This window comes from Vreelandella venusta (assembly GCF_015689495.1).
In the GTDB taxonomy this organism is placed as follows: Bacteria; Pseudomonadota; Gammaproteobacteria; order Pseudomonadales; family Halomonadaceae; genus Vreelandella; species Vreelandella venusta.
This window is the reverse complement of the sequence record NZ_CP065135.1, coordinates 3,790,366-3,847,651: the sequence shown is the minus strand read 5'-3', so window position 1 is coordinate 3,847,651 and position 57,286 is coordinate 3,790,366. Positions and strand designations below refer to the sequence as shown.

The following is a 57,286-nucleotide window of genomic DNA, read 5'->3' as shown; positions in this document are numbered from 1 at the left end:
AAAAGACGGGATCGAAGCGTATTAAACATGGCAGCCTTTCATGAAGCACAGAAACGTTAAGCACGAGAACATTGAGTTGTGGAAATAGGGGCCAGCATGATGCCAGCCCCTGTTGTTTCCATCATTGCAACGGTGACAACGGTGTTAACAGCCGTTAGTCGAGCAGTTCGCTCATGCCTGCATCTTCCAACGCCATATCGATCCAGCGCTGCTCGATATCACGCTCAGCAAGCCACTCAAGGTAGGCAGGCTGGCCGATTTCGCGGAAAGCGGCTAGCTCTTCTTCAGAGGGGCGAATGACTTCCATGCCTTGCTCTTCCAGATAGGCGATACGTGACTCTACTTGCTCCTGATTGTGCTCACGGGCATTGTGATTAGCTTCGGAGACGGCCTCCATAAAAGCGCTACGAAGCTCATCATCCCAGCCTGCGATCATGTCGCTGTTGCCTACCAGGAATTGGTCGGAGTACTGGATATTGGCAAGGGTCAGGTAGTCCTGCACTTCGTAGAGACTGCCTAAGATGATATACATCGGCGGGTTCATTTGGCCGTTAGCCACCCCGGTGCGCAGTGCCATATAGGTCTCTGTCCAGGGGATGGGAGTGCCGGAGGCGCCGAAGGCCTCATAAAGAGCGACCTGGCTAGGATCCATGGCGCGGAAGCGGAGTCCTTCGAAGTCGTCAGGGTGGCTGATCGGCCTTTCGTTATTGGTGAATGCCAGAAAGCCGCCTTCTTCCACAACCGCTAGCATATCGATACCGGCACGCTCCTGCAGCGCGTTGCTGACTTCCTGCCAATACTCACCCTCATCGAAGAATGAGTGGGCTGCAGAAAAATCGTCGAACAGAAACGGAATAGCGCTAACGAAGATTTCATCCACAAGAGGTGAGACACCCGCAAATGACGCCACATTGAGCATGGGCGTATTCATGGTTTGTTCCATGCGCTCCTCTTCTTCGCCGAGCATGCTATTTGGATAGAGCGTAAGCTGGATCTCACCGTCAGTTTTTTCGTCTACCAGCGCTTTAAGGTTCTCTGCAAAAACGTGGACAGCGTTCTTTTCCGGGTCTGGGGCTCCGTTGTAACTTAGATTAATCGTAGTCGCTGCAAGCGCGTTCCCTGCCATCAACGCAGAGCCTACTAGGCACGCGGTTATAAGCTGTTTAGGTGCAAAGTAGTGGGGCAGTTTTGCTGGGTACATAGTCAGTCTCCTGGTTTATTGTCGTGAGCTACGGGCGCTGTGGGCGCGTTATTGGATTTATAAGGAGTGCCTACTAGAAGACTATGTATTGAGGTGTTGACTATGCAATACCTAAACTGTGGCTTTTATTGCAACAGTCGTGGTGCATCGGCGGAGAAAAAGCGCATGCCTCTGTGCAAATGATTGATGCAAGTAATTGAGGCTATTGGGAGTTCCTGTCCTTTCAGGCTAACAATTTGTGCCCGCGTACCGTTCATTATTGGGTACTGCATGGGGAGTGTGAAAATCTCACCGCGCTTAATCTCATCCGCTACGGTGAGTTCAGGCATAAACGTAACGCCGATGCCTGAGCGGACGAAATTCTTTAACACCGCAACAGAGTTTGTATGCAGGCGTGCTTCAAGGTGAATGCGCTCCTGATGAGCCACCATATTGACCATTTGCCGCATACCGAAAGGATTGTCCATTAACGCCAGAGGCCACTCCTTTAAGTCGTGCAGCGTAACCGGGCGATTAAGATCACTTAGTGGGTGGTTGGGGGGAACAATGACATCGAGCGGCTGGCGCGTTTCCACATGGCAGAAAAGTTGCGGGTCTACCGGCGGTGCATAAAGCAGCGCTATATCCACCTCGCGATCTTGGAGTAACGACATCGCTTCATTGACACCCGCCATGCGGATTTCAACTTTGATGCCGTCAAACGCTGACATAAAAGTGCCTAACGGGGCGGCGATTAAGTCAGCAATAAACCCTTCTCCCACGGCAATGCGAACTTGCCCTTTCGCGAGACTTTGAAGTGCCATTAGCTGGGAAAGCACCGCTTCTTCTGAAGCCCGCTGAGCATGAAAATGGTGCACTAGTAGCTGGCCCGCGGCGGTGGCGCGCATCCCTCTTCCGTGCCGCTCGCATAGCTGGGTACCCAGCTCTTCTTCTAGTGCTTTTAGTTGGCGGCTAACGGCAGAAGCATCGACATTCAGGTGGGCAGCGGCGCGCCTGAGCGAGCCGCGCCGAATCACTTCATTGAGGTAAGTTAATGCACGCTGGTTAAGCATAAAACACGCCTATGTTGGGGTGTTTAATATCTTACCCGAAGCCTGCCCGGACTTGTCATGGTTGGCACTAGCTAAGCGGTTGAGGGGCTGGCTCGCGGAGGATGTTTTTCTCCTCTACCGCGTCCGCCAGCATTTCGGCGGTAATGGCTGACAGTGTCCAGCCTAGGTGGCCGTGACCGGTGTTATAGAAAACAGTCGGTAAGCGGCCAGGCCCAACTTTGGGCAGCATATTAGGCAGCATTGGGCGCAGGCCAGCCCAGGGCACTACGCGTTGGGTGCTCACGCCAGGGAAGCACTCTTCTACCCAGCGAACCAGTGGTTGAATGCGGTCGTTGCGTATATCGCGATTCGCGCCGTTAAATTCAGCGGTGCCAGCCACGCGGAAGCGGTTGAGCCCCAAACGGCTGGTCACCAACTTGGTTTCATCGTCTAGCAGGCTGACGGTTGGCGCGGCTTGCTGAGAGGCCTCGTCATCTAGCTGTACGGTGATGGAGTAGCCTTTTACGGGATAGATATTAACGCGATCGCCTAATTTGGCGGCAATGGCGCGGCTGCCAGTTCCCGCACAAACGACCACGCTGTCAAACCGTTGGCTCATGCTGCTGTTATCTACCTTGGCGCTTACCCACGCTCCATGTTCGTCAGCGCCAATATCGTCAATATGGTGGCCATAGTTAAGCTGCACGCCACGCTTGGCGGCTGCTTGAGCGAGGCCGTTGGTATATTTATGGATATCGCCAGTGGCGTCGCTTTCGGTATAGAAACCGCCATAGTAACTGCCCGCTAGGGTTGGCTCGATGGCGCGCATTTCATCCGGCGTAACCGATCTACGTTCAAGGCCGCCTTTCGCTAGCAGCTGCGACACACGGGTGGCGTGATCAAAGCCAGCTTTGTCACGATAGATATGCAAAATGCCTTGCTGCTTAAGATCGAAATCAATTTGCTCGTCTTTCGCCCACTGGAATAAGTGCTCTCGGGCAGCAATGGCTAACCGAGTGGTTTCCGTGGTGTTGTCGGCATAACGGGGAATGGCGGCGATGAACTCTGCAAACCAGCTGAGTTTGTGCCAACTAGGTCGGGGATTGACCAGTAACGGTGCGTCGCTTTTTAGCATCCAGCGCAGGCCTTTAAGCACCGTCGGCCAGTGGTTCCACACTTCAGCATTTGAGGCTGATAGCTGCCCGCCGTTGGCAAATGACGTTTCCATTGCCGCATAGCGGTGTTTCTCAAAAACAGTCACCTCAAAACCACGCTTTGCTAGCGCATAAGCACTTGTAATACCGGTGATCCCACCGCCAATAATAGCAATGCGTTGCATAAGTCTCTCCAGATTGTATGAGCGTCAAGCGATACCCCTAGCAACATTGGCTAGGCGTACCCCTTCCGTCATGGAACCTGAGAGATTCACGCATCTTTGGAGGCGCTTGCTCCTTCGGTGTGCTGAGTGACGCAGTCATCAGCCGCTCTTCGGAAAATGTTAGTAGTTACTGTGTTAGTAAATACCATAACGATAGCGGTCCGGTGGCCTGAGAGTTTCCGGGGTCGTTGCTCCTTCGGCGCTGGTGGCTAGCACCAGTCTCTCCCGCTATTGCTTTAATAAATGACGTTGTAACGCGTCAGTCGAAAAAGTGAAATAGGGTAAACGTCTTAAGGGGAGGACGCAAAGACGCAAAAGAGCGGAGCACGCTGCTTAATGGGCATGCTTTGCAATAGCGTGGTTTTAACTGACAATATCGAAAACCTTATTAGCGATGGAAATAACGCATGCAGGCAAACGGATTTTTTGATGGTGTAGGCGAAGCGATTGGCGATGCTATTCGCGTGGTGGTGGAGTTTTTAGTAGGCTTTTTTGGCAATTTTTTTGGCGCGTTTGATGATTTTATTGATGGTCTAACCCGCTCACTGGGTATCAATGCGTCGTTCTTTAGCATCCTGGTGTTGATAATTGGCTTGTGGCTGTTGTGGCGCGGCTTTCGCGCGCTGCTACGAGGCTCCGTACTCGGGGGCATTGTGCGTATTGTACTGGCGCTGTTTATCCTGTCGTGGTTAATGACGTAGAGAGGGCGAGCGCCCTTGAGTCAGCTTCATTGGCTAAGTGATCAATTGTCATTTGCTTATTTGGTGCATTTTGCCATTATCTGCACTCTTTTTGTGCAGAGAGGGAGCAATGAAAGCTTATCTTGGCAAGATGCGAGGAGAACCAACGGCACGCCGTCCCGTTGGCTGGCAAGATGCCTGCTGGTCGTGGCTGGGCGCTTTTACTGGCATGGCCGTTATATGCTGGCTAAGCACCGCTTGGCTCTCGCAGCAGTTATTAATCGTAGGCTCCTTTGGGGCAACGTCGGTGTTGATTTATGCCGCGCCTGAAAGCCCGTTCGCCCAGCCAAGCCATGTACTGTTTGGCAGTGTTTTGTCGGCGCTGGTGGGGGTGGGTTGCTACCAATTGTTGGGTGCTACGCCTATCTCGATGGCACTAGCGGTGTCGCTTTCCATACTGGTGATGCAGCTAACACACACCGTACACCCACCAGGGGCTGCCGCTGCGCTGATTGCGGTAGCCGGTGGGGCAAGTGTCCACAAACTTGGCTGGTGGTATCCGCTGATCCCCATTGGCGCTGGGTGCGTGGTCATGCTGGTAGTAGCCATTTTAGTGAATAATTTAGCGCGCCATCGCCGTTACCCACGTTATTGGTAGCGTTGTAGCTGCTCCTCAATGGCGAAAACGTGCGCATCGTCTGTGCCTAATTCGCGTAACGCCTGGGCTAAGTTCAGTAAGTAAGCTTTATTCGAGCCGCTCGGGCCATGGGAATAGGCAATTTGGTGTGCAATATCATCCAACGATGCCTCACCCAGAAAGGCTGGGTTATCTTCAGTAGCTAAGTAAATTAGCCCTTCCGTTGTTGCCTTTGCTGTTTGCACGTTACCCCGCTGTGTTAGAAAAGTGAGCGGCACTTTTTCACGCAGGTAGCCGTTCTTTTCACGTACATCCAGCGATGCCAGCACATCGGGTGTAATGCGGTATGCCATGCCGTGACATACTTCCCCTTGGGCACGAATCAGCGTAGCGACGCGACCCGGTGCGTCAGGCGTGCCACGGTGGTCGTGGGAGCCTTGCCAAAAACGCCGCGCCCAGCCGGTAATGTAGGCAGGCTGACGTTCCAGGTAGGCAAAGTCGGCCTTCCAGATCAGCGAGCCATAACCAAAAAGCCAGATATCGGTATGGCCATCGAAGAAGTTTCTTTGCTGGTTCAGGGCGGTAGTATCAAACATCGCTATCAAGCATCATGAGTACGGTTCATCGGTTAAAGCGCCCATCTTATCATGCCTTTAGTGATTACTTACTTGACCATCTCCGGAGACCGACATGCGCGCTATTTTTCTCGTCGATAACGGCTCATTACGGCCTCAGGCAACCCATAATCTGCGCCGCGTAGCGTTTGCACTCAGCCAGCAGCTAGGCGAAACCGTGCAGGCGGCTTCCTTGCTGCACTCCAATAAAATCCCTCCCGACGAGGTCGACGGCATCCCTGCGATGACTCTGGGCCCAGCTGTTGAGCGCAGTGCCGAGAATGGGGCGACAGAGATCATTGTGCTGCCGTTTTTCTTTGGCCCAAGCAAAGCACTGACGGGCTACTTGCCAGAGCGCATGGCAGCACTGCAGGCGCGGTTTCCTCAGGTGAGCGTTCGGGTGGCCCAGCCGCTGGTGGATGAGCGGGGCAATAATGACCTGCGCTTAGCCAAGCTGTTGGCCGACAACGTGCGCGACAAGTACCAGGCGGGAGCGACGCCGCATGTGGCGCTGGTCGATCACGGTAGTCCGATCCCTGACGTAACCGCCGTGCGCAACCGCTTGGCGGGACAGCTTAGTGTACTGCTTGGTGATGACGTGGCCTGTGTGGCGGCAGCCTCGATGGAGCGTCGTGAGGGTGACGAATATCGCTTTAACGAGCCGCTTTTAGCGCATCTGCTGGATACGCCGGAGTTCCAAACAGGCCCGGTCATCCTAGCGATGCTGTTTCTCTCGCCTGGGCGTCATGCGGGGGAAGGTGGCGATATCGCTGAGATTTGTGCCGCCGCTGAGCAGCGCCATCCAGGTTTGAGTGTGACAACCACCGCACTGGTTGGCGAACATCCTGACATTGTCGCGATACTGCACACCCGGCTGCGCCAAGCGCTTGATGGTGAACGTTTTCTACTCGAACTTCCGGCGACGCTAGACAACGCGCACTAGGTGGGAGGTGTAACGCTGCTCAAAGGCGCGTAGAATCGCGAGCCTTTGAATGCGCAATTACACTGTTAACCAGGGCTCACATCTTGATCGCAACCGCCAATATCACCATGCAGTTTGGGGCCAAGCCCCTGTTTGAAAATGTTTCCGTCAAATTTAATAACGGCAATCGCTACGGTTTGATTGGCGCCAATGGTTGCGGTAAGTCCACCTTTATGAAAATTTTGGGTGGCGAGCTTGAGCCTTCTGCCGGGCAGGTCATGCTGGATAGCAGCACGCGGCTGGGTAAGCTACGCCAGGATCAGTTCGCCTACGAAAACGAGCGGGTCATCGATACCGTTATCATGGGGAACGTTGAGCTGTGGAAAGTGGCCGCCGAACGCGAACGGATCTACTCCCTGGCTGAAATGAGTGAAGCGGATGGCATGGCGGTGGCCGACTTGGAAGTACGCTTTGCTGAGCTTGACGGCTATACCGCCGAGTCTCGCGCCGGAGAGCTACTGTTGGGGCTAGGTATTCCCATTGAACAGCACACCGGTCCGATGAGTGAAGTTGCTCCCGGCTGGAAACTGCGTGTGTTGCTGGCCCAGGCGCTGTTTTCCGACCCGGATGTGCTGCTGCTCGATGAGCCGACTAACCACCTGGATATCAATACTATCCGCTGGCTGGAAGATATTCTCAAAGCACGCAGCAGCACCATGATTATCATTTCCCACGACCGCCACTTCCTGAACAGTGTGTGCACGCACATGGCGGATCTGGATTACGGGGAAATTACCCTGTTCCCCGGTAACTACGACGACTACATGACCGCGGCCACCGCTGCCCGCGAGCGTCAGCATGCGGACAATGCCAAGAAAAAAGCCCAAATTGCTGAGCTTCAGCAGTTTGTTAGCCGTTTCTCGGCCAATGCCTCCAAAGCCAAACAGGCCACTTCGCGGGCGCGCCAGATCGATAAAATCAAGCTGGAAGATATCAAGCCCTCCAGTCGGGTGAGTCCGTTTATCCGCTTTGAGCAGAATAAAAAGATTCACCGCAATGCCGTGAATGTTGATGCCATTACCAAAGGCTACGACGATGAGAAGCCGCTCTTCGAGCGTTTCTCGATGACTGTAGAAGCGGGTGAGCGCATTGCGATTATCGGCCCCAACGGCATTGGTAAAACCACCCTGCTGAAAACCCTGGCGGGTGATTTACACCCCGATGCCGGTGAAGTGAAGTGGACCGATGCAGCGGAAGTTGGCATGTTTGGCCAAGATCATACCGACGATTTTCCTGTCGATGCCACGCTCTTCGAGTGGATGAGTCAATGGACCAAAGGTGGCGAACAAGTGGTACGTGGTGCATTGGGCCGGATGCTGTTTTCCAGCGACGATATTGGTAAATCGGTGAAGGTTATTTCCGGTGGCGAGCAGGGGCGCATGCTGTTTGGCAAGCTAACGCTCACCAACCCGAACGTGCTGCTAATGGATGAGCCAACCAACCACCTGGATATGGAATCGATTGAGGCGCTGAACTTAGCGCTGGAGAACTACCCAGGCACGCTGATCTTTGTCAGCCACGACCGCGAGTTTGTTTCCTCGCTGGCCACGCGCATTATTGATATGCAGCCAGGAGGGATTGTCGACTTTAGCGGTAGCTACGACGACTACCTACGTAGCCAGGGCGTTGTTTGATCGCTAACCGATCAACCAATAATCTGTGTGTAAGTCGACTCTGAGGCGGGCTGCTGCTCGGCATCGAGTAAGTTGCCGCTAAAGGTTTCGTTTAACTCTTTGGCAAGCTCTACATAAACGTACATCTGCTGATTGCGACGTTTATGTAGCGGCGGCTTAACCAGCAAGCTAATCCCACGAATGGGTTCGTGGTTTTCCCCTTGCAGTAGGTCGGGCATTTCTCCAGGTGGAAAGGCGTTGGCGATCGTGATTGGGTTCGAAGGTTGTTTGCCTTTGATAAAGAAAACCTTTTTGATCGCATCATAGCTGGCTTCTTTTCCCCGAAGCCATTCGGCCAGACGCTCGTCTGTCGTCGCATCGGGGTGAGAAAAAATCACAAACAGAGAGTGCTGCTTCACTTTCGCGGTGCGCTTGGTGGGCACCGGCTCTTCTGGCTCGGGCGAGGGAGGCTGTGGTTCTGCTTTGGGTGCTGGCGGCGGCGTGGCGGCCTTTGCTTTGGCGCGGCGTTGTTTGGGAAGAACCACGTAAACGAAAATAGCCGCAGCCACGACCCCCAGCACTAATGAAGCAACAGCGAGCAAGAACGGAAGTGAAGTGGTATCCATCTCATTGAGTCCTATCTATCGGCGCTTAGGCCCTTTTATTTAGTTAGTCGTAAAATAGCGGCATTCAGTGTTTACGCAAGCGCCTCCAAAGCCAATGAGGAATACCCGTAGAGTGAATAGCAAGCTGAGCATGACTCAACAGTATATGACAACTAAAGAATCAATAGCCTAGCAGCGTTTTGGCGTGTCCAGACATAAAAAAGCACCACCTAAGTGATGCTTTTCATTCGTAAGGGGGCGGCTTAACAAGCAATCTAGCCAATACGGTCGTAGCCGTTAGCCATAAACGGGTAATCGGTGTAACCCTTTTCATCACCGCCGTAGAACGTTTCATGGTTCGGTTCGGTAAGCGGTGCATTCACTCGGAAGCGTTCCGGCAGGTCGGGGTTGGCAATATAAGGGCGGCCAAAGGCCACGGCATCGGTAGTATTTTGATTAATGCGGGCTTCCGCACGTTGTGCATCGTAATTGCCGCAGTAAATCAGGCTACCGTTAAAGCGCTTGCGCATTTGCTCGCGAAAACCGTCAGGGAAAGTAATATCGCCACCGATCCAGTTTGGCTCGTTTAAATGCAGGTAGGCTAAGCCGCGTTTGGACAGCTGCTCCGCCAGATAGAAAGCCATGGCTTCAGGCTCATCATCGGTCAGGCCGAACAGTTCGATAAAGGGCGTCAAACGAATGCCCACGCGCTGTGCACCGAACACCTCAATCACCGCATCGACCACCTCTAGTGGGAAGCGGGCGCGGTTTTCCAACGAGCCGCCATACTGATCGGTGCGCTGGTTGGTGCCGGTCGCCAGGAACTGGTTAAGCAGGTAAGCGTTAGCCGCGTGGACTTCCACCATGTCGAAGCCTGCGCGTTTGGCGCGAACAGCCGCTTGGCGGTAGTCATCAACAATGCCAGGAATCTCATCGGTTTCCAGCGCCCGGGGCGTGCTAGTAGGGTGCTGACCAGCAGTGCCGTCTGCAAACTCAACAAAGCACTGAGCGCCTTCGCCTTTTAGCGCGCTCGGGGCAACAGGCTGTTGTCCATCTGGTTGCACCATTTCATGGGACACACGCCCAACGTGCCACAGCTGTAGCGCGATACGGCCACCTTTGGCATGCACCGCATCCACCACGCCTTTCCAGCCCGCTTCTTGTTCATCCGTCCAGATGCCAGGTGTATACACATAGCCCTTGGCAGTCGGGGAGATATTGGTGGCTTCACTAATAATCAGCCCTGCGCCTGCCCGCTGGCCGTAATAGGCTTCCTGCAGGGTGCCCGGCACGCTGTCTGGGGTGCGCGAGCGTGTCAGCGGCGCCATGATGACTCGGTTTGGAATCGACAAACTGCCTAACTGAAGAGGGGTGAAAAGCGTTTCATACGCCATGAGCAAACTCCTTTTGGAAACGGTCAATTACATCGTGGCGAACAGAATAGACCAGTTTACTAGTAAATGCTAACTCAGTCATTGCCAGCCGCTACAACGCAGTCATGGGGTAAGGTTTTTGATGGAAAAACAAACCCCCAGCAACGCAATAAACCGGGGTATAGGTAAAGGGTTGCTTAGGCTCTCTGCCAAGGCCAGCGGCGCTTGGCTGGCGTGTTGACTTGCTCAATAGCGTTGGTCAGCGCCAGCATGATGGCGCTTAACTGACGGTGGCAAACGGCGCTGCTCAGCACGCCGGGGCACTGTTTGAGGAGTAAGTCACACTGCTGTGAGGCAATGAATATTTGCTCGGTGACGGGAGGGGCGAAGAGCGGCTTCGCTTGTTGGCTGCAGCGGGTTAGTTCTCGTGATAGTAGGGTGAGCATGCTGGTGTCTAGCCAGCAGGGCAGCGGGTCGTCTAACCGACCGGCAATCGAGTGTTGCACTGCTTCGAAAGAGGTGCGTAAAAAAATCAACGTTTGGCGAAGCTGGCGCTGTTCACTAGTCATGGTGCTTTTCCATAGGACTTTTCCATCGTACTTACTCGCATCACAGTACTTGCTCACATCACACTACTTATCGTTAGCTCAACTGAGCGTCACCTAAGAGAGATGATAGACCTAAAATAGAGATCTAAAAGATAGTGTTTCTCATTTGCATATTTGGTGACGATAGCGCTGGTTAATCGTACTGTCAATCTTGGGCTATAAGTGTGGTTCTCTGTTCGCTACTTATCCATTGCCTGATAGAGCTGCCAATCGTTGTTAGTGAGTGGCTCGGCACCGTGTTGAGTGACCACTACGGTATCACTGATGCCTACGCCCCACTGGCCAGGAACGCGTAAGCAGAGCGGTAAGTGGAAGACCATATTCTCTTCGAAGGGACGATGCAGGCCTTGGGCAATATAGCCGGTACCTTCCACCCAACTAGGAGGGAACTGCGCCCCCACCGCGTAGCCAAACACCCCCGAGAAGAACAGTTGATCACGGCTAGGTGCCAGCAGTGCATCCGCCGCCTGCGCGGCATCATCAAAGGTGTGGCCTGGTTTCATATGGCTGCACAGGGTCTCGAACAGCGAGCGGCACAGGTCGCGGGTGGCGGTTAATTCAGCGCTAGGTTTTCCTGTCACCGCTGTGCGCATCATCGGGGCGGTATAGCGCTGATAAGCGGCACCAAATTCTAAAAATATCGGTTCATTGGGCTGTATGACGCGGCGCTTATGGTTAACGTGAATCACCCCGATGCGGTGCCCGCTGGTCACGATAGGCTGCAAACTCATAAACTCGCTGCCGTTCTCTAGCAGCGCTTGAGCACCGATAGCGGCAATATCGTTATCAGTCATGCCAGGGCGAATAGCGGCCATCGCAGCTTCTAAACCTGCTGCAGTGATGCGTGCACTTTCGCTGAGCATTTCAAGTTCGGCGCTACTTTTAACAATGCGAATCGTATCGAGCAGGTCGCCTGCTTCACAGAAGCGCTCTTTACCCACTGAGCGGGCCAGCGCGTCCATCACGCCTACCCGCAAACCGCTGCTCCAGCCATCAATGCCTATTTGCTCGCAAGCAGTGAGTAAGTCCGCGAGCGGCGTGATGATCTCATCCAGGTTTTCCCATCGGTATCCAATGATTTCGTCGACACGGGCGGTGACCACTGCCGCCCCTGTTTCAATGGAGGCCACCTGCAGCACCAGCTGTGTAGGTGTGCACACTAAGCAGGCATGCACCGATACCTCGAAGGTGTGATAGCCGGTTAAGTAGTTAATGTCGGCAGGGTCGGTGAGCAGTAAGGCATCCAGCCCGCGCTGTGCCATTGCATGGCGCACTTTGTCTAGGCGCGTTTGGTATTCGGTTAGCGTAAAGGGCAGCTCACTTTGGGCGAGCGTCTCGGCAAGGGCGGTGCGGTAGTGTTGATAATCCATAGCGGTCTCCGGTGGGGGCTATGGTGAGTATAGGCAGCGGCTAGGGTTACGCCTCTGTGGTTATCAACGCTAGCAATAGCAGCGAGTTGTGTTCTCCAGCGTACTCGGTAATAAGACGCCAACAGGAAGCACGTGATCGCGTCCTCAATGGGAGGCGGTGGATAAAAATGGGAGTGGCTATTGTCAGTGTAATAGTTGTGTCTTTTATGTCTTGGTGTTGCTTTTTTAATAACATTTGTTTTGTGGGGGAAGATGCTTTTCGCCTCTATAAGCCCATTTTATGCTGTTGCTTGCGCATTCTCACATCGGCCTATATGATCATTTGGTTAAAATAATCAACAAAAGGAGGGTGGCAAATGCAACCTCAAGCGTCTTCTGGGCATGTCGCGTCTTACTACGCGGCATCGGCAAGCTCCACACCTCAACGGCCTACGCTGGAAGGGGATGTTGAATGTGATGTCTGTGTCGTAGGGGCTGGGTTTACAGGCATCTCCGCAGCACTACATTTGGCCGAACGTGGTCATCGGGTTGTGGTGCTGGAAAGCGTGGCGATTGGTTTTGGGGCGTCCGGGCGTAACGGTGGCCAGATCGTTAATAGCTATAGCCGTGATATGGATGTTATCGAGAAACAAAACGGCGCTGAAACCGCTCGGGCGCTGGGTGCGATGGCATTTGAGGGTAACCAGATTATCCGTCAGCGCATTGAAAAGTATCAGATCGACTGCGACCTAAAAGAAGGCAATTTGTTTGCTGCTTGTAACAAGAAGCAGTGGCAAGGCTTAAAGGAGCAAAAAGCCTTATGGGAGCGCTATGGCCATCAGAAACTTGAGCTGCTGGAAGGTGAAGAGGTCAAACGAGAAATAGGCAGCGATCGTTATGTGGGTGCGTTGGTGGACCACTCTGGTGGCCATCTTCATCCTCTCAATTTAGTGCTGGGGCAGGCGGCGGCGCTGGAGTCGCTGGGTGGCAAGATTTTTGAGCACTCCCCCGTAACACGCGTAGAGCACGGTGAGCCGGTGACGCTGCATACCCCCAAGGGGCGAGTGACCGCTCAACGGGTCGTTATGGCTGGCAATGCCTATTTGCAAGGCTTGCTACCCAAGCTAGAAAGCAAAGCGATGCCGTGCGGCACCCAGATTATTACCACTGAGCCGCTGTCCGCAGCGGTAGCTGCGCGATTACTACCTAACGATAAAGCCGTAGAGGATTGTAATTATCTCTTGGATTACTACCGACTGACCGCCGATAACCGTTTGTTGTATGGCGGCGGGGTGAACTATGGCGGTCAGGAGTCCGCGAGTATTGAGGCAGCTATTCGGCCAAAGATGCTGGCTACTTTTCCTGAACTTGGTGATGTGCGCGTCGATTACGCCTGGAGTGGTAACTTTTTGCTGACACTTAACCGCCTGCCGCAGTTTGGCCGCATTAATAGCAACGTTTACTACGCTCAGGGGTATTCTGGCCACGGGGTGACGTGCTCTCATTTGGCTGGCAAGTTAGTGGCAGAAACGATCAGTGGTGAAGAGACGCGTTTTGAAGCGTTTGCACAGATTTCTCATCTGCCAATGCCCGGTGGACGGCTGTTACGTGTTCCGCTTTCCGCCATGGGAGCGTGGTTCTACGCCATGCGTGACCGGCTGGCGGTTTAGCGCCGATTAGTTTGGTGTTTGCTTGGAAGCGGGCTGGCGAATACGTTCGTTAGCCCGTTTTTTATTTGCCACGGATGCTCACAGAGAACACGACATAAAAGCTAATAGAAGGACGGGGGGAGGGGCAGCATAAGACAGGCAGAAGCAATAAGAGAGACGCCGAGCAGCGCCTCTCTCTATTCTATTGGTGAGTTCTATTGGTGGTTTATCAGCTTATACGTGGCGCAGGTACCAGTCATACTCCATGGCGCTAACTTCGCGCATGGTTTCGGCGCGCTCTGCCTGGCGGTTGGCAATGAACACTTCAATAAAGTCTTCGCCAAGCTGTTCGCCAAGCACGCGGTTGTTGCTTAACAGGTGCAGCGCTTGAGTCCAACTGTTCGTCAACTGAGGGGCGATTTGGTCATAGGCGTTGCCGACGATTGGCTCCGCAGGTGCAATCTGCTGAGTTAGGCCATGGTGGATAGAAGCTAGCACGGTGGCTAGTAACAGGTAGGGGTTAACATCGGCTCCCGCTACACGGTGTTCTATGCGCCGGGCTTCTTTTGGGCCAGCGGGGACGCGTATTGCTACAGAGCGGTTATCGTATCCCCAGGTTGGTGCCATGGGCACATAGAGGCCTTCCTGGAAACGGCGGAACGAATTGAGGTTGGGAGCCAGCAGTGCCATGGAGTCTGGCATTAGCTCCAGCAGCCCTCCTACGGCGTGTTGCAGTGCAGTGCTCTCCAGCGGATCGTCGCCGTTTTCGGCAAAGATATTGTGTCCGTCGCTATCTACCAGGCTAACATGAACATGGGTGCCGCTACCCGCTTCTAAGCCGTAAGGCTTGGCCATAAAGGTAGCTTCAAAGCCGTGCTTTAATGCAACGCCCTTGATCAATCGCTTGAGTAGTACTGAGTGGTCGCAGGCGCTTAATGCATCATCGCTGTGAATCAGGTTGGCTTCAAACTGGCCGGGGGCACACTCTTTCAATACCGTATCCAGCGGCAAGCCTTGCGCCTGGGCGGCACTCTGCAAGTCATTGATAAACTCGGCGTACTCGTCTAACTCCAACACAGAATAGAGCTGACTTTGAGTGGCCCGCTCGCCGCTGCAGGGAGACTGCGGTGGCTGAATCAAGTTTTCTTCGTCGCGTAAGCGATCAACCAAATAAAACTCTAACTCTAGGGCGACAACAGGGGTTAAACCCCGCTCGGAGAGCTGTTCAAGAATGCGCCGTAGAATCTGGCGAGGATCGGCAAAAAATGGTGAGCCGTCCATCTCCTCCATGGTCATCAATAGCTGGCCATACTGGTTGTTGTTCATCCAGGTAACCGGGTTGAGCGTGCCTGGAATGGCGCGACATACGCGGTCGCCGTCGCCGCTGGAAAGCCCCAGCCCCGTCTCTTCGACGGTGTTGCCATTGATGTCCAACGCAAATACCGAAGCAGGCAAATAGATGCCTTTTTCAAACACTTTGCCAAGGTTATCGCTAGGGATGCGTTTACCACGAATGACGCCGTTAAGATCACTGATTAGCAGGTCAATGCTGGTGATCTCTGGGTGACTGTCAAGAAAATCCGAGGCTACGTTTTGAGCGTCTGTGTTATTGGCAGAGGACATACGTTGTACCTTATTTTTATGCCGTTTTAGTTGTGTTTCTGCTAACAGTATCCTTGCTTCGGCAATCGTTCGTGTCAAATATTTAATAACAAAAATTGTGGCATTGTTTTTTTGAGATAACGGTTATTTTTTTTAATTCCTTGTTTATCATATGGTTAATGTATTTTTTCATAAAAATTTCATTTTGCTATTGGAAAATAAAACAAGCCACGCTATGTTGAAGTGACTGTTGAATAAAACATAACAACTGACAAAGTGGTTTGACTATGCAAGCAACGCATTCCCCACGCCCACTGGTGGGTGTTATCGCCTGCTGCCGAGAAGTGGAAGGCCATCCCGCGCAGATAGTGACCGATAAATTCCTGCAGGCGCTTTACCACTACGGCATCACGCCGGTGATTCTTCCTGTATTAGCCGCCGATACGTTGACGTCCGAGCAGCGTGCTGAGCAGGCCATTGAGCTGCTGGGCAGCCTGGATGGCTTGCTGCTAACCGGCAGTTATACCAACGTCGCTCCTGACCGCTATGGTGCTGAACGCGCGCCGGAGAATACCCGCGCAGACGTACGGCGCGATGAAGCGGCACTGTGCTGGGTGCACGAGGCGTTACGTCAGGCGTTGCCCTTATTTGGTATTTGTCGCGGCTTTCAGGAAATGAATGTGGCCTTTGGAGGCACCCTGCATCAGGCCGTTCAAACGTTACCAGGCATGCTTGATCATCGTGAGCCGCCCGCTGACGACATGGCTGGCCATTATGTCCCCTCTCATACGATCAGAATCCGTCCGGGTGGCGCCCTGGCAGCGCTCTATAGCAGCGAGCAGGCTGAGGTGAATTCACTGCATCAGCAGGGGATTGATCAGCTAGCACCAGGCCTAGTGGCAGAGGCCTGGGCGCCTGATGGATTAGTTGAAGCGATTTCGGTGCGTGATGCGGCTGCGTTCGCCCTGGCTGTGCAGTGGCACCCGGAGTGGCGCCCTAAAGAACACCCTTTCTATGACGCACTGTTTCAGGGGTTTGCGGCGGCCTGCCGTCAGCATCGTACCCAACGCGCCGCCCAGCTAGCTACTAGCTGAATGCTTGTTGTAACGACTTGATCAGGAACTGACCTATGCAGACCCAGGACTACCAGGCGTTGGATCGCCAACATCACCTTCATCCATTCACTGACTTTAAATCACTCGGCGAAGAGGGTAGCCGCATCATCACCCACGCCGATGGGGTATACATTTACGACAGCCAGGGCAATCGTATTCTTGATGGTATGGCGGGACTTTGGTGTGTCAATCTCGGCTACGGTCGGCAAGAGTTGGTGGATGCCGCCAGCGAACAGATGCAGCAGCTGCCGTATTACAACAACTTCTTTAAAACCACCCATCCACCGGCGGTAAAGCTGGCCGCTAAGCTGAGTGAGCTGGCACCCGAGCACATCAATCATGTGTTCTTCACGGGTTCCGGGTCTGAAGCCAACGATACCGTACTGCGCATGGTGCGGCGCTACTGGGCGATTAAAGGCAAGCCGGAGAAGCAATGGGTCATCTCGCGTGAAAATGGTTATCACGGCTCTACTGTCGCGGGGATGAGCCTGGGCGGTATGGCGCCGATGCATGATCAAGGCGGCCCGTGTGTGCCGGGAATTAGCCATATTTGCCAGCCTTACTGGTTTGGTGAAGGGCGCGACATGAGTCAGGAAGCCTTTGGCAAGCAGTGTGCCCAAGCGTTAGAAGAGCAAATTCTGGCGTTAGGTGAAGATAAAGTGGCGGCTTTTATTGCTGAGCCGGTGCAGGGCGCAGGTGGTGCGATCATTCCACCAGACAGCTATTGGCCCGCGGTGAAAGAGGTGTTGGCCAAGTACGACATTTTGTTGATTGCCGATGAAGTTATTTGCGGTTTCGGACGTCTAGGCGAGTGGTTTGGCAGTACTCACTATGGCTTAAAACCTGACCTGATGCCGATTGCCAAGGGCTTGTCGTCGGGCTATCTACCCATTGGTGCGGTGCTGGTGGGAGATCGCGTAGCCGATACGCTGATCGAAGATGGCGGTGAGTTCTTCCACGGTTTTACTTACTCGGGTCACCCGGTCTGTGCAGCGGTTGCGCTTAAAAACCTCGAATTGCTAGAAAGTGAACGAGTAGTCGAGAAAGTCCGCGATGAATTGGGGCCCTATCTGGCTAAACGTTGGCAGGAACTGGCTGAGCATCCGTTGGTGGGAGAAGCCCGCTCGTTGGGCTTGATTGGGGCACTAGAGCTGGTCGCCGACAAGCGCACCGGTGAACGCTTCGATAAGTCGCTTTCTGCGGGCAATTTGTGTCGTGATTTGTGCTTTGAACATGGCCTAGTGATGCGCTCAGTGGGCGATACGATGGTGATGTCGCCGCCGCTAATTATCACCCGTGATGAAATCGATGAATTGGTCAGCAAGGCGCGTTTAGCGTTGGATAAAACTGCTGAAAAACTGGCGATAACACACCCAATGGAGAGTGCATAATGGCGGCAGATACACCGAAAACCCTCGCCGACTGGCAATCAAAAGCCGCATCACTGAGCTTTGAAACGCGCGCCTTCATTAATGGTGAGTTTGTCGCTGCCGTCGATGGCAGCACGCTGAGCAGTATCAACCCTGCCACCGGGCATGTGCTTGCTGAGGTAGCCAGCTGCGCTGATCAAGATGCTGAGCTTGCGACGCAAGCAGCCCGTGCAACCTTTGAAAGTGGTGTTTGGTCACGCTGTCACCCGAGTAAGCGCAAGCGGGTGCTACTGCGTCTAGCTGAGCTAGTAGAGACACACCGCGATGAATTGGCGCTGCTAGATACGTTGGATATGGGCAAGCCGATTTCCAGTTCGCTAGGGGATTTGGCAGGCACCGTCGCCTGTCTGCGCTATCAAGCGGAGTGTATCGACAAACTTTACGGTGAAGTGGCACCTACTGGAGATCGTGCGCTAGGGTTGGTGCTGCGCGAGCCAATGGGCGTTATCGCTGCCATTGTGCCGTGGAATTTCCCACTAATGATGACGTCGTGGAAGATTGCTCCGGCACTGGCGGCGGGCAACAGCGTTATTCTCAAGCCTTCGGAAAAATCGCCTTTGTCAGCGCTGCGCTTGGCTCACCTTGCCAAGGAAGCGGGTATTCCCGATGGTGTTTTTCAAGTGTTGCCAGGGTACGGCCATACGGTGGGCAAGGCTCTGGCACTTTCCATGCAGGTTGATGGTCTGGCGTTCACCGGCTCCACTGGCGTGGGTAAACAGCTGATGCAGTACGCCGGACAATCCAACTTGAAACGCGTGTTTCTGGAGTGCGGTGGCAAAAGCCCCAACATCGTTTTTGCTGACTGCCAGCACCTAGATGCCGTCGCCCAAAGCGCTGCGGAAGCTATTTTCCACAACCAAGGCGAAGTCTGTATTGCCGGTTCGCGACTGCTGGTGGAAAACAGTATTCGCAAAGACTTTGTGGCTCGGGTAGTGAAAGCTGCTGAGCACATGCAGCCTGGCGATCCGCTTGATCCGGCTAGCTTTATGGGTGCTATGGTGGATGAAGCGCAGTACCAACGAGTACTTGAGTATATTCGCCAAGGCGAAAGCGAAGGTGCCACCCTGAAGTTGGGCGGCGAACCTAGCGATTCCAATGGATATTTCCTGCCGCCTACGGTCTTCGATGATGTGACTCCCGACATGTGCATTGGCCGCGAAGAAATATTTGGCCCTGTACTGAGTGTGTTTGGGTTCGACAGCGAAGAGCAAGCCATTGCGCTGGCCAATGACAGCGACTACGGCCTTGCTGCGGGCGTTTGGAGCCAAGATATTGACCGCATCATGCGAGTCTCTCGGCGGCTTCAATCCGGTCAGGTCTATGTGAATAACTGGGCCGGTATCGATCAGACCGTTCCCTTCGGCGGTGTTAAGCAGTCGGGCAATGGACGCGATAAATCGCTTCACGCGCAGGAAAAATACTGTGAGGTGAAGACGGTATGGATGTCGCTTAGCCCTTAACACTCCTTTGTTCGTGACTTGCGAACAGCGATTAAAGGCATCACCACGTATTGATTTGAGTCATCCACAGCGCCAGACGCCGCCGTATAAGCGGTGGCATCTGGTCATGGCTTCGCTGTGCCTGAGCACCGTATCAGAAAGGTAATAACAATTTCTGCAATGGTCTTTGAGATGGTCTTTGCGATGGTCTTTGAGATGGCCTTTGAGATGGCCTTTGAGATGGCCTTTGCGATGGTCTCAGCGATGTCTGCACAACGGTTTCTAACGCGGTTACATCACTATCAACACCAACAACAAGCAAATGCTGAGTGAGGACATTATGTCGACCGACACCACTGTTAAGGAAGATCAGGAAATACCACGGCCAAGTTTAAAAGCGACCATGATTCCCATAGTGTTTATGGCAGCATCTTTGGGCGTATTTATCGGCTACTTTGAAACGGATCCGCACTTGCCGCTGTTTTTAAGTGCGATTGTGGCAACAGCGGTGGCCCTTGCGACGGGTAGCCGCTGGAAAAAGCTTGAAGCGGGCATCATGCGCTCTATTGGCCTGACGACTCAGGCGATTGTCATTCTGATCATTATCGGCACCATTATTGGCTACTGGATTGCCGGTGGGATTGTGCCCACGATGATCTATTACGGCCTGAGCATTCTGGCACCGGATTACTTTTTGGTCGCGGCGTGCTTAATCTGCTGCTTAGTGTCGTTGGCTGGTGGTAATGCCTGGACGGCGGCTGGCACCATTGGTATCGCTTTGATGGGCGTTGGTGAAGGGCTAGGCCTTAACCCGGCAATGGTCGCGGGAGCCGTGATCTCCGGCGTGTATTTTGGTGACAAGATTTCTCCGCTTTCCGAAACCACCAATATGGCGCCGGGTGTGGTTGGTGTCGATCTGTTTGAACACATTCGCTATATGCTCTACACCACGGTTCCTGCGCTAGCGGTTGCTCTGGTGCTTTACACCATTATCGGCCTGAACATGACGCCTTCCGGTGATGGCGCAGCACAGGTAACCGAGTTACAGCAGAGCCTCAATGAGCTGTTTATTATTAGCCCCTGGCTGCTACTGGTGCCAGCGGCCGTCATCGTGATGATGATCAAAAAAGTACCTGCCATTCCGGCACTTTCTATCGGTTCGCTGATGGGAATTGTCTGTGCAATTGTGGTTCAGGGGGTTCCACTGGGCGATAGCTTTACTATTTTTGTGGAAGGCTACGCGGTAGACACTGGCAACGTTACGGTGGACGACCTGCTAACCAACGGTGGCGTTAGCGCCATGATGTGGACGGTTTCGCTGATCATTATCGCGATGAGCTTTGGCGGGATTCTTGAGTCAGCCGGGTTCTTTCGCACCATCGTGGAAAGTCTGCTCAAACTGGCCAAGACCACGGGCAGCCTGATTGCTACCACAGTGGCAACATCGATGGCCGCTAACGTCGTAGGTTGCGATCAGTATTTAAGTATTATTCTGCCTGCCCGTATGTATGCCAGCGAGTACAAACGCCGCTCGCTCAAACTGAAAAACCTGTCTCGTACCGTGGAGGATGCAGGCACCATGACATCACCCCTGGTGCCCTGGAATACCTGCGGTGCCTTTATGTTTGCCACGCTAGGGGTCAGTGCCTTTAGCTACGCGCCCTACGCCTTTCTGGCGCTACTGAGCCCGATGTTCGCGATTATTTATGGCTTTACCGGCTTCCGTATCGCCTATGAAGATGGGGCGAAAACGGCAAGCGCCGACTCGGAGTTGGCGGGAGTTCGTAGCGCCTGAGTGGAACATAATGACTGACGCTGACTAAAACGATTATTTTTCAAAACGCCACGTTAATTGAGAGTTTGCCCCACAGCCGTGGGGTTTTTTTTGCGCTATTATGTGCCCGTCAATAGACCGTCAACGTAATTTAATTTACTTATTGATAGGGAGTGAAAACAGCATGTCGGATGACGTGGGTGCGAGCTTGCGCTCCTTGCGCAAGCAGCGAGGGATTTCGCAGCGTGAACTGGCAAAGTTGTGTGGGGTTACCCACTCAAGTCTTTCGCTAATAGAGCAAGGAAAAGTTAGCCCATCAGTCAGTTCCCTGAAGAAAATCCTAAACGCATTCTCTATGAGCGTCGGTGATTTTTTTACGATGGATCTTGATAGCCAGGAGCAGATTTTCTATTCGGCGGATGACTTGGTTGATATCGCATCCGGCGATATTTCCTTCAAACTTGTCGGGGCAAATCGGCCTAATCGTGCGCTGGCGTTTATGGTTGAACGATATCTGCCGGGCGCTGACACTGGGCAAGCCATGATTACCCACTACGGTGAAGAGGCTGGCTTTGTTGTAGAAGGCGAGATCGAAATCATTGTTGGCAGCACTGCCAGGCGCCTAGGGCCGGGAGAGTCTTATTATTTTAAGACAAGCGTTCCACATCGTTTCCGAAATATTAGTGATGCCCCCTGCAAGATAATTAGCTGCGCTACGCCCGGTAAGGCGTTCTGATATGACTGGTTTGTAGTGTGCGGCAATTGTCGCAGTAATGATGTCGTACACATAATTTGGGCGCTGCCCAATATTAGCGGGTGAGTAGAAAGAGCCCTTGCAGTAAGTAAAAAATCCCAATACCGGTCACGATCCAGCGCGTCCAGGTGCGGAAGTTGGCATCAGTGAGGCGCTGCAAAATACGATTGCCGGTGTGGGTGCCAAAGATCGCAAAGGGCGTTGCTAGCAGCACAATGCCCCATTCGCTGGTGCTAAGTGCCATAGCTGCGCCCAGATAAAAGAGAATCTTGATGCTGTGAGCCACCACCTGAATCATCGCCTTGGTGGCTACCACTTGTCGTCGATCCATTTGGGAGCGCACAAAGAAGATATCAATCAGTGGCCCAGAAACCCCCGCCGCAATGGTCAGGCTCCCTGCTGCAATGCCGCAGCCTAGCGCGTGGCTGGCGCGATTAGCATCTAAGTGAAACCAACGTTTGGGAATCCATACGAGTATTGGCATTAAGCCAATGAACAGGGAAACCGTCGCGGCATTGGGGCTATAGCTGAACAGCAGCAGCAAACCAGCGGCGATCAATACGCCCAATGTCATCAGCATAACAATCCGCCAGACAATAAAGCGTCTTGATAACCATGCTCGCGATCCGTTAGACGTGAGCTGAATCACCCCGTGTACGGCCATGGCGGTTCCTGCAGGAAACATGATCAGCAGAAACCACAGCAGTACTAAGCCGCCCGCCATGCCAAATACGCCAGACAGCGTCGATGTCAAAAACACGACACTAATTAAGGCCAAGCCACCCATTAGAGTCATAGAAGGAGCGCTTAACTACGACAGAACGGCCAGACTTGATAAAATTTGCGGCACTGAAACTCTGCTTCGCAAGCGTTGAGCTGCGCTTGATAACGGTTAGCGCGGGCTGCTACTTGGCTGCCTGCACGTAGCACGTGGGGTTTGCTGCGGTAAGTACCCCGTTGGTAGCCGCCCGCGCCTTCATGGTAAGCGTAGTAAAGGTGTTCAGGGTTACTCAGCGAGATACCTGCCTGCTGCTGAGAGCGGCGGTTATACCAGCCAATGAAATCCGTGGCGTGCTTCATATGGGTTCGGCGGGCAAATAGGCTACCCGCTTGATCCTCATACTCCTCCCAAACGGGGTCTTGGGCTTGGGCATAGCCTTTGGCGGAGGAGGGGCGTGGACCGGGGATAAAGCCCAGGTAATACTTGCGGTCTGGGCGCACATGACTGCGAAATGAAGACTCCTGCTGAATAAATGACATCTGCGTGGCAATCGGTGTGCCCCATTTCTCTTCGGATTCCTGGGCATAGTCATACCAGCTTGGCTGCTCACGAAAGATTTCACAGATATTGCTCTGATCTTCCGGCGGGCTAGGTGCAAAAGCTGCGCAGCCTGAAACTGCCAGCACGGCGCACAGCACCATCAATAGGCGAAGCGTTGAGAGAAGCACCGAATTATCAACAGGGTGGCGCATGGCAAAATCCTTGTGAATAAGTTTTTTTAACTAGGCATACAGTGTGATGCTCAACACGGTCTAAGCCTACCTCGCCTAGCGAAGTAGTAACTCTAAACAGCGCCGCAGCCGTTGGGCTTCACGCACTAATGTCTCGCCCGATAGCATGCCCACGCCCATTACCAATCCTGTCCGTGAGTCCTTGTCAGCGCACACGGGGCTTAGCGGGCGAACAATCAAGTGTTCTTTGAGCAGTGCTTGGGCAAGTGCTACATCATTAACCCCGGGTTCAAACTCAACGCACAAGCTAATCGCGCTAGTCGGGGGGGACACATTGCGCACTTTGGGTAGTGAGCTGAGCTGGTCGTGCAGCACCTGCTGACGGCCTAGATAGTCGCGCTGGATGCGGCGACACCAAGTGTCTAAGTCACCATCAAAAATAAACTGCGCCAATACCGCTTGATCAAGCATACGGCCTTCGCGAAACAGCTCGCTGCGTAGGCGGTTCATTGGACCTGCCAAATGGCGTGGCACCACTAAATAGCCAAGTCGCAGGCCGGGAAACATCATCTTAGAGAATGAGCCTACCAGTAAATGGCGTTCCGAGTTTGGATCAAACAGCAGGTTAGTGTGATCGTCTCGGGTGAATTCGTAGTCATCCTCAACCACATAGGTGGGCGATAAAGCGTCACACAGCTGCTGCTTATGAGCAGCGCGAGTGGGCACGCTGAGCGGATAGTGATGAGAGCCGGTCAAATATGCGAGCGCAATATTACCGGTCGTCTGCGGTAACACATGCCCACTATCGGAAAACCAAGGCAGCATCTCAATCGAAAGCCCTGTGGCAGTGAATACGTTGCGCGCCCCCCAATAACAGGGCGATTCCATCGCCACGGTATCGCCTACATCGGCCAATGCCATGGCGCATAGCTCAATACCGTTATGGGTACCATCGGTGATGATGATCTGATCAATATCGCAATGAATATTGCGCCAGCGCGCCAGAAACTCACGGATTGCGCGCTTAAGCGGCCCATAGCCACCTGTAGAGTAAGAAAGCAGTAAGGCATTTTGCGGCACAGTGACGCTGGCATACAGCTGACGCCACTTGCGCATTGGAAACTGAGCGATATCCGGTATGCCAGGCACAAAGGCACCGCTTTGAACGGTGCTGGCGCCAGGTCCTTGTAGTACTCGCTGGGCACGCCGAGAGAGCTGGATATCTGTTTTGACAACGCTGGGAGCCATTGGCTTCGACGTCCAGGTGCCTTGTCCATGGGCCGTTTTTAATAACTGCTCGTCAAGTAACGTCGCTATCGCCAGAGCCAGGGTTTGGCGCGCAACGTTGATCGACTCTGCCAGCGCCCGGTGGGAAGGGAGTCGAAATCCCGTGGGCCACTGGTGGGTGATGGCTTGGCGTAACGCCTGCTCAATTCGCACCTGTTTACTCAGCCGCTCAGGTTGGAGTGCATAAAGTTGTACAAATTGGTGCAGGACTTGCTTGCGATCCATGGCGGGCCTCTATCTTTTGCGCTAAGTCCGCAGCTGCGGGGTGTCTGGACGAAAGTAGTATATAAAAATTGCACTTCATTGGTGCGTTTGAAAAGTGGTCTAGTCGAACATAAAAGTGGTGCATTCGTATTCTTAACGCCGCCTGCTAGCGTGTCGCCATTCCGTTAGCCGGGATCAGGATACTGCTCCTCAGAGCGTTAATGACAACATCCAATAACTTGCAGGACTCTGTGCTATGACCACACCCTCTTCTGAACAGGATAAGCTCGTCCGGGTGCTAGCCCGTGGCGACGTACTAGCCCTTGCCTTTGGTGCAATGATTGGTTGGGGCTGGATTGTACTCACCGGTACCGCGATTCAATCGGCTGGCAGTATCGGTGCTATTTTAGCGTTTATCATTGGTGGTTTAGCGATCGTTCTCGTCGGTCTTACCTATGCGGAGCTGGCGTCTGCGATGCCTAAGGTAGGCGGTGAGCATGTTTACAGCTATCGCGCCTTAGGTCATTTGCCCTCATTTCTGTGTACCTGGGCGATTATTTTAGGCTACTTGAGTGTCGTTGCTTTTGAAGCGGTAGCACTGCCCACAGTGATCGAGCACCTAGCACCAAATTATGCTGTAGGCCACTTATGGACCATCGCCGGGTGGGAAGTTAAGGCCACCTGGGTAGCCGTTGGCGTGGGCGGCTCGCTCGCTATGATGATTATCAATTACTTTGGCGTTACCACCGCCGCTTTGCTGCAAAAGGTGGTGACTAGCTTAATTCTGCTAGTCGGCGTTCTGTTTATCACCGGCGCGCTGTTTGAAGGTGAAACCATCAACATGATGCCGCTGTTCACTCAAGCGGACACCGGTGTTGTTGCCGGTATTGTTGCCGTGTTGGTGATGGTGCCGTTCCTGTTCGTAGGTTTCGATGTTATTCCCCAAGCCGCCGAAGAGATCAACTTGCCTTACAAGGCTATCGGCAAAGTGCTGATGATGTCCGTCATTCTGGCGGTAGTGTGGTATGCGCTGATTATTCTGGCCACTAGCCTCGCGCTAAACAACACGGAGCTGGCTGCTAGCACTCTCAGTGTGCCTGATGCGATGGGTAGCTTGTTTAATGCGCCGTGGGCCAGCAATTTAATGGTACTGGCCGGTATCGCGGGCATTATCACCAGTTGGAACGCCTTCTACATTGGTGGTTCTCGCGCTATTTATGCCTTGGCTAAAGCAGGCATGTTGCCAGCACCGTTCGCTAAGCTGCACCCACGCTACAAAACCCCCACTAACGCAATTTTCCTGATGGGTTTCCTGTCGAGTATAGCGCCATTCTTCGGCCGTCCGGCGCTGGTATGGATCGTTAATGCCGGTGGTCTAGGTATCGTGATTGCTTATCTGTTTGTTGCGATCTCCTTTGTGGTGTTGCGCGTTCGTGAGCCGGAGATGCCGCGCCCATTCCGTATTCGTAACGGCAAATTGTGCGGCACGCTGGCGATCATACTTTCGTTCGGGATGGCGTGCCTTTATCTGCCGGGCAGCCCAGCGGCACTGAGTGGTGCTGAGTGGTCAATTTTTGCAGGCTGGTCATTGCTTGGCGTCGCTCTATATATCCATGCGCTGCGCACCTACGGTCGTGCCTACAGCGATCAACACATGATGGCTGACCTATAAGCCGTTCAAACCGTTTTAAGGAGCACGCGATGAGCTTTATCGAACAGTGGTTACACGATGCAGTACCCACCCTGGTGGGTGGCGAGTGGCGCAAGGGTCAACAGACCTTTGCCGTCGATAACCCCGCAACCGGCGAGACGATTGCCCGGGTTGCCGACTTAGGCGCTGATGACGCCCGTGACGCAGTGGCCGCAGCGTATGCCGCCGGGCCAGCCTGGCGCGCAACGCCAGTGAAACAGCGCTCGGCATTGCTGCGCCGCTGGTTTGAGCTGATCAATGAACACGCCGATGACTTAGCCCGCTTGATGACCCTGGAGCAGGGCAAGCCGCTAGCAGAAGCCAAGGGTGAAGTGACTTACGGCGCCTCATTTATTGAGTTTTTCGCTGAAGAAGCCAAGCGTATGGCTGGGGAAACCTTGCCTAGTCACGGCGCGGACAAGCGCCTCATGGTGCTGCGCGAGCCGGTCGGCGTGGTAGCAGCGATTACCCCGTGGAACTTCCCCCTGGCGATGATTACCCGCAAGTGCGCCCCGGCCTTGGCCGCAGGCTGCACTGTGGTGATTAAGCCCGCCGAAGCGACGCCGTTAACCGCGTTGGCAACGGCTTACTTGGCGCTTGAAGCAGGCCTGCCAGCCGGCACCATTAACGTGATTACCGCCTCAAAACCGGCAGCGGTGGGTGAAGTGCTCACCACCGACTCACGGGTGCGTAAAGTCTCGTTTACTGGCTCGACGCCGGTGGGTAAGCACCTGCTTGCTCAGTGCGCGAGCACGGTGAAGAAAACCGCTATGGAGCTGGGCGGCAACGCGCCGTTTATCGTCTTTGATGACGCTGATGTGGATGCCGCCGTAGAGGGGGCGATTGCCTCAAAATTCCGTAATGCCGGGCAAACTTGCGTGTGCACCAACCGCTTCCTAGTACAGGACGGGGTTTACGACGCGTTTGTCAGCAAGCTGACCGAGCGTGTTAGCGCGCTGAAGGTCGGCGATGGTTTAACGGAAGGCAGCACCATCGGCCCGCTGATTAACCAAGCGGCGGTGGAAAAAGTGCAGCGTCACGTAGACGACGCGGTCAATCACGGCGCGCGACTGCTCTGCGGCGGTAAGCCCCACGCCGCAGGCGAGCGCTTCTTTACCCCCACGGTGCTTGCTGACGTAACCACCCAGATGGCGGTGGCCGATGAAGAAACCTTCGGGCCCGTTGCGCCAGTGTTCCGTTTCCAGCGTGATGAAGAAGCGATCGCCATGGCCAACGATACCCCGTTTGGCTTGGCGGCCTACTTCTACGCCACGGGTTACCGCCGTATCTGGCACACCATGGAGCAGTTGGAATACGGCATGGTTGGTGTCAATGAAGGCCTGATTTCTACCGAACTGGCGCCGTTTGGCGGCGTGAAAGAGTCCGGATTGGGGCGTGAAGGCTCCCACCACGGGTTAGATGAGTTTACTGAACTGAAATACGTCTGCGTTGGCGGTCTATAAGGAAAACGATGATGAATAACCAAGAATTGAACGAACTGAAAAATCGCTATGTGGCCAACGGTGCCGCCACGCCTACCACCCAGTTTGCCGAGCGTGCTGAAAACGCCGAGCTGTGGGATGCCGATGGCAACCGTTGGATCGATTTTGCGGGCGGTATTGGCGTATTAAACCTGGGCCATCGCCATCCAAAAATTGTCGCGGCGGTAGAAGCGCAGCTTAAAAAAGTCATGCACACCAGCGCGGCGGTGATCTCCTACGCCCCTTACGTGCAGCTGTGCCAAAAACTTTGTGAACTGACGCCGGTGCGTGGCCCCGAGCGTAAAGCAATGCTGGTTAATACCGGTGCTGAAGCGCTGGAAAACGCCGTGAAGATCGCTCGCGCGGCGACTGGCCGTACCGGCATTATCACGTTCGACGGTGCTTTCCACGGCCGTACCATGATGACGCTGGCCATGACCGGCAAGGTACTGCCCTATAAGAACGACTTCGGCCCTATGCCGGGCGATGTGTTCCGCGCGCCGTTCCCCAACCCGCTGCACGGCATCAGCGAAGAAGCGTCGTTAGACGCCATTCGTACGCTGTTCAAAACCGATATTGCCCCGCACCGCACCGCGGCTATCGTGATTGAGCCGGTACAGGGCGAAGGCGGTTTCTACATCGCTTCACCGGATTACCTGAAAGCGCTGCGTGCGCTGTGCGACGAGCACGGTATTCTGCTGATCGCCGACGAAGTGCAGTCAGGCTTTGCCCGCACCGGCAAGCTGTTTGCGCTGGAACATAGCGGTATTGAAGCGGACATCCTCACCACCGCCAAGAGCCTGGCGAACGGCATGCCGCTATCAGCGGTTGTGGGTAGTGCCAAAGTGATGGACGCCTCTGGCCCCAACTCCCTGGGCGGCACCTACAGCGGTAACCCGCTCTCCTGCGCAGCGGCGTTAGCGGTTATCGAGGTAATCGAAGAAGAAGATATCCTGGCGCGCAGCGAACAGATGGGCAAAATGCTGGCCGAACGTTTCGCGGTATGGGAAGAACGCTTCCCTGCCGTTGCCCACGGCCGCCAGCTCGGCGCCATGGCGGCGTTTGAACTGCTCGACAGCGAAGGCAAGCCAGATACTCAGATGACCGGCGCTCTGTGTGCCAAAGCCCGTGAGAAAGGCCTGATCCTGCTCTCCTGTGGCTTCTACGGCAACAGCATCCGCATTCTGGTGCCGCTGACGGTATCGTCTGCGGTGTTGGAAGAGGGCTTGAGCATTATTGAGCAGTCGTTGGAAGCGCTTAGCTAAACCGTTCTTCTAAGCATCATCAAGCCCGTCATCGCCAAACAGTGAAAGCTGTTGGCGTTGGCGGGTTTTTTTGTGGGCGTTTAAAGCCTAAAGCTGAGATCGTCAGTCGCTCTCAGTACCTTGTGCTAAGCTGGGTTTGGTACGGTACCCCCAAGGTGGAAGTGCTGGGAAAAGCAGCAGTGACGCGAAATTTTGAAATACTGCCTGTTAATGTTTTAGAAAAATCACAGGGTTGTAAGAGTATTTGTAGTCTGCACTTTTTGATCAAGCATGCTGGCGCGTTTCGTGGCGTTAAAATTACCAAGGAGAGTCTGTGCAAAACTCAGTTTTTGTAGTTAATAAAGAGCCATATTGCATTTGGGAAGTGGATGTTAGCGAGCGTAATAAGGGCTTTTTGAACGGAATCGATCCAGGCTATTTTTCATATTTAGCTGAAATAAATTTAAACTCTGATGATGAGGAGAGAGCTGCTGTAGCATTAAGAACGGCCTTTTATCACGCTTTAGAAACTTTGTTTTCTTTAATTGGGGCTTATGTTCAAGCCCCTGATTGTGCTTATGCTTGGATCGCAAAGTGTTCAAATAATCAACTGAGAAACTTTGTCGATAATGTGAATAAGAATGGAGGTTCATTGTTTACAAAGTTGAATATCGACAGAGTGACTTGGGGTGAGATATCTAGATGTGTGTTTGCAAGCTATCTTCCAGATACGAAAAAAAATGAGCGCTCTGTTAGTTTGTTTGCAGAGTTGTGGTCTAAACTAGCATATGAATTTTTAAATAATGCTCATATTGATGAGTACAATAGTATAAAACACGGCTTTAGAATTCGGTCAGGAGGTTTTTCTTTAGCTGTTGGTCTTGAGCATGAGTATGGGGTATCTCCACCACAAGGTGAAATGGAATATGTAGGCCATTCTGAACATGGGACGACGATTATTAAACTAGAAGCAATAAGCTCTAATAAGGGTGAACGAAGTTATCGTTCCAGACAGCATTCTCTAAATTGGAGGGTCGAAAAGACGGCGTTGTTGCTGCAGTTGGTATCTATGTCTATCAATAATGTTACTTCAGCCTTGAAATTATTGAATGGAGCTGAATATGGTAGTTGTAAATTTACGCGACCTCTAGAGGATGACGATTTTTCAGCGCCGTGGAAATATTCGACTGGAGTTATCAGTAGCAATATCAGTTATATGATTAACCCTGATGAAAATATGACTACAAGTAAAGAACAGCTGAAAAAGCACATTGATAGCTGCATGAAAAGTAAAACTTACAAATAGGGTGGCTAGATGATTTCGTCGATAATTCTATAGGGTTTGGTCGAACTTTGCTTGGATAGGGCATTTACCCTGTGCAGCGCGTGCCGGTGATGGCATGGTTAAATAGAATAAAACTAACACTGAGTGACAGGTCATGATTCATGCGCATATCGCGTTTGAACCAAACGACCTGGATGGGTGCCTTAGCCATGCCGTATCCTGATGGTTTGCTCGGCATAACGCCTATTCGTCATAAAACCATGACGTTACCATCAAGTGATAGACGCCGTAAGCGGCAGGCAGCTACGCTAGCGTGTTAGACAAACTCAATAGGAGAGAGTGCATGTATATCGCCATGAACCGTTTTCGGATTGCCCCAGGCCGCGAAGAGGACTTTTTAGAGGTGTGGCGCAACCGCGATTCTCATTTAGATGAAGTGCCGGGCTTTCAACAATTCCAAATGCTGCAGGGCGAAAGCCAGGAAGACCACACCGTGTTTATCTCCCACAGTGTGTGGGAATCGGAAGAAGCCTTCCGCGCCTGGACCAAGTCAGAAGCGTTCCGCAAGGCTCATGCTAACGCCAAAGCGCCGGAAGGTATCTATCTTGGCCCACCTAAGTTTGAAGGGTATGACGTCGTGCTATAAGCGATATTTCATATCTGTTTAGGCAATCGCGGGTGGTGTCAGCGGTGGCAAGTAGCGCTCAAGTAACTGGGCGGCATGCAGCACTTTGAGGTCTTGATATTTGCCCGCGACTAAATGAAGGCCTACTGGCAGCCCTTGATTATCCAAACCGCAAGGAAGGGATGCAGCGGGCTGCTGGGTGAGGTTGAAGGGGTAGCTGAACGGCGTCCAGTCCATCCAGTCTCGGTAGGTTCCCCCTGGTGGAACGTTGTGGCCCGCTGCAAAGGGGGAGATGGGCATCGTGGGTGTAACCAGTAAGTCATAGCGTTCGTGAAAGGCTGCCATTTGGGCGGTCAATTCACTGCGCTGGCGCTGGGCGGCGAGATAGTCGGAAAGCGATACATCCTGCCCGCGTCGGGCAATATCGAGAAACCCAGGGTCGAGTGATGCCTGCTGCTGTTCGTCCAGTTTTTCTAGCGCTTGGGTGGCACCTGCAAACCAGAGGGTGTTAAACGTCTTGATTGGATCGCTAAAGCCAGGATCAACGCGGGTTACTGTGGCGCCCAGCTCTTCGAAATAGGCAATGGCTTCCTCTACCCTTCGAGCAATGTCTGAGGCTACTTCTACGTAGCCCAGGTCGGCGCTGTAGGCGATGCGCCAGCCCTTTAGGTTGGCAGGCGGCGGTGTTAGCCAGTCTGGCCCTTGGGGGTTGCCGGAGTAACCATCCCTGGCATCTGGCTGGGCCATCACGCTAAGCATTAGCGCACTGTCGGCCGCCGTGCGGGTCATTGGCCCTAAATGGGAAAGTGTACTCATGGCGCTGGCGGGCCATTGGGGAACCCAACCAAAGGTTGGCTTTATGCCAAAGGTGCCGGTAAAGCTGCATGGGATACGGATCGAGCCACCTGCGTCGCTGCCTTGGTGTAAGAGACCTAGATTAAGCGCCGCTGCTGCCCCTGCGCCGCCGGATGATCCGCCGGGCGTTAGTGCGCTATTCCACGGGTTACGGGTAATGCCGTGCAGGGGGTTATCAGTGACGCCTTTCCAACCAAATTCGGGCGAAGTCGTTTTGCCAATGACGATGGCTCCAGCATTGCGAAGGTGATGGCTGATCGGCGCATCCATCTCCCAAGGGCCGTCTGATGGGGTGGTGGTTGAACCCAGGCGTGTCGGTAGGCCCTTCGTTAAGGTTAAATCTTTAATAGTGACAGGAATGCCATCTAGCGGGCCGCTGGGTTTATCTGCCTGCCAGCGCTGGGCAGAGGCTTTTGCCAAGCGCCGAGCCTCTATCTCGTTCACGCAAGTAAACGCATTGACCTTTGGGTTGTCGCGGGAAATCCGCTCCAAGCAGTCGTTTACCAGCGCTTCTGGGGAAAGAGTCCCCTGGCGGAAGCGGGCTAATGCTTCCACAGCCGTGAGTGTCTCAAATGTCTCGGTCATTGTTACTCCCCAGCTATGCTAATGCTGTCTTCAACACCGGCCGCATTCAACATGGCCTGTAGAAGGACGTTACAGCCAGCGTGAACATGCTCTGGGGTAGCACTTTCAATTTCGTTGTGGCTAATGCCGTCCTTGCAGGGCACAAAGATCATTGCAGCCGGGGCTACACGGCCGACGAACATCGCATCGTGACCAGCACCGCTGATGATATCCATGTGCGATAGGTTGAGTTGCTTGGCCCCTTCGCGCACGGCATCAACACAGGTTTTATTGAAGTGCTCAGGGGCAAAATCTGCGGTGGGCGTTAATTCATATTCCAGCCCATGACGTTGGCAAATTTCTTCGACGGCCGTCGCTAAGGATTGAGCCATTGAGATGAGGGCTTCCGGCTCCCAGTGGCGCATATCCAAGGTCATTTTGACTTGACCGGGAATAACGTTACGCGAGCCAGGGTGTAGCGACATACAACCAACCGTACCGCGCCCGTGGGGCTGGTGATCCAAGGCAATTTTGTTGAGTGCTTGGGTGACTTCTGCCGCGCCCATCATGGCGTCGCGACGCAGATTCATGGGTGTGGGACCCGCGTGGGCTTCAAGCCCGGTTAGGGTTAAATCAAACCACTTTTGGCCAAGCCCACCGATAACCACGCCAATAGTGGTGTCGGTATCTTCTAAAATCGGCCCCTGTTCGATATGTGGTTCAAAGTAAGCTTTTATCTCACTGGGTGAGACCTCATCGCTACCACGGTAGTGAATGGCATCCAGTGCATCACTTACCGTGACGCCATCGGCGTCAGTGCGTGCCATCATGGCGTCAAATTCAAGCACGCCAGTAAATACTCCAGACCCCATCATGCAGGGTGGGAAGCGACAGCCCTCTTCGTTAGTCCACGCAACGACTTCAATGGGCGACTTTGTGGTGATGTTGTGTTCATTAAGCGTTCGGATTACTTCTAGGCCTGACAGTACGCCAAAGCAGCCGTCATACTTCCCACCAGTGGGCTGGCTATCCAAGTGGCTACCCGCCATGACGGTGTTGGCTGTTGGGTCGCTGCCTTCACGGCGGGCAAAAATATTACCGATATTATCAATACGGATGGTGCAGCCTTCTGCACGACACCATTGGATAAATAGGTCGCGCCCCTGGCGATCAAGATCCGTTAGCGCCTGTCGGTTAACACCGCCCTTAGCTGTCGCGCCCAGCTGTGCCATGTCCATTAGCGATTGCCAGAGACGGTCGCTGTCGGTGCGAAGGTTAGTGATCGCGTTTGTTGGCGTTATGTAGGTAGTCAATTTGCTATCCTCTTAAGATGAAAAGGGTGCTAAGGCACGCATTTTTCATTTATAAATCATATAGTTTCGAACGATTGGCTAGAGTGCCCAGTAGGTCGTTGCTGACTAGCATTTGTGCGGCCATTTCGGCTTCCAACGCGCTCATGTGGTGCTCTGCATCTAGCATATGCTCGGCCATCACTTGACGAACACGCGAGGTATCTTCAGCTCGGTAGGCATCTAGCAACTGTCGGTGATAGTCCTGGTTAGCGTGATCGAATTGTTTACGCTCAGGCACGTAAGCTTTTTTGATCACGACTAGGTCGCGCAGCATGTCGTTTAAAAACTGGCATATAAATGCCAGCAGTGGGTTAGGGCAGGTGCGCGCCAGCAGTTGATGGAACTCCAGCTCTAAAAAGCGCTGGCGCTTATGGTCTTCCTCGCCGCTACAGCAAGTGCAGGATGCTATATTCGCTTCAAGCTGTTGAAAGTCTTCTTCCGTGAGTCGGCCGACGACGGATGCCGCCAGCTCGACCTCTAACAGCTTGCGCAATTGATACACTTGCTTGCCATCTAACTGTTGGAAATGCAGAAAGTTACGTAGCATGCGGCTGGCGGGTTCCATGCCCGGCTGATTAATAACGGCTCCTCCTTGAGGCCCGGTTTTTAAAGTGATGAGCCCCTCAACTTCAAGTATCTTAAGCGCTTCGCGTATAGTGGCTTTGGCGCTGCCATAGAGCTCCATTAGAGCTCGCTCATTTGGCAGACGATCACCTTCACCGAGCCCCTCTGATGCAATCCAGCGTTTGATATCATCACTGATAAGCTCGGCGAGTTTAGGGCGACGCTTAACGGTTGAACTAGTAGTTGAACTAGCCGTTGAACGAGTAGTTGAAACAGGGGCTTTGGCCATCAATACACTCCTTTGTTGATTGTTAGCGATCAGCTACTGAGGGCTTAGTTTCTTGTGCATAAGCTGGTTTAGGGTCTTGTGCATAGCTAGGTAAACGCTCGGGATGATACTCCGCATCATAGTCGTAGCGCGCCTGGGTAAAGCGTTCCACAACCGCTGTGTCGCGGCGATGCAATGCATGGCTTAGGCCAACAAACAGTGCGATGTTGAGCAGTAGCCCCCAAATACCTGCATGGAAGCCAAGGGGAGCACTTAGCGGGCCAAAGGTCATCAGAAGCACGCAGCCAACGCCGCCCCACAAACCTGCTAGAGCAGCAGTCGGGTGAGCTTTTTTCCAAGTGATAGCACCGAGTGTCGGGATCACCAATTGTGCAGTACCAGCCAGAGCAGCAATGCCGATAGTGACCAGAACACCGGGTACGGTAAGCGCCATGATATAAGCCACCAGTGAGAAGCCCACCAGTGATAAGCGACCGATATAAACAATACGGGCTTGGCTTGCGTCACGGTTCACATAGCGTTTGTAAATATCCATGGTCACTACCGTGGATACCGCGTGAATCTGTGAGTTTGCCGTTGACATGGCGGCTGATGCGCCCGCTGCCATAATCAGCGAGGCAAGTAGATATGGCGCATACTCCATGAGCATGATGGGCAGGATTTGGTCGGGATTTTCCACATTCGGCTCAAGCAGCACACCCGAGTAACCTGATAGAACAGAACCTACATAGGCAAAAGCTGCTAAGCCCAATAAGAAGGGCATTAAGTTAAACAGCTTGCCGTGCTTAACTGAGTACATGCGCAACCAAATTTGTGGGCCCATAAAGGCGCCAATAGCGGTTATCGCAAACAGTGAGAACCACATGGGATAGCCCATCGTGCCATTCGGTCCTGGCATAGTGAGGTGTTCAGGAGAGGTTTGCTGGAGTTGGCTGAACAGAGCGGATGGCCCACCTACTTGGGTGGAAATATAGTAGCCTGCGTACATCATGCCGAAGAACAATAGCGCGCCGTAAATGACGTCGGTCCAGGCGATGGCACGAATGCCGCCAATCCATACATAGATAATAATAATGAAGTAAAACAGCAGCGCGGCGAGCCAGAAAGGAATCAAGCCACCAGAGGCAACTTCAATTAAATAGGCGCCACCCGTTAATTGGATCTGTAAATAAGGTACGGTAAAAATCAGCGTAATAGCCGCAACGGTAATGCGCAGCGCTTCGCTGTTATAAAAGTCGCCAATTAAATCTGATGGCGTTAAATAATTGAATCGTTTTCCTAAAAACCAAACCCGCTTGCCGATCCAGTAATACATAAAACCAAACAGCAAGTTCCAGGCTAGCGCAGTCAGAAAGACCGGGCCATTGGTATAGAACGTGGCGTTAGAACCCAAGAAGGCAAACGCGCTCCACCAAGTGGCCGCTACGGTGAAAAATACCGCTATGCTGCCCATCGCGCGGCCTTGAACGAAGAAGTCTTCACTCGTTTCTTGCGATTGTCGTGCCGATAAAACCCCTACCAGTAAGGGGATGATCATAAATGCGGCAATAATTAATAAGCTACCGGTCATGCGTTATCCCCTTTTTATGGTTGCTTAATGGTGTGGTTAGCCGTTGATGATGGGCTGCCCCAATTTGTCAAATACGCCACTAAAAACAGCGCCGTTAATGCAAACCACCAAAAGAGATTCCAGGCCAATAAAAAGGGGAGTCCCATCAGCATGGGTTCTATGCGATTGGCTAGCATGATGATGGGACTTTCTAGCATGAAGAACCCAAGCAGCATGCCGCTATAAAGCGCTAGTTTAAGAGGAGGTAGATATTTCATAACACGTTTGCCCTTTGTTTATGGTTTGTGTGTGAGCTTGGTTTTCAGCGCAAAGCAATCCAGCAAAAGCTATTCAGCAAAAGCTATCCAGCAGCAGCGTTATTAAGCGCCGCGCGGTTGCTAAGCGTTAGTGGGGCGTGAACCACTTGTTTGTTGTATTTATTCGTATAGATATAACAAATAGGTGTTTTTCAAAATATCGTCAAGCCAGAATGGATAGCGAAGGCCTGCTTGTTACGTATAAATTTTCTAACGTGAACACAAGAAAAGCGTAATTTTATAAACATGTTCAGTAGCGCATGCTGAGGCTATGTCTCATAGCGATGGAGCTGGACACCATGTTTGACCTACAAAACAACACGACCCCTCAAGCGTTTATTGACGAACAAAACGCTTCTCCCAGTGCGCTTAATCAGCACTATTGGATGCCGTTTAGCGCTAACCGTGATTTTCGTGCCAACCCGCGCATGATTACTGGCGCGGAAGGGCGCTACTACATCGATGACCAGGGCCGTAAGCTGTTTGATTCACTCTCTGGCTTATGGACCTGCGGTGCAGGTCACAATTGTGAAGAGATCCAGAAAGCGGTGGCGGCGCAGCTCGGCTCTCTCGACTTTGCGCCAGGTTTTCAAATTGGCCATCCGCTGGCGTTTAAGCTGGCGGAAAAAGTGGCCAGCCTTACACCTGCTGGGCTGGATCATGTGTTTTTCACTAACTCTGGTTCAGAAGCCGCTGATACCTCTGTCAAAATGGCCAAGGCCTACTGGCGGCTAAAAGGTAAGCCCGAGAAGACGCGCATGATTGGCCGTGCCAAGGGTTATCACGGGGTAAATATTGGTGGCACCAGCCTGGGTGGCATCGGTGGTAATCGTAAGCACTACGGCCAATTGATGGACGTAACGCATCTGCCGCACACGCTGCAGGCAGGTCACGCCTTCACACGTGGCCAAGCCGAAACCGGCGCCGAGCTTGCTGATGCGCTGCTGGATCAAATCGCCCTGCACGATGCATCCACCATTGCGGCGGTGATCGTTGAGCCGATGTCTGGCTCTGCTGGGGTGATTGTGCCACCTAAAGGCTATCTGGATCGGCTGCGCGAGATCTGTACCGCCCACGATATTCTGCTGATATTCGATGAAGTGATCACTGCTTTTGGTCGCAGCGGCGCAACCACCGGGGCGGAAGCATTTGGCGTTACGCCGGATATCATGAACGTTGCCAAGCAGATCACCAACGGTGCTGTTCCTATGGGCGCGGTGATTGCTTCCAACGAAATTTTCGACACTTTTATGCATGCTGGCGGTGCCCAGCACGCCATTGAGTTTTCCCACGGTTATACCTACAGCGCCCACCCTGTTGCGTGTGCGGCTGGCTTAGCGGCACTAGAAATGATGGAGCGTAACAACTTCCCTGCTCAGGTAAGGGCTATCGCGCCCGCTTTTGAACAAAAGCTGCACGCTCTAAAAGGCCGCAATCACATTGTTGATATTCGCAACTATGGCTTGGCGGGCGCACTTCAATTAGCCCCCAGAGATGGCGACCCTACCATTCGCCCTAGAGATGCTCATTTAGCCTTATGGGAAGCTGGGTTCTACGTGCGTTACGGCGGCGACACGCTGCAGTTCGGCCCTCCGTTTGGCTCCACCGAGGCTGAGCTAGAGCGGCTGTTTGATGCCGTTGCCACCACCCTGGATTCGTTAGCATAACCGACTGATCTAAACTTCAGAGCGTTTACAAGAGAGTTAAAAAATGAGCGTTGTTTCCCATCTAATTAACGGTGAATTAATCGACAGCCAGCGCACGCTGGACGTCACTAACCCCTCAACGGGTCAAGTGATCCGCCAAGTGGCGGACGCCAGCGCCGCCGACGTAGAGCGGGCGATTGCCGCTGCCCAAGCTGCGTTTCCTGCTTGGCGAGATACACCACCAGCTAAGCGCGCCCAAGTGATGTACCGCTTCAAGCAACTGCTAGAAGAGCACGCCGACCGCTTGGTGCAACTGGTCAGTGAAGAGCACGGTAAAACTCCTGAAGATGCGATGGGCGAGCTGAAGCGCGGCATCGAAAATGTCGAGTATGCCTGCGGTGTGCCTGAGCTATTAAAAGGTGAGTATTCCCATAATGTTGGGCCGGGCATTGATGCGTGGTCCAATTTCCAGCCATTGGGTGTAGTGGCCGGCATTACGCCGTTTAACTTCCCTGCCATGGTGCCGCTGTGGATGTATCCGATGGCGATTGCTTGCGGCAACAGCTTTATTCTCAAGCCTTCGGAAAAAGACCCTTCGGCAGCGATGGCGGTAGCCGAGCTGTTGCAAGAAGCGGGGTTGCCAAAAGGCGTGATGAATGTGGTGCACGGTAGTCGCGAAGCGGTGGAAACGCTGCTCGATGCTAAGGCCGTAAAAGCCATCTCGTTTGTTGGCTCAACGCCGGTAGCGGAAGCTATCTATTCCCGTGGCTCGGCCGCAGGCAAACGCGTTCAGGCTCTGGGGGGGGCGAAGAATCATGCCGTGGTGCTTCCCGACGCCGATTTGGAAAACGCTGCCAATACCCTGATGGGGGCGGCTTTTGGAAGTTGCGGCGAACGCTGCATGGCAATCTCGGTGGCGGTATGCGTGGGTGACGAGACGGCAGATCGACTAGTTGAAACGCTGCTGCCTAAAATTGCTGAGCTCAAGGTTGGCCCTGGTACCGATAAAGGCTTGGATATGGGTCCGCTGGTGACGGCAGAGCATCGTGACAAGGTATTGGGCTATATCGAAGACGGCATAAAGGCCGGCGCGTCGCTAGTGGCCGATGGCCGTGAGCTGAAAATTGCGGGTCATGAAGACGGCTATTTCGTTGGTGGCTGCCTGTTCGATAACGTCACCACCGATATGCGCATTTACCAGGAAGAGATTTTCGGGCCAGTGCTGTGCGTGGTGCGGGTCGGCAGCTTGGATGATGCCATGCAACTGATTAACGACCATGAATACGGCAATGGTACCTGCCTGTTTACTCGCGATGGCGAGGCTGCTCGACGCTTTACCGATGGCATCGAAGTGGGCATGGTGGGTGTTAACGTACCGCTTCCCGTGCCGGTGGCCTACCACAGCTTTGGCGGCTGGAAGCGCTCGTTGTTTGGTGACCTTCATGCCTACGGCCCTGACTCTGTACGCTTCTACACCCGTCGAAAAGCGGTTTCCCAACGCTGGCCTTCGGTGAGCGAAGCCACACGTGCCGAGTTTTCGTTTCCCACTAACCAACGTTGACGCCGTAAGCTAACTGCGCCATCTTCTCTGCACCACTGCTAAGCGGTGGTGCACTTTTTTGGTGTGCGTATCTTAGTCGTAAAGGGACGAGCAGCGTGGCGAGAACACAGGACGAAATTCGGCAAACCAACGTAAAAAAGATTCTCCAGGCGGCGGAGCAATTGTTTGCTGAAAAAGGCTATGCCGGAGCATCGATGGGGGAAATTGCCCAGTTGGCCGATCTGCCCAAATCCAACGTGCACTACTATTTTTCCACTAAAAAGGCGCTCTACCAGGAAGTACTGCTAGAGCTGCTGGAAATCTGGAAACAGGACGCGCTGTGCTTTGAACTCTACGACGACCCGCGAGTCGTGCTTTCTAGCTATATCCGCGCCAAAATGAATCATTCTCGTTACCGCGCTCACGGCTCAAAAGTATGGGCGGCGGAAGTAATGCAGGGCGCACCCATCCTGAAAGAGCGCCTGCGCGATAACTTATACGAATGGGCTAAATTGAAAGAGTCGAAAATTCGCGAGTGGGTTGAGTCGGGCCAAATTAACCCCGTTGAGCCGTCCTACCTCCTTTATATGATTTGGGCCTCTACCCAGCACTACGCTGATTTCGACTACCAAATCTACCTACTTAACGACGATAAACCCTTAGACGACCTGCAGTTTGAAAAAGCCGTGCAGTCGGTAACCTCGGTGATCTTGCGGGGAATTGGGTTGACGGCGTGAGCTGTGCTCAACGACTGAGTTGCACAGACGTATCAAATTTATGCCGTTTTCGCGACAGTAACGTGCGGAACTTGCGCAGGTTGCCGTGGGAATAGAGCACGCTGTCGCAAAAGCGGTCGTACTCATCTAAATCAGCGACTGCCACGATCAACACAAAATCACACTCACCCGTTACTTGATAACACTGCTTCACTTCAGGGGCGTTGACCGCTGATGTTAAGAACTGCTGATAGAGTGATTTGTTATCCCGCTCCATGGTGACTTCCACCACCATGTGTAGGCGCTGGCCTAAGGTATCAGGGTTGAGCAGCGCCACTTCACGCTCAATGACGCCAGCATCGCGTAATCGATTAACCCGCTTTAAACAGGCCGACGGCGAAAGCCCTATTTCATCCGCTAAGGCTTGATTGGTTTGGTTTGAATCACGTTGAAGCTGGTCAAGAATCCTTCGATCAATAGCGTCCATGCAATAAAATTCTCTTTTTGAGTTTATAAAAAACGAATAGTGATTGTAAGCGCTGTATTGAAAAGAAGATTCTGCGTCATCTCCATTATCATAACGTTTGTTAAAACGATGGCAATGAGGGTTTGATGCGGATCACAATTCACTATTTATTGGCGGTGGTAGGTCGTGTACTGCAAGACGCGCTGCGCGTGTATGTGACATTACTCAAAATCCTGATACCTGCGTTGCTTATCGTCAAAGGGTTAGAGCTACTTGGTATGATCGAGTGGCTGGGGATGGTACTAGCTCCTTTAATGAGCACGCTCGGTTTGCCCGAACAAATGGGCGTTGTGTGGGCGGCGGCGCTCTTCACCAATTTGTACACCGCCATTGCGGTGTTCTTCCAAGTCGTTGGTGAAACGCCTTTGAGTGTTGAACAGGTAACGGTACTAGGGGCATTGATGCTGGTAGGGCATTCACTTCCCGTTGAGGGAGCGGTTGCCAAGCGTGCTGGCGTACCTTGGTGGGGCACGTTGGTTCTGCGTGTCGGCGGGGCGTTACTGCTTGCTTGGTTGTTACACTGCTTCTACTCGTATTTTGGTTTGTTGCAAGCACCCGTTGAATTGGTATGGCAGCCAAGTTTTTCATCAGCACCAACGCTCAGCAGTTGGGCGTGGGCGCAGCTGGAAACGTTAGCGCTTATTTTTGTGATTATTTTAGCGCTGATTGTGCTCTTAAAACTGTTAAAAAAGCTCGGTCTAGAGCGTTGGATTCATCTTGGCTTGCTACCGTTGCTCAAGCTATTAGGCATTGGTCGCTCGGCAGCGAATGTGACGGTCATAGGTTTCACGCTGAGGTTAAGTTATGGCGCAGGGCTGCTGATTCGTGACGTGCAAAATGGAGTGCTAAGCAAGCGCGACAGCACGCTGGCGCTGTGTTTTCTCGGCCTCTGCCATAGTGTTATAGAAGATACGCTGCTGATCTTGATGCTTGGAGCCGATATAACGGGCATTTTATGGGCACGGCTGTTGTTTGCCGTTATTGTCACCGCGGTAATTGCCCGCTGGCCCAAAACTACGGGGAATCAGCTAAGCCCCTCTTAAACAAAGGCGGGCGAGCCACGGTGGCATGCCCGCACTGATAGCGATGGGCTTGATATGTCGCGAAATCGATACTTTTATTGTTTTGTTAGTCGCTTCAATCGTCCAAGTAAAGCTTACCTTCGCCAGCGATGATTGCGTGTCCTGCGACAGTGACAAACCCTGGCTCTATAGTGCCATTGGCGGTGGTGTGGATGACACTGGGTCGTCCCATTTCAACACCTTGGTGAATCTTACAGTGCAGAGGAGCGGGGGTGAGTGACGCTAAATAGCCGGTTAACGCTGCTGCAGCGCTGCCAGTGGCGGGATCTTCGCAGAGACTGGCGTGCATGCAGAACATACGGCTCCGTACAATCGTCTCTTCGTTATCGCGTTGTTCCACCACGTACAGGTATATCTGCCCAGCGCTGCTGGGTGTAACAGCATCCGCCCATACTGAACCGGCGATTTGAATCTGCTCCAGGGCTGCCAGGTCCGCTAGCTCAATAAGATGAAAGGGCAGCCCGAAAGAAGCAATGACGGGGTCGCCAATGACTTGGTGGATGTCTAGCCCCAGTAGCTCAACGGCCGTAAGGCGGTCAAGAGTGCTTCCCGTGACCATAACGGATAGGGCGGTCTTAAAGGTTGCTCCCTCTTGTTCATAATTAACCGCTAATGCGCCGACAGGTGGCTGTAGCACAATGCCTTGCTCGCGGTTGGCGAGGTTTAACTCTGCCAGTAGATGTGCGGTACCGACGGTGGGGTGGCCAGCAAACTGTAGCTCAGACGTCGGTGTAAAAATCCGCATAGGATAGTGATTAGCCGTTGTCGCCGCGCCTAAAAATACCGTTTCAGCTAAGTTAAGCTCATTGGCAATTGCCTGCATGGTGCTGGTTTCAAGCTCATCGGCATTTAAAAAAACTGCCAACTGATTGCCCGAAAAAGGCTTATCGGTAAACACATCCAACAGGTAATACTCAGCAGTTTTCATAGGGACCTCTTTTGCATGACGAGTGCTTCCAAAACGGTTTACAACCCTCTTTTTGCGCTTGAGTGCGGGTGATGCCGATATCTTTCAGCAATCGGTCATCAAGGGCTAGTAACTGGCGACGGCTACAGCGGCGCTGATAATAGTGGCGTAACTGACAGCGAATTTGGGTGAGGCTGAAGCGTAGCATGGCAGTTCTCCTTGATGGCGATATGCTCAACCAGATTACGCAGCCATGCTTGATCAATACAGATATAGGATTTTTTATTTTTAGGATACAGATGGTGTATGTTATACCTCTGTATGGTTGCTGGGCAGGGTATCTGTATTGTTTTTAAAAACGTCTTCAAGAATGTCTCCAAGAGCGTCTTCAAGAACGTTTTGAAGAGCGATTTTAAAAGCGTCTCAAAGATAGAGGGCTGGAGTTATGACACGCTACGAAGAGGTTGCTTGTACTTTGCGGGAGCGAATTGAGCACGGTATTTACCGCGTGGGGGATCGCCTGCCTTCTATTCGAGCGGTATGTCAGGAGCTTGATGTCAGTATCTCGACTGCTCAGGAAGCTTACAGGCAGTTGATGGATGTATCGCTGATCGAGTCACGACCGAAATCGGGCTACTTTGTACTTCCAAGCAGGGTGCCTACGGTGCTGCCTTCTGTCTCTCGTCCTGCGCAGTGCCCGCTGGATGTCTCCCAATGGGATCAAGTATTAGAGCTGGTCGCTACCCAGCGTGACGATAGCCGGCTGCTGCTTGGGCGCGGTGTGCCGAACTTGGCGTATGAAACGCTTAAGCCGCTGTCGAAAATATTGGCGGGGCTACACCGTAAGAACGACCTGAACGGCTTTAACTATGACAAGCTGAGTGGAAGTGCCGAACTGCGTCAACAGGTGGCGCGGCTGGCCATTGCATCGGGCTGTTTGCTGCACCCGGATGACATCATGATCACCACTGGTTGTCAGGAAGCATTGTCGATAGCGCTACGCACCTTGACTCAGCCTGGCGACGTAGTGGCCGTGGATTCGCCCAGCTTTTACGGCACCATGCAGATCCTAAAAGCCAATGGCCTAAAAGCGTTGGAAATTCCCACTGATCCACAAACCGGTATCAGCTTGGAAGCATTGGAAATGGCGCTGGAGCAGTGGCCGATCCGCGCCATCCAGGTCACCCCGACCTATAACAATCCACTGGGCTATACCATGAGCGAGGCGCGCAAGCAGGCGCTGTTTCAACTTGCCCAACGCTTCGATGTGGCCATCATTGAAGACGATATCTACGGTGATCTTGCCTATGCCCAGCCAAGGCCGTTGACGGTGAAGTCTTTCGATGACGATGGGCGGGTGCTGTTGTGCAGTGGCTTTTCGAAAACGGTGGGGCCAGGGCTAAGAGTGGGGTGGCTGGCGCCAGGCTGTTATCGAGATAAGGCGCTGCATATGAAGTATGTCTCTACCGGAGCTTCGGCCACATTGCCGCAGTTGGCGGTGGCGGAGTTTGTCGCCAAAGGCCACTACGAGCGTCACCTTCGCTATGTTACCCGCCAATATCAGCGCCAACGGGACATCATGATCAACTGGGTGCAGCGCTATTTTCCAGAGGGTACGGGCATCAGTTATCCGCAAGGCAGCTTTTTGCTATGGGTGGAGTTACCTACTGCCGTAGACTGCGAACGTCTTAATGAGCGCTTAGCCAAGCGCGCCATCCATGTGGCTCCTGGTTCGCTATTTTCAGCCTCGGGTAAGTTTCGCCAGTGTTTGCGACTTAACTACGCATTTACGCTAACACCGGCTATTGAAGATGCCGTGCGCACCGTGGGAGCACTCGCCACCGAGATGGTGGAGGAAGCTCAGGCGCATGCGGTAAGTATTATCTAAGTTCGTGTCTAGACCGCAACCCTGAGCATGTATCCGTATTCATATTAGGCCATGGAAATTCATCCACTATGTTAGAGGTGCTCATGCGTCGTCATGCACTTACCTATCGGTCGTTCGGAAATCCACTTGAAAAACTGAACATAGAGACAACTGAAGTTCCAAGCAGGGCCGAAGGTAAGCTCAGGGTGAGGATGTTGTGTGCTCCAATTAATCCGTCTGACCTAATTCCTATAACAGGTGCTTATTCTCACCGTATCAACCTACCCGCTGTTGCAGGTTACGAAGGGGTTGGCCGTGTTATTGATGCTCCACGTAAATATTCTTACCTGACCGGAAAGCGAGTTCTTCCATTACGAGGCGTTGGTACTTGGCAGACTATTTTGGATTGTGATGCAGCTCTCGCAGTGCCCGTCCCAGATGCCATACCTGACGTCGTCGCAGCACGTGCCTACATTAATCCCTTAGCTGCCCTAACTATGCTTGAGACTTGGCCTGTAAAAGGAAAGCGTGTCCTGCTTAGTGGGGCTGGATCGAATTGCGCTGATTACCTTGGAGCATGGGCATATCGTCACGGCGCTAAGGAAGTCGCTGGCATATACCGCTCAGATAGTAGAATTGCGCGTTTAGAGACGCTCGGTATCAAACCGATCTCTATTCAAGATGCGTCGCAGATCTCGGATGTTGCGCGTAAATCTGATTTGGTATTTGACTCTTTGGGTGGGCCAGTCGCGGCAGGTATACTGCAATCAATGGCCCCTGAATCGACGTTTATTGCCTATGGGTTATTGACTGGACAGGCTATCCAGTTAAATACCAAACCTTCGGCTCACTATAGAAGATTTCATCTACGCGACAGTTTAGCCAAGACGTCAGCAGATGCTTGGCAACAAAAGTTCTCAAATATCTGGAAGCTCTTAGGCCAGACAGATATGCCTCGCTATCAAGTGCTTCCTGGCCAAGACTGGCGTAAAGCTATTGAGGTGGCGCTTCATCCGAAAGGCCAAAAGATGTTGCTAGACTTTACCGATTGGAGGCAATGACTCTTGCTTCAAAGTTAAAGCCTGATTTAGAAGCGCGGTGCTTATACGAGGCGCTGTTTTGCAGTGCAATAGCTCTCAACCTCGGGTGCGTAATGTTTCAGGCTGAACCAAAAGAGCAGCCGTTGCGTATCAATCAAAACGCTTCTTGAGCCGTACGCCATATGCACATGCTGATGAAGTAAACGGATGTAATACCCCATCCCCACAGTGCCCAGGCGGCATGATCGGGGCTGGAGAGCACCAGTGACGTTGTACATGCGCACCATAATAGCGTGACAGCGATATTGATAGGCATGAACTGACGTACACGAAACGGATGCAGGAACTTCATCTTGGTCACGGTAAGAATGGCTAGCAAAACGATCGACGCAAAGGTGATAAAGGGCGGTAAATCGAGAATATAAAAATAGGCCGCGGCAATGTTCCAGGCAGCAGGAAAGCCAACAAAGTAATTATCCTGGCTTTTCATATTGGTGTTGCAGAAACAAAACATCGATGACAGCAGAATGATAAACACTGACAGCAATTCTAAATTGGGCGGTAACTCAATAAAGAAGTAAATAAACAGAGCGGGAATAAATGCCCAGGTTAGATAATCGATGACCATATCAAGGGTTGAGCCATCGAAGTGGGGCAAGATGGCTTTTACTTCATACTTGCGTGCTAGAGTGCCATCGAAACCGTCGACCATCATCGCTGCGCCAAGCCATAGCAAGCAGGCGACTGGATTGTTATCGATCAGCGAGAGCAGCGCCATTGTGCCGAGCAGTACGCCGCTGGCCGTAAAAATATGCACGCTCCAAGCTTTCCATATTGAAGCGCGGGATTCTGTGTGCGAAGAGAGCGTTTGGACCACGTTGACCCCATTGGGAACGTGATGTCCCCTTGCTGTTCGGTGTATAGATAAGTGTGTAAAAACCATACCCTACTACAAGACGGCACCCAGCGAATACGTAGGCCAGCCATCTGGGCATGCCACGGTTGTGCAAAAAGTATAGTGCCTTGTGCCTCTGTTGCTATTTTGGTCGTTGAAATTGCTGCCTTGCCTGTTCGACTTGCTCGCGGGTGATGCACCTCAGCGAGTGATCATTGAGTAGCCCCATGGCCTGCATAAACGCAAACGCAGTGGTTGGACCAACAAATTTCCAGCCGCGCTTTTTCAGCTCTTTAGCAAGTGCGATGGATTCAGGCGAAGTGGTTTGTGTCTGAGGCGCGGTCAATGCATCTGGCGCTGGCTCGAAACGCCAGAAAAACGCGGCCAGTGAACCTTCCTGGTCGACCATTTCCAGTGCCCGTTGGGCATTATTAATCACCGCCTCGATTTTGCCGCGATGGCGAATAATGCCTGCGTCCTGCAACAGGCGCTGCACATCTTCTTCACTAAAGCGGGCAACGTGATGGAAGTCGAAATGATGGAAGGCAGCGCGGAAGTTCTCGCGTTTGTTGAGAATCGTGCGCCAACTTAAGCCCGACTGAAAACTTTCCAGGCAGAGCTTTTCGAATAGCCGTTGGTCGTCGACCACCGGAAACCCCCACTCGTTGTCATGGTAGGGCAGAAACTCGGGGGCACCGCCACACCACTGGCAGCGTGGAAGGTTATCGGGGGCAATAAAGTCGGGCATTATGCGCTCCTTAGCGTGTATTTCTTAGCATAAGCTTAACCATGTGCGGCTAAGCCACTTTCCTGCCTTCATTAGTTCGCTTTCCGTTGAGCCTGCATAGCCGAGCACTAAACCAGGGCGCTTGTTCTCACCAAGGTAATAGCGGGAAAGAGGAGAAAGCGTAATACCTGCTTCATTAGCGCGCCTTACGAGTATCTCTTCTTTTTCAAAATTATCGAGCTCAGCCAGTAGGTGCATGCCTGCATGGCCGTCAGAAAGTTGAAGCCCTGCGGCCACCGCAGGCGCTAATGCAGTGCGCAGGCAGGCTTGGCGTTGGCAATACGCAGCCCGCATGCGAGCGATGTGGCGAGTAAAGTGGCCGTTGGCAATAAGTTCAGCAAGTGCTGATTGTATGGGGTAGTTACCCTCGCGGTGCAGCCGCGTATGGGCGCGCTTAAAGTCTTCGGCAAGCCTATCAGGCAATACCAAATAGCCTAAACGCAAGCCGGGGTAAAGCACTTTACTGAAGGTGCCCACATAAATCACCGGCGTCTGTTCGGCGAGGCCTTGTAGAGAGGGAGTAGGCGGCGTGTCGTACCGAAATTCACTGTCGTAATCATCTTCGATGATCCAGCTGCCAGCATGAGAAGCATACTCTAACAATGCTAGTCGGCGTGGTATCGGCATGGTAACGCCACTGGGATATTGGTGAGAAGGTGTTACATAGATTAGCCGGGGTGCGGGGGCGCCTGCAGGCGCTAGCGAAGGGTTTAGTCCTTCTTTATCTACGGGTATGAGCGTTGTCGTTAAGCCTGAGGCTAGGAAACATGCTTGCGCTCCGCGGTAACCAGGCTCTTCCATCCAAACCGAATCGCCGTTATCGGTGAGCAGTTGGGTAGTCAGCTCAAATGCCTGCTGAGCTCCTTGGGTAATCACGATCTGCTCTGGTTGACAGCGCACCGCGCGGGAGAGTCGTAGATAGTCACAAAGGGCAGCTTTAAGTTCAGGCAGCCCACCGTTGGTTTGGTAATCCATCCATGACATTTCTGCGTGATAATAGTGACGACGCAAAAGGCGTTGCCATAGCTCGCGGGGAAACAGATCGAGCGCCGGGACACCAGGGGAAAACGCTCGATGGCCGTGGCTTAACGCGCCACTTAGCGTTAGTAGTGTGTTGCCCCGGTTTGAATAGCGAACAGGCACAGGGGAGGGAAGTTCGGTTCTGTTTAATCGTGTGGGTAGTTGTGCCACATAGAGCCCCGCTCCCTGGCGAGCGATCAGCAATCCTTCCGCCAGCAGCCGGTCCATAGCGGCCAGCACCGTATTGCGGCTAATACCTAAAGCGGTGGATAAATAGCGAGAAGAGGGAAGTGCATCGCCTGCCGTCAATTCGCCATGTTGAATCCAATCCTTAAGCGAACGGTAGAGCTGTTGAACCAGCGTGGCTGCTTCATTCGCTGCTAGCCTTATCGCTAGCGCCTCCGTAATCCAATCGCTAGCAGCGTTACGTCGTTTCACTGGTTCCCTCAATTTAGCGATAAGTGGCTCTTTGTTATAGACCACTATAGCGGCAAGCTGAGTTTGTTCACCATCTTAATGGAGTAGTTGCCATGGTTAATATTCGTTCAGCGGTACTGTCTGACTTAGAGGCACTTAGTGGATTACTCGACGGCTATCGGCAGTTCTATAATCAGCCGAGTGATCTCGGTGCGGCGCGGGATTTCTTGCGTCAGCGCTTTGGGCTGGCGGATTCGCGCATTTTAGTGAGTGAAAATAGTGACGGTAATCTCACTGGTTTCGTGCAACTTTATCCTGGAGTTTCCACGGTGGGCTTGAATGCGCGTTGGACGCTAAATGATCTTTTTGTGTTGCCGGAGTGCCGTGACAAGGGCACGGGTAGGGCGTTAATGGAAGCCGCTACCCAACTGGCTCGCGAGCATGGTGTCGCGCGCTTAATCCTTATGACTCAGGTAGAGAACGAGCGCGCCCAGCACCTTTATGAGTCCTTGGACTGGCAGCGCAACACGGCGTTTTACGGCTATTTGCTGGATATCAAATAACGTAAATGATGACTAAGGAGCCGTCATTTCGAGCCCGGCGTTTAGCCGGGCTCAAACAGCACAGATTTTAACTGCGCTATAGATTTTAACTGCACTATAGATTTACGCGTTGCTTAGCTTGCGCGCTCGATGCAGGTTTTCCATTGTATTCAGACACGCCTGGGCGGCTTCTTGCCCTTTGGTAACAAAGTGCTGGGTGTAGAAGTCGTGGTGAGTGCTGTGCTCATGGAAGTGGTGTGGTGTTAAGACGACCGAAATAATCGGTACTTGCGTATCTAACTGCACGCGCATTAAGCCGTCAATGACCGCATGGGCGACAAAGTCGTGGCGATAAATGCCGCCATCTACCACAAAGCCTGCCCCGACAATGGCGCCATAGCGGCCACTTTCGGCGAGAACCTTTGCCTGGAGGGGGATTTCGTAAGCACCTGATACGGTGAAGATGTCCACTTGTTCGGCGTTAAGACCGCAGCGTTCTACTTCAGTGATAAATGCTTCATAGGCCTTCTCGACAATGTCGTGATGCCAGTGGCCTTGAATAAACGCAATGCGCTGAGCTGTGGTATGTGTTGAAAGCGTTAGCGGAAATGTCTGATTCATGGTCATTCTCTTGGATAAGTTGTACCAGAATCAGGGCACGCGGGACCGGTCGTCAGGCAACCGAAAAAGGTGGCTGAAGCCACTTTTTAAGTTGCGTGTCTAAGGTACCGTTCTCTTTCATCCGGACTATCACCGTCGGCTTCGGCTTTTAACCGAATCTGCTGACCTCAAGAAATAAACAACAACCGTCTTGAGCGCTCGCGGGCTTAGATGACAAAAATTTATTCGGTCATCATCACCGCCGGTGGGGACTTTCACCCCGCCCTGAGAACTTTGCTGATTATCAGCCCGGCTATATTACGCTTTTTCTAAAGGCCAAGCCACGGGGGCGTGGTGATCTTTGCGGGGTCGCGCTGCATAATAATCTCACCGTGGCGAACGGAAAGTAGCACCTCACCCTGGTTGCGCAGCACGCTGTAATCATCTTCACCCTCGAGCAGGTTGAAGCTAGCGGGCTTGCCGACCTCAATGCCGTAACGTTGCTCAATATTGAGTGTGCGGGCGCTGTTATCAGTGATAAGCGATAGCGCCTGGCTGAAATCCTGGTAGCCCATCATTTGGCAGATATGCAGGCCAAAATCGAGCGTCCGCAACAGCTTACCGTTACCCAGCGAGTACCAGGGGTCGAAGATGGAGTCCTCGGCAAAGCAGACATTAATGCCCGCTGCGTTTAGTTCTTTTACGCGGGTAACACCGCGACGTTTTGGGTAACTATCAAAGCGTCCCTGCAGGTGAATGCTTTCGGTGGGGCAGGAGACAAAGTTGATGCCCGAACGTTTGAGCAGCAGAAACAGCTTAGAGCAGTAGGCGTTATCGTAAGAGTGCATCGCCGTCGTGTGGCTGGCGGTCACGCGGCTGCCTAAATCGTTAAACAGCGCTTCGCAGGCCAGCACCTCAAGGAAACGCGAGTTAGGGTCGTCTATCTCATCGCAGTGCACATCCACCAAGCGGTCGTACTTGATGGCTAGCTCTATCACCCGCTTCATGGAAGCGACGCCTAGTTCTCGGGTGTACTCAAAGTGGGGAATGCCGCCGACAACGTCCGCGCCGATCTCCAGCGCTTCTTCCATCAGGCGGTCTCCACCGGGGTAGGAAAGCAGGCCATCTTGCGGAAAGGCGACCACTTGGATATCAATTTTATCTTTCAATTCATCGCGCAAGGCGCATAGGGTTTTAATGCCGATTAGACTGGGGTCGCTGGTGTCGGCGTGTGTGCGCACAAACTGGACGCCGTTGCCTATCAACAGATTCAGGGTGTTAAGCGCGCGTTCGCGAATATCTGCTGCGGTGAGCATGGGCTTACGCTCCCCCCAGCGCTCGATGCCTTCAAACAGCGTGCCGCTTTGATTCCAGCTTGGTTCGCCCGCCGTTAACGCGGCGTCCAAGTGAATATGCGGTTCAATGAACGGCGCGCAAAGCAGCTTGCCGCCTGCATCAATTTGCCCATCCCCCGCCGCTTGTGGTGCGTCTTGAGCGGTAATCGCTGTGAACGTGCCGTTCTCAATCTCAAGCCGGTAAAGCTCGGGGCGCTGGCGTAGGCGGGCGTTAATGATCTGCATACTCATAGAATTAGTGGCTCACTTATTGTTTGGCAGTCGAAGGGGAGGTATCACTTAGCGTAGCGTGGTTTAAACGAAGCAGTACAGCGTAGCTAACGGCCGCTACTACGACACCTACCAACGGGGGGAGCAACGGGGAGAGGTAAGCGGCTCCAGCGCCTAATGCATAGGCGGCTAACCCTCGGCGATTAAAATTGGCTAGCTGAGTGGATTCCAGCGTGGGGTAGCGGCCTTTATGTTTGAGCCAAAAGTCCGCCATGATCACCCCGCCCATAGGAGGAATAAAGGTGCCTAGCAGTACTAGAAAGGGAATCAACAGGTTATACATACCGCCTACCGCTAGTACGGTGCCAATTGCTGCGCCACACACCGTGACTAAGCGGCGTTTCTCGGTGCGTAGCAAATTACAGCCCGCGACGGCAAAGTTGTAGATGGTGTTGTCCTGGGTGGTCCAGATATTTAGAAACAGCATCAGCACGGCGATGGTGACAAAGCCCTGCGCGATCAACACATCGACAATATCCGCCTGCTGGTAAATCATGGTGCCCAGTGCGCCGGTCAGTACCATTAAGCCGTTGCCCACAAAAAAAGCCGCCAGAGTCGCGATCACGGCAATTTTTGGCGTCTTAGCGAAGCGGCTCCAGTTAGTCGCTTGGGTGCCTCCGCTAATAAAGGTGCCAATGATGACGGTAATCGCTGCCGCCACGCTCATGCTTTCCGTGGGCGTTTGCTGGCTTAGTCCGGCAAATCCGCGTGCATCCACTAGACCGGTGAACAGGCTAATCAAGATAAACAGCATCATGGCGGGGACGGCAAAGCGCGAAAGCCAGTCCATCCCTTTATAGCCAATCATGGCTGTTACGCAGAAGCCGAACCCAAATAGCACCATTAAGGGGATTTCCAGCCATTCAGGCATTCCTGTGGTGCGTACTAACACTAGGGCAATGGTGGCGGTGCCCCAGGCGTACCAACCAATCTGGGTAAAGCCGAGAATAAAATCGGAAAGTTTGCTGCCTTTTTCACCGAAGCAGAAGCGTCCCATCAGCACGGAGTTAAGACCGCTTTTACAGGCAATGTAAGCGAGAGCTGCCGCGTAAGCGCCCAGCAGTAAGTTACCCACCAGGATGATCCAGAGCAGTTGGCCAATCGTGAACGATTGGCCAAGCGAGCCACCAGCCCACATGGTGGCAGTAAAAAAGGTAAAGCCGAGCAGCACGACAGAGGTGGAGAGTAAGCCCTTACGGGCGCTAGTGGGGACTTCACTTAGCGGATAGTCAGAGTGGTGCATGGGAGGCTCCAGGTGAGTATTATTTTCATAGTTATATAAGCAACCTGCGTGCCAAGCTTAGCTCCCTAAGGCGTTTAAAGCGTACTCTCCAACATCCCCCGCATTAACGTTTCGATCATACTCTCGTACTCGTCTGCTAATGAAAATTGTTGTGGATCTTGTAGCCAATCAAAGCAAATGCCGATTAAAAAGCTATGGTACTGGCGACGGGCGCTGGCGGGGGTGAGGTCAGCGCGTAGATGGCCGGTTTGCCGAGTTTTCTCAAACAGCTGTTCAACCTGCATCTCGGCATGCTCAGAAAGCCGAGTGATCATGCTGATACGTGGGTGATCATCTTCCAGCTTTTCGCAGCGATGCAGCACGATGGTGGCGGCGCGTTGTAACGGAAGATTATGGCAAATAGCGCTAAGCGCACTCAGTGCAATCTCTTGCAAACACTGGCTGGGGGTATGGCCCAGCCGCAGCACCGCATCATCGACGATTTCATCGAGCGGCACGCGAGCACGCTCTAGCAGGGCATCGAATACCGCTGCTTTATCCTCAAAATGCCAGTAAATGGCACCGCGGGTAACGCCAGCCGCTGCGGCAATATGGGCCAATGTGGTGCGCGAAACCCCCTGGGCGAGAAACTGAGTTTCTGCAGCATCAAGAATGGCCTCTCGGGTGCGTTCAGCCTCAGCTTTGCGGCGTGACATAACGGCTCCTAACAAAAAAGTGCACTTATATTGGCATTACTGAATGGCAAAGTCGCCAGTAGGCGATTAGTATACACATTCACTGACATTCATGAATGTCAGTTAAATTTTTATGACTACGTATTGATAACACCACCGAGGAGTCCGCTGTGCGTAACACTGTGATTCGATTAATGCCAGCGCTGCTGGCCCTGTTGTTGGCAACAGGTGACGCTTATGCCGAGAGTCACAATGAACCTCTTCCTCGGCCGGTGAAGCTGATGACCTTAGAAGCATCTGGTGCCGCGCTGCAGCGCCAGTTTCCTGCGCGCGTTGAAGCTACTACACGCAGTAATCTATCGTTTCGCATGGCGGGTGAGCTGTTAGAGATTAACGTGAGTCCCGGTCAGCGGGTAACGGAGGGTACCCTTATCGCGCGTATTGATGATCGCAATATGCGCAGTGAGTTGGATAGCGCCCGTTCGCGGCTGGAGCTGGCACGGGCCACTCACGAACGCATGCGCTATACCCTTGAGCGCGGAGCGATTAGCCAAGCACGGTTTGATGAATCAACGGCGGAATTGCGTGCCGCTCGGGCGACCTTTGAGCAGGCCGAAGAGCAGTTGGAAAATACCCAACTGCGCGCACCTTACGATGGCGTGATTGCCCAGGTGCCGGTAGATAACCGACAGATTGTCCAGGTACAGGAAACCGTGGCGGTGATTCAGCAGCCAGGGCAGCTTGATGTGATCTTTCACTTACCGCAGCAAATCGTTCAGCAAATACCCCACAGTGACGAGGTAACCCCGTTTGAAACGGCGATGGCCTTTGAAGTGCGGTTTGGCAATAGCGAAAAACCTTACCTTGCGCAGTTGGCGTCTTATACCACCCAGGCCAGCGCCCAAAGCTTGGCTTATGAGGTAACCCTTCGGCTACCGCAGCCCGACGATATCACGCTACTGGATGGCATGAGCGCCACCGTGCGACTTGATTTAGGCCAACTGTTACCCGCGTCTGAAGGTCTTGTTTGGCATCTGCCGCCTGACGCCATTAGCTATCAGGGTGAGAACTCAGAGCAGGCGGTGGTGTGGCGTTTTCAGGCGCCGGACCGTTTAGAGGCGGTGCCGGTCGAGGTGGGGCGTTTAACCTCTAAAGGGTTAGAGGTGAGTGGCGAACTCGCCGCGAATGATCGAGTGGTGGCAGCGGGGGCCCATCGTGTCAGCGCTGATATGCGTGTAACACCATGGGAAAAGGAACAGGGGCTATAAGATGGTTGATTACTTCTTACGCCACCGGGCCGCTAGCTATTTAATGACCGTGGTACTGCTCTTCGGCGGGGCGCTTGCTTTCACTGGCATGGGGCAGCTTGAGTTTCCTGAATTTACCATTCGTAATGCACTGGTTACTACCCAGTATCCTGGTGCAACGCCAGAAGAGGTGGAGCAGGAAGTCACCTCGACACTGGAAGAAGCCATTCAGGAAATGCCCGCAATTAAACGCATCAGTTCGGTGAGTTCTAACGGGTTATCTCAAATCACCATCGAGCTGCAAAGCACAGTTCAAAACGATGAGCTGCAACAGCTGTGGGATTCATTACGCCGCAAAGTGGGCGATGCTCAGGCCGCCTTGCCACCAGGCGCTAGTCAGTCACGAGTTAACGACGATTTTGGCGATGTGTTCGGCTTGATGATTAACCTCACCGGTGATGGCTATGCCATGCCCGATTTGAAAAGCCAAGCTGAGTTTCTTAAGCGTGAGCTCGCCTTGGTCGACGGCGTTGAAAAGGTGTCGCTGGCGGGGGTAAGGGACGAGCGCATTTTTATTGAAGTCGACCGAGAGCGGCTACGTGCGCTGAACATTCCGCTAAGCTCACTCCAGCAATTACTGAATACGCAAAATGCCGTAGTGGACTCGGGGCACTTGAAGCAGGGAGGTCAGCGTTTCCGAGTAACGCCTTCGGGCAGTTCCGCTGATATTGATGATTTACGCGCGTTAATCGTTAGTGAAGGTAACGGCGAGCTGGTAAGACTGAGCGATATCGCAGAGGTTTCCCGCGGCTTGACCGAGCAACCGCAGCAGCTTTACCGCGATATGGGACGACCGGCTATTTCCCTGGGCATCTCGTTTGAAAGCGGCGTCAACGTGGTCGAAGTAGGTGCTCGACTTGAACAGCGGCTTGACGAACTGGAAGCGCGCACCCCGTTGGGTATGGAACTCAATGTGGTCTATGACCAGCCGAGCGTGGTGGATGAAGCAGTATCCGGTTTCTTAATCAGTCTGATCCAGGCGGTTGCCATCGTCATTGTGGTGCTCATGCTGTTTATGGGCTGGCGCAGCGGCCTACTAATGGGCTTTATTCTGCTGATTACCATTATTGGCACCTTTATGCTGATGCGCATTCACGGTTTGCAATTGGAAAAAATCTCGCTGGGGGCGCTGATTATCGCCTTGGGGATGCTGGTCGATAATGCCATTGTGGTCACTGAAGGCATGCTGGTCGGCCTAAAGCGTGGCCAAAGTATTCGTGAGTCAGCGCATCAGGTGGTTCGACAAAACGCATGGCCCCTGCTGGCTGCTACGCTGATCGCAGTTGCCGCATTCGCTCCAATTGGGCTGTCGCCAGATACCACCGGTGAATTTATCGGCTCGCTGTTTTATGTGTTGCTCTATTCACTGCTGCTAAGTTGGCTGACAGCGCTGACGCTTACGCCGTTCTATTTCAAGCTGCTGTTTCGCAATGTAGCGCCTAGCAGTACAGATGAAGACCCTTACCAAGGGGTGGTGTACCGTTTGTTTAGCCGCGTGATTGTGGCGGGTATTCGGCTGCGTTGGCTAACGCTGGGGCTGGTGATAGCTATATTGGCAGGCGCGGTTGTTGGCTTTGGCTCCGTCAAGAATGCCTTTTTCCCTGCCTCGAATACGCCCATCTTCTTTGTTGATTACCGCACCCCAGAAGGCACCGATATTCTGGAAACCCAACGGCGGGTGGCAGAGTTGGAAGAGGTGGTGATGGAGATGGAGGGGGTCCGTCATCTCACCACTGTGGTCGGCGGCGGTGCCCAGCGCTTTACCTTGACCTATGCGCCGGAAGACCGCTATGCCAGCTATTCACAGCTAATTGTTGAAACCGATAACAAAGCGATACAGCAAGCGCGCATGGCGGATATCGAAGCGGTACTTGAGCGTGATCACAGCGATATCGACTATAAAATTGCTCCGCTGGAAGTTGGTCCTGCCCCGAAAGCCAAGATCGAAGCAAGGTTTTACGGCAGCGACCCCGCCGTATTACGCCAGCTCGGTGATCAAGTCGCGGCACTGTTTAGTGATACGTCCGATATGGTCAGTGTTCGCACTAGCTGGCGTAACCGTGTTCAGGCCGTGGTGCCAATTTTTGCCGAAGACACCGCACGACGGCTGGGCGTTACCCGCGAGAACCTGGCGGCCACATTGGCGTTGAGCACTAGCGGTAGTCAGGTGGGTATCTACCGTGACGGCAGCGACTTGATTCCGATTGTCGCTAGAGCGATACCAGAGCAGCGCAACGATATCGATAACATCGGATCGCTT

At 53.1% G+C, this 57,286-nt stretch carries 53 protein-coding genes and 3 riboswitches (2 of these 56 running past the window's edge); of the genes, 24 read left to right on the top strand and 29 right to left on the bottom strand.

The genetic code is table 11. The features are described from left to right. The 4 genes from IR195_RS17895 to IR195_RS17880 all read right to left on the bottom strand — a co-directional run. Positions 1–29 carry the 5' end (the start) of a TRAP transporter small permease gene (locus tag IR195_RS17895; RefSeq protein WP_120386249.1) on the bottom strand. The gene continues 463 nt to the left of window position 1, outside the view, so 29 of the gene's 492 nt are visible here — the first part of the coding sequence; its start codon is at positions 27–29; the stop codon falls past the left edge of the window. 125 nt (positions 30–154) lie between these two features. Next, the gene (gene dctP, locus IR195_RS17890) at positions 155–1,201 is read right to left on the bottom strand and encodes a TRAP transporter substrate-binding protein DctP (protein ID WP_206048219.1); all 1,047 of its coding nucleotides are present in this window, start codon (positions 1,199–1,201) and stop codon (positions 155–157) included. A gap of 125 nt (positions 1,202–1,326) precedes the next feature. Then, positions 1,327–2,253 carry a LysR family transcriptional regulator gene (locus IR195_RS17885; protein ID WP_125752009.1) on the bottom strand — a complete coding sequence of 309 codons (927 nt, stop codon included), beginning with the start codon at positions 2,251–2,253 and terminating at the stop codon, positions 1,327–1,329. A gap of 67 nt (positions 2,254–2,320) precedes the next feature. Then, entirely contained in the window at positions 2,321–3,571 is a 1,251-nt protein-coding gene (locus tag IR195_RS17880) for a D-amino acid dehydrogenase (protein WP_125752006.1), read from the bottom strand. Positions 3,572–3,626: 55 nt separating this feature from the next. Further along, a riboswitch (glycine riboswitch) is annotated at positions 3,627–3,734 on the bottom strand. Positions 3,735–3,757: 23 nt separating this feature from the next. After that, positions 3,758–3,848: riboswitch (glycine riboswitch) on the bottom strand. Positions 3,849–4,017: 169 nt separating this feature from the next. Here IR195_RS17880 and IR195_RS17875 point away from each other — a divergent pair. Further along, positions 4,018–4,311 (top strand): hypothetical protein, encoded by a 294-nt coding sequence (locus tag IR195_RS17875; RefSeq protein ID WP_206048218.1) that lies wholly within the window; start codon positions 4,018–4,020, stop codon positions 4,309–4,311. Between the two features lie 109 nt (positions 4,312–4,420). Beyond that, positions 4,421–4,948 carry an HPP family protein gene (locus IR195_RS17870; RefSeq protein WP_125752000.1) on the top strand — a complete coding sequence of 176 codons (528 nt, stop codon included), beginning with the start codon at positions 4,421–4,423 and terminating at the stop codon, positions 4,946–4,948. On the opposite strand, the gene IR195_RS17865 is transcribed toward IR195_RS17870, so the two are convergent. Then, positions 4,939–5,523 (bottom strand): gamma-glutamylcyclotransferase, encoded by a 585-nt coding sequence (locus IR195_RS17865; protein ID WP_206048217.1) that lies wholly within the window; start codon positions 5,521–5,523, stop codon positions 4,939–4,941. The two genes, IR195_RS17870 and IR195_RS17865, sit on opposite strands and share 10 nt — an antisense overlap. 94 nt (positions 5,524–5,617) lie before the next feature. Between IR195_RS17865 and IR195_RS17860 the strand changes: the two genes are divergently transcribed. Both IR195_RS17860 and IR195_RS17855 read left to right on the top strand, forming a co-directional pair. After that, on the top strand, positions 5,618–6,484 hold the full coding sequence (locus tag IR195_RS17860) for a sirohydrochlorin chelatase (protein ID WP_206048216.1): 867 nt from the start codon (positions 5,618–5,620) through the stop codon (positions 6,482–6,484). Between the two features lie 83 nt (positions 6,485–6,567). After that, positions 6,568–8,157 carry an ABC-F family ATPase gene (locus IR195_RS17855; protein WP_125751991.1) on the top strand — a complete coding sequence of 530 codons (1,590 nt, stop codon included), beginning with the start codon at positions 6,568–6,570 and terminating at the stop codon, positions 8,155–8,157. A gap of 11 nt (positions 8,158–8,168) precedes the next feature. On the opposite strand, the gene IR195_RS17850 is transcribed toward IR195_RS17855, so the two are convergent. The 4 genes from IR195_RS17850 to IR195_RS17835 form a co-directional block, all read right to left on the bottom strand. Continuing rightward, positions 8,169–8,762, bottom strand: coding sequence for a cell division protein ZipA C-terminal FtsZ-binding domain-containing protein (locus IR195_RS17850; protein ID WP_146944371.1), 594 nt, complete (start codon positions 8,760–8,762; stop codon positions 8,169–8,171). Positions 8,763–9,016: 254 nt separating this feature from the next. Continuing rightward, positions 9,017–10,135 (bottom strand): alkene reductase, encoded by a 1,119-nt coding sequence (locus tag IR195_RS17845; RefSeq protein WP_206048215.1) that lies wholly within the window; start codon positions 10,133–10,135, stop codon positions 9,017–9,019. 176 nt (positions 10,136–10,311) lie between these two features. After that, a complete protein-coding gene (locus IR195_RS17840) occupies positions 10,312–10,683 on the bottom strand; it encodes a hypothetical protein (protein ID WP_206048214.1) in 372 nt (123 codons plus the stop codon). A gap of 218 nt (positions 10,684–10,901) precedes the next feature. Then, positions 10,902–12,092 carry a M24 family metallopeptidase gene (locus IR195_RS17835; RefSeq protein WP_206048213.1) on the bottom strand — a complete coding sequence of 397 codons (1,191 nt, stop codon included), beginning with the start codon at positions 12,090–12,092 and terminating at the stop codon, positions 10,902–10,904. A 356-nt stretch (positions 12,093–12,448) separates the two neighbouring features. Here IR195_RS17835 and IR195_RS17830 point away from each other — a divergent pair, with 356 nt between their 5' ends. Beyond that, entirely contained in the window at positions 12,449–13,741 is a 1,293-nt protein-coding gene (locus IR195_RS17830) for an NAD(P)/FAD-dependent oxidoreductase (protein ID WP_206048212.1), read from the top strand. A gap of 213 nt (positions 13,742–13,954) precedes the next feature. Here IR195_RS17830 and IR195_RS17825 read toward each other — a convergent pair whose 3' ends face one another. Then, on the bottom strand, positions 13,955–15,343 hold the full coding sequence (locus IR195_RS17825) for a glutamine synthetase family protein (protein WP_125751973.1): 1,389 nt from the start codon (positions 15,341–15,343) through the stop codon (positions 13,955–13,957). Positions 15,344–15,609: 266 nt separating this feature from the next. Here IR195_RS17825 and IR195_RS17820 point away from each other — a divergent pair, with 266 nt between their 5' ends. The 5 genes from IR195_RS17820 to IR195_RS17800 all read left to right on the top strand — a co-directional run bounded on the left by IR195_RS17820 (position 15,610) and on the right by IR195_RS17800 (position 21,816). Next, entirely contained in the window at positions 15,610–16,416 is an 807-nt protein-coding gene (locus IR195_RS17820) for a gamma-glutamyl-gamma-aminobutyrate hydrolase family protein (RefSeq protein ID WP_206048211.1), read from the top strand. A 35-nt stretch (positions 16,417–16,451) separates the two neighbouring features. Beyond that, positions 16,452–17,828 carry an aspartate aminotransferase family protein gene (locus IR195_RS17815; RefSeq protein ID WP_125751966.1) on the top strand — a complete coding sequence of 459 codons (1,377 nt, stop codon included), beginning with the start codon at positions 16,452–16,454 and terminating at the stop codon, positions 17,826–17,828. Continuing rightward, positions 17,828–19,327: an aldehyde dehydrogenase gene (locus IR195_RS17810; protein ID WP_206048210.1), complete on the top strand. Its 1,500-nt coding sequence runs from the start codon at positions 17,828–17,830 to the stop codon at positions 19,325–19,327. Before IR195_RS17815 ends, IR195_RS17810 begins: the two co-directional genes overlap by 1 nt. 319 nt (positions 19,328–19,646) lie before the next feature. Continuing rightward, positions 19,647–21,101: a Na+/H+ antiporter NhaC gene (gene nhaC / locus IR195_RS17805; protein WP_125751960.1), complete on the top strand. Its 1,455-nt coding sequence runs from the start codon at positions 19,647–19,649 to the stop codon at positions 21,099–21,101. Between the two features lie 163 nt (positions 21,102–21,264). Beyond that, the gene (locus IR195_RS17800; RefSeq protein WP_051626371.1) at positions 21,265–21,816 is read left to right on the top strand and encodes a cupin domain-containing protein; all 552 of its coding nucleotides are present in this window, start codon (positions 21,265–21,267) and stop codon (positions 21,814–21,816) included. 73 nt (positions 21,817–21,889) lie between these two features. Here IR195_RS17800 and IR195_RS17795 read toward each other — a convergent pair whose 3' ends face one another. From IR195_RS17795 to IR195_RS17785, 3 genes are all read right to left on the bottom strand, one after another. Continuing rightward, the gene (locus tag IR195_RS17795; protein WP_206048209.1) at positions 21,890–22,630 is read right to left on the bottom strand and encodes a sulfite exporter TauE/SafE family protein; all 741 of its coding nucleotides are present in this window, start codon (positions 22,628–22,630) and stop codon (positions 21,890–21,892) included. 11 nt (positions 22,631–22,641) lie between these two features. Next, positions 22,642–23,307, bottom strand: coding sequence for a transglycosylase SLT domain-containing protein (locus IR195_RS17790; protein WP_171880216.1), 666 nt, complete (start codon positions 23,305–23,307; stop codon positions 22,642–22,644). Between the two features lie 75 nt (positions 23,308–23,382). Further along, positions 23,383–24,798, bottom strand: coding sequence for an aminotransferase-like domain-containing protein (locus IR195_RS17785; RefSeq protein ID WP_206048208.1), 1,416 nt, complete (start codon positions 24,796–24,798; stop codon positions 23,383–23,385). A 235-nt stretch (positions 24,799–25,033) separates the two neighbouring features. Here IR195_RS17785 and IR195_RS17780 point away from each other — a divergent pair, with 235 nt between their 5' ends. From IR195_RS17780 to IR195_RS17765, 4 genes are all read left to right on the top strand, one after another. Continuing rightward, a complete protein-coding gene (locus tag IR195_RS17780; protein WP_083007290.1) occupies positions 25,034–26,449 on the top strand; it encodes an APC family permease in 1,416 nt (471 codons plus the stop codon). Between the two features lie 29 nt (positions 26,450–26,478). Continuing rightward, complete coding sequence (locus IR195_RS17775; RefSeq protein WP_125751952.1) at positions 26,479–27,930, top strand: NAD-dependent succinate-semialdehyde dehydrogenase; 1,452 nt, start codon at positions 26,479–26,481, stop codon at positions 27,928–27,930. A gap of 11 nt (positions 27,931–27,941) precedes the next feature. Continuing rightward, positions 27,942–29,213 (top strand): 4-aminobutyrate--2-oxoglutarate transaminase, encoded by a 1,272-nt coding sequence (gene gabT / locus IR195_RS17770; RefSeq protein WP_206048207.1) that lies wholly within the window; start codon positions 27,942–27,944, stop codon positions 29,211–29,213. A 313-nt stretch (positions 29,214–29,526) separates the two neighbouring features. Continuing rightward, positions 29,527–30,498, top strand: a complete 972-nt coding sequence (locus tag IR195_RS17765) for a hypothetical protein (RefSeq protein ID WP_206048206.1) — start codon at positions 29,527–29,529, stop codon at positions 30,496–30,498. A gap of 64 nt (positions 30,499–30,562) precedes the next feature. Here the strand turns inward: IR195_RS17765 and IR195_RS20570 are convergent, their stop codons facing one another. Beyond that, on the bottom strand, positions 30,563–30,688 hold the full coding sequence (locus IR195_RS20570; RefSeq protein ID WP_277395551.1) for a hypothetical protein: 126 nt from the start codon (positions 30,686–30,688) through the stop codon (positions 30,563–30,565). Positions 30,689–30,820: 132 nt separating this feature from the next. Between IR195_RS20570 and hmuQ the strand changes: the two genes are divergently transcribed. Beyond that, positions 30,821–31,123 (top strand): heme-degrading protein HmuQ, encoded by a 303-nt coding sequence (gene hmuQ, locus IR195_RS17760; RefSeq protein WP_083007283.1) that lies wholly within the window; start codon positions 30,821–30,823, stop codon positions 31,121–31,123. A gap of 18 nt (positions 31,124–31,141) precedes the next feature. On the opposite strand, the gene IR195_RS17755 is transcribed toward hmuQ, so the two are convergent. Genes IR195_RS17755 through IR195_RS17735 form a run of 5 tightly spaced genes read right to left on the bottom strand, consistent with a single transcriptional unit; the run spans position 31,142 to position 36,553 of the window. Further along, complete coding sequence (locus IR195_RS17755) at positions 31,142–32,542, bottom strand: amidase (protein ID WP_206048205.1); 1,401 nt, start codon at positions 32,540–32,542, stop codon at positions 31,142–31,144. Positions 32,543–32,544: 2 nt separating this feature from the next. Beyond that, positions 32,545–33,834, bottom strand: a complete 1,290-nt coding sequence (locus IR195_RS17750) for a Zn-dependent hydrolase (RefSeq protein WP_206048204.1) — start codon at positions 33,832–33,834, stop codon at positions 32,545–32,547. 49 nt (positions 33,835–33,883) lie between these two features. Then, positions 33,884–34,726 carry a FadR/GntR family transcriptional regulator gene (locus IR195_RS17745; RefSeq protein ID WP_206048203.1) on the bottom strand — a complete coding sequence of 281 codons (843 nt, stop codon included), beginning with the start codon at positions 34,724–34,726 and terminating at the stop codon, positions 33,884–33,886. Between the two features lie 22 nt (positions 34,727–34,748). Next, entirely contained in the window at positions 34,749–36,296 is a 1,548-nt protein-coding gene (locus IR195_RS17740) for a sodium:solute symporter family protein (protein ID WP_125751932.1), read from the bottom strand. 14 nt (positions 36,297–36,310) lie between these two features. Continuing rightward, positions 36,311–36,553, bottom strand: a complete 243-nt coding sequence (locus IR195_RS17735) for a hypothetical protein (protein WP_125751929.1) — start codon at positions 36,551–36,553, stop codon at positions 36,311–36,313. Between the two features lie 338 nt (positions 36,554–36,891). On the opposite strand from IR195_RS17735, the gene aptA reads away from it, so the two are divergent. The 3 genes from aptA (at position 36,892) to IR195_RS17720 (ending at position 40,515) form a co-directional block, all read left to right on the top strand. Beyond that, a complete protein-coding gene (gene aptA, locus IR195_RS17730) occupies positions 36,892–38,259 on the top strand; it encodes an omega-aminotransferase AptA (RefSeq protein WP_206048202.1) in 1,368 nt (455 codons plus the stop codon). 43 nt (positions 38,260–38,302) lie between these two features. Then, positions 38,303–39,799, top strand: a complete 1,497-nt coding sequence (locus IR195_RS17725; RefSeq protein WP_206048201.1) for a CoA-acylating methylmalonate-semialdehyde dehydrogenase — start codon at positions 38,303–38,305, stop codon at positions 39,797–39,799. Positions 39,800–39,894: 95 nt separating this feature from the next. Continuing rightward, entirely contained in the window at positions 39,895–40,515 is a 621-nt protein-coding gene (locus IR195_RS17720; protein WP_206048200.1) for a TetR/AcrR family transcriptional regulator, read from the top strand. A 7-nt stretch (positions 40,516–40,522) separates the two neighbouring features. Here the strand turns inward: IR195_RS17720 and IR195_RS17715 are convergent, their stop codons facing one another. Continuing rightward, positions 40,523–40,981, bottom strand: a complete 459-nt coding sequence (locus tag IR195_RS17715) for an Lrp/AsnC family transcriptional regulator (RefSeq protein ID WP_206048199.1) — start codon at positions 40,979–40,981, stop codon at positions 40,523–40,525. 125 nt (positions 40,982–41,106) lie between these two features. Between IR195_RS17715 and IR195_RS17710 the strand changes: the two genes are divergently transcribed. After that, positions 41,107–42,063, top strand: a complete 957-nt coding sequence (locus IR195_RS17710) for a hypothetical protein (RefSeq protein WP_206048198.1) — start codon at positions 41,107–41,109, stop codon at positions 42,061–42,063. A 94-nt stretch (positions 42,064–42,157) separates the two neighbouring features. Here IR195_RS17710 and IR195_RS17705 read toward each other — a convergent pair whose 3' ends face one another. Both IR195_RS17705 and IR195_RS17700 read right to left on the bottom strand, forming a co-directional pair. Then, positions 42,158–43,030 (bottom strand): PhzF family phenazine biosynthesis protein, encoded by an 873-nt coding sequence (locus tag IR195_RS17705; RefSeq protein WP_125751910.1) that lies wholly within the window; start codon positions 43,028–43,030, stop codon positions 42,158–42,160. Continuing rightward, the gene (locus tag IR195_RS17700; protein ID WP_125751907.1) at positions 43,017–43,217 is read right to left on the bottom strand and encodes a DUF1127 domain-containing protein; all 201 of its coding nucleotides are present in this window, start codon (positions 43,215–43,217) and stop codon (positions 43,017–43,019) included. Before IR195_RS17700 ends, IR195_RS17705 begins: the two co-directional genes overlap by 14 nt. A gap of 237 nt (positions 43,218–43,454) precedes the next feature. On the opposite strand from IR195_RS17700, the gene IR195_RS17695 reads away from it, so the two are divergent. Beyond that, complete coding sequence (locus IR195_RS17695) at positions 43,455–44,897, top strand: aminotransferase-like domain-containing protein (RefSeq protein WP_146944330.1); 1,443 nt, start codon at positions 43,455–43,457, stop codon at positions 44,895–44,897. Positions 44,898–44,980: 83 nt separating this feature from the next. After that, positions 44,981–45,937 carry a zinc-dependent alcohol dehydrogenase family protein gene (locus IR195_RS17690; RefSeq protein WP_241006755.1) on the top strand — a complete coding sequence of 319 codons (957 nt, stop codon included), beginning with the start codon at positions 44,981–44,983 and terminating at the stop codon, positions 45,935–45,937. A 133-nt stretch (positions 45,938–46,070) separates the two neighbouring features. Here the strand turns inward: IR195_RS17690 and pcsA are convergent, their stop codons facing one another. The 3 genes from pcsA to pdxR form a co-directional block, all read right to left on the bottom strand. After that, a complete protein-coding gene (pcsA, locus tag IR195_RS17685) occupies positions 46,071–46,733 on the bottom strand; it encodes a phosphatidylcholine synthase (RefSeq protein WP_206048197.1) in 663 nt (220 codons plus the stop codon). Positions 46,734–46,953: 220 nt separating this feature from the next. Beyond that, positions 46,954–47,559 (bottom strand): DNA-3-methyladenine glycosylase I, encoded by a 606-nt coding sequence (locus IR195_RS17680; RefSeq protein WP_206048196.1) that lies wholly within the window; start codon positions 47,557–47,559, stop codon positions 46,954–46,956. Between the two features lie 24 nt (positions 47,560–47,583). Next, a complete protein-coding gene (gene pdxR, locus IR195_RS17675) occupies positions 47,584–49,056 on the bottom strand; it encodes a MocR-like pyridoxine biosynthesis transcription factor PdxR (RefSeq protein ID WP_206048195.1) in 1,473 nt (490 codons plus the stop codon). Between the two features lie 92 nt (positions 49,057–49,148). Between pdxR and IR195_RS17670 the strand changes: the two genes are divergently transcribed. After that, entirely contained in the window at positions 49,149–49,598 is a 450-nt protein-coding gene (locus tag IR195_RS17670; RefSeq protein ID WP_146944322.1) for a GNAT family N-acetyltransferase, read from the top strand. Between the two features lie 102 nt (positions 49,599–49,700). On the opposite strand, the gene IR195_RS17665 is transcribed toward IR195_RS17670, so the two are convergent. The 4 genes from IR195_RS17665 to IR195_RS17650 all read right to left on the bottom strand — a co-directional run bounded on the left by IR195_RS17665 (position 49,701) and on the right by IR195_RS17650 (position 53,740). After that, positions 49,701–50,198, bottom strand: a complete 498-nt coding sequence (locus IR195_RS17665; protein WP_089040638.1) for a 6,7-dimethyl-8-ribityllumazine synthase — start codon at positions 50,196–50,198, stop codon at positions 49,701–49,703. A gap of 105 nt (positions 50,199–50,303) precedes the next feature. Beyond that, positions 50,304–50,474: riboswitch (FMN riboswitch) on the bottom strand. A 32-nt stretch (positions 50,475–50,506) separates the two neighbouring features. Then, positions 50,507–51,763, bottom strand: coding sequence for a cytosine deaminase (codA, locus tag IR195_RS17660; RefSeq protein WP_125751895.1), 1,257 nt, complete (start codon positions 51,761–51,763; stop codon positions 50,507–50,509). 16 nt (positions 51,764–51,779) lie between these two features. After that, entirely contained in the window at positions 51,780–53,045 is a 1,266-nt protein-coding gene (gene codB, locus IR195_RS17655; protein ID WP_206048194.1) for a cytosine permease, read from the bottom strand. A 74-nt stretch (positions 53,046–53,119) separates the two neighbouring features. Then, entirely contained in the window at positions 53,120–53,740 is a 621-nt protein-coding gene (locus IR195_RS17650; protein WP_125751891.1) for a TetR family transcriptional regulator, read from the bottom strand. Between the two features lie 149 nt (positions 53,741–53,889). Between IR195_RS17650 and IR195_RS17645 the strand changes: the two genes are divergently transcribed. Next, positions 53,890–54,987, top strand: coding sequence for an efflux RND transporter periplasmic adaptor subunit (locus tag IR195_RS17645; RefSeq protein ID WP_206048193.1), 1,098 nt, complete (start codon positions 53,890–53,892; stop codon positions 54,985–54,987). 1 nt (position 54,988) lies between these two features. Continuing rightward, on the top strand, positions 54,989–57,286 hold the 5' portion of the coding sequence (locus tag IR195_RS17640) for an efflux RND transporter permease subunit (RefSeq protein WP_146944320.1). It continues 759 nt past the right edge of the window; only the first 2,298 of its 3,057 coding nucleotides appear in the window; it begins with the start codon at positions 54,989–54,991; its stop codon lies off the right edge, out of view.

Bases quoted from the DNA above. Each gene is read 5' to 3' on its own strand.
- dctP (WP_206048219.1), bottom strand. From the start codon at position 1,201: ATGTACCCAGCAAAACTGCCCCACTACTTTGCACCTAAACAGCTTATA.
- IR195_RS17885 (WP_125752009.1), bottom strand. From the start codon at position 2,253: ATGCTTAACCAGCGTGCATTAACTTACCTCAATGAAGTGATTCGGCGC.
- IR195_RS17880 (WP_125752006.1), bottom strand. From the start codon at position 3,571: ATGCAACGCATTGCTATTATTGGCGGTGGGATCACCGGTATTACAAGT.
- IR195_RS17875 (WP_206048218.1), top strand. From the start codon at position 4,018: ATGCAGGCAAACGGATTTTTTGATGGTGTAGGCGAAGCGATTGGCGAT.
- IR195_RS17870 (WP_125752000.1), top strand. From the start codon at position 4,421: ATGAAAGCTTATCTTGGCAAGATGCGAGGAGAACCAACGGCACGCCGT.
- IR195_RS17865 (WP_206048217.1), bottom strand. From the start codon at position 5,523: ATGTTTGATACTACCGCCCTGAACCAGCAAAGAAACTTCTTCGATGGC.
- IR195_RS17860 (WP_206048216.1), top strand. From the start codon at position 5,618: ATGCGCGCTATTTTTCTCGTCGATAACGGCTCATTACGGCCTCAGGCA.
- IR195_RS17850 (WP_146944371.1), bottom strand. From the start codon at position 8,762: ATGGATACCACTTCACTTCCGTTCTTGCTCGCTGTTGCTTCATTAGTG.
- IR195_RS17845 (WP_206048215.1), bottom strand. From the start codon at position 10,135: ATGGCGTATGAAACGCTTTTCACCCCTCTTCAGTTAGGCAGTTTGTCG.
- IR195_RS17840 (WP_206048214.1), bottom strand. From the start codon at position 10,683: ATGACTAGTGAACAGCGCCAGCTTCGCCAAACGTTGATTTTTTTACGC.
- IR195_RS17835 (WP_206048213.1), bottom strand. From the start codon at position 12,092: ATGGATTATCAACACTACCGCACCGCCCTTGCCGAGACGCTCGCCCAA.
- IR195_RS17830 (WP_206048212.1), top strand. From the start codon at position 12,449: ATGCAACCTCAAGCGTCTTCTGGGCATGTCGCGTCTTACTACGCGGCA.
- IR195_RS17825 (WP_125751973.1), bottom strand. From the start codon at position 15,343: ATGTCCTCTGCCAATAACACAGACGCTCAAAACGTAGCCTCGGATTTT.
- IR195_RS17820 (WP_206048211.1), top strand. From the start codon at position 15,610: ATGCAAGCAACGCATTCCCCACGCCCACTGGTGGGTGTTATCGCCTGC.
- IR195_RS17815 (WP_125751966.1), top strand. From the start codon at position 16,452: ATGCAGACCCAGGACTACCAGGCGTTGGATCGCCAACATCACCTTCAT.
- IR195_RS17810 (WP_206048210.1), top strand. From the start codon at position 17,828: ATGGCGGCAGATACACCGAAAACCCTCGCCGACTGGCAATCAAAAGCC.
- nhaC (WP_125751960.1), top strand. From the start codon at position 19,647: ATGTCGACCGACACCACTGTTAAGGAAGATCAGGAAATACCACGGCCA.
- IR195_RS17800 (WP_051626371.1), top strand. From the start codon at position 21,265: ATGTCGGATGACGTGGGTGCGAGCTTGCGCTCCTTGCGCAAGCAGCGA.
- IR195_RS17795 (WP_206048209.1), bottom strand. From the start codon at position 22,630: ATGACTCTAATGGGTGGCTTGGCCTTAATTAGTGTCGTGTTTTTGACA.
- IR195_RS17790 (WP_171880216.1), bottom strand. From the start codon at position 23,307: ATGCGCCACCCTGTTGATAATTCGGTGCTTCTCTCAACGCTTCGCCTA.
- IR195_RS17785 (WP_206048208.1), bottom strand. From the start codon at position 24,798: ATGGATCGCAAGCAAGTCCTGCACCAATTTGTACAACTTTATGCACTC.
- IR195_RS17780 (WP_083007290.1), top strand. From the start codon at position 25,034: ATGACCACACCCTCTTCTGAACAGGATAAGCTCGTCCGGGTGCTAGCC.
- IR195_RS17775 (WP_125751952.1), top strand. From the start codon at position 26,479: ATGAGCTTTATCGAACAGTGGTTACACGATGCAGTACCCACCCTGGTG.
- gabT (WP_206048207.1), top strand. From the start codon at position 27,942: ATGAATAACCAAGAATTGAACGAACTGAAAAATCGCTATGTGGCCAAC.
- IR195_RS20570 (WP_277395551.1), bottom strand. From the start codon at position 30,688: ATGGCTAAGGCACCCATCCAGGTCGTTTGGTTCAAACGCGATATGCGC.
- hmuQ (WP_083007283.1), top strand. From the start codon at position 30,821: ATGTATATCGCCATGAACCGTTTTCGGATTGCCCCAGGCCGCGAAGAG.
- IR195_RS17755 (WP_206048205.1), bottom strand. From the start codon at position 32,542: ATGACCGAGACATTTGAGACACTCACGGCTGTGGAAGCATTAGCCCGC.
- IR195_RS17745 (WP_206048203.1), bottom strand. From the start codon at position 34,726: ATGGCCAAAGCCCCTGTTTCAACTACTCGTTCAACGGCTAGTTCAACT.
- IR195_RS17740 (WP_125751932.1), bottom strand. From the start codon at position 36,296: ATGACCGGTAGCTTATTAATTATTGCCGCATTTATGATCATCCCCTTA.
- IR195_RS17735 (WP_125751929.1), bottom strand. From the start codon at position 36,553: ATGAAATATCTACCTCCTCTTAAACTAGCGCTTTATAGCGGCATGCTG.
- aptA (WP_206048202.1), top strand. From the start codon at position 36,892: ATGTTTGACCTACAAAACAACACGACCCCTCAAGCGTTTATTGACGAA.
- IR195_RS17725 (WP_206048201.1), top strand. From the start codon at position 38,303: ATGAGCGTTGTTTCCCATCTAATTAACGGTGAATTAATCGACAGCCAG.
- IR195_RS17715 (WP_206048199.1), bottom strand. From the start codon at position 40,981: ATGGACGCTATTGATCGAAGGATTCTTGACCAGCTTCAACGTGATTCA.
- IR195_RS17710 (WP_206048198.1), top strand. From the start codon at position 41,107: ATGCGGATCACAATTCACTATTTATTGGCGGTGGTAGGTCGTGTACTG.
- IR195_RS17705 (WP_125751910.1), bottom strand. From the start codon at position 43,030: ATGAAAACTGCTGAGTATTACCTGTTGGATGTGTTTACCGATAAGCCT.
- IR195_RS17700 (WP_125751907.1), bottom strand. From the start codon at position 43,217: ATGCTACGCTTCAGCCTCACCCAAATTCGCTGTCAGTTACGCCACTAT.
- IR195_RS17695 (WP_146944330.1), top strand. From the start codon at position 43,455: ATGACACGCTACGAAGAGGTTGCTTGTACTTTGCGGGAGCGAATTGAG.
- IR195_RS17690 (WP_241006755.1), top strand. From the start codon at position 44,981: ATGCGTCGTCATGCACTTACCTATCGGTCGTTCGGAAATCCACTTGAA.
- IR195_RS17680 (WP_206048196.1), bottom strand. From the start codon at position 47,559: ATGCCCGACTTTATTGCCCCCGATAACCTTCCACGCTGCCAGTGGTGT.
- IR195_RS17670 (WP_146944322.1), top strand. From the start codon at position 49,149: ATGGTTAATATTCGTTCAGCGGTACTGTCTGACTTAGAGGCACTTAGT.
- IR195_RS17665 (WP_089040638.1), bottom strand. From the start codon at position 50,198: ATGAATCAGACATTTCCGCTAACGCTTTCAACACATACCACAGCTCAG.
- codA (WP_125751895.1), bottom strand. From the start codon at position 51,763: ATGAGTATGCAGATCATTAACGCCCGCCTACGCCAGCGCCCCGAGCTT.
- codB (WP_206048194.1), bottom strand. From the start codon at position 53,045: ATGCACCACTCTGACTATCCGCTAAGTGAAGTCCCCACTAGCGCCCGT.
- IR195_RS17650 (WP_125751891.1), bottom strand. From the start codon at position 53,740: ATGTCACGCCGCAAAGCTGAGGCTGAACGCACCCGAGAGGCCATTCTT.